Source organism: Flavobacterium sp., assembly GCF_031411595.1.
GTDB lineage: Bacteria > Bacteroidota > Bacteroidia > Flavobacteriales > Flavobacteriaceae > Flavobacterium.
In genome coordinates, this window is the sequence record NZ_JANOBI010000027.1 from 1 (window position 1) to 46,397 (window position 46,397).

Annotated in this window: 39 protein-coding genes; 29 read left to right on the forward strand and 10 right to left on the reverse strand. The window is 39.2% G+C overall.

Annotated features, from left to right (window positions below):
* The 4 genes from RMO03_RS14125 to RMO03_RS05985 form a co-directional block, all read left to right on the forward strand.
* Positions 1 to 145: T9SS type A sorting domain-containing protein (locus RMO03_RS14125; RefSeq protein WP_409024908.1), on the forward strand; the 145-nt coding region annotated here is incomplete at its 5' end.
* Positions 146 to 163: 18 nt separating this feature from the next.
* Positions 164 to 2,506, forward strand: a complete 2,343-nt coding sequence (locus RMO03_RS05975; protein ID WP_309641183.1) for a T9SS type A sorting domain-containing protein — start codon at positions 164 to 166, stop codon at positions 2,504 to 2,506.
* 18 nt (positions 2,507 to 2,524) lie between these two features.
* Positions 2,525 to 4,924: a T9SS type A sorting domain-containing protein gene (locus RMO03_RS05980; RefSeq protein ID WP_309641184.1), complete on the forward strand. Its 2,400-nt coding sequence runs from the start codon at positions 2,525 to 2,527 to the stop codon at positions 4,922 to 4,924.
* A 19-nt stretch (positions 4,925 to 4,943) separates the two neighbouring features.
* Positions 4,944 to 7,544 (forward strand): T9SS type A sorting domain-containing protein, encoded by a 2,601-nt coding sequence (locus tag RMO03_RS05985; protein WP_309641185.1) that lies wholly within the window; start codon positions 4,944 to 4,946, stop codon positions 7,542 to 7,544.
* A 55-nt stretch (positions 7,545 to 7,599) separates the two neighbouring features.
* Here RMO03_RS05985 and RMO03_RS05990 read toward each other — a convergent pair whose 3' ends face one another.
* The 4 genes from RMO03_RS05990 to RMO03_RS06005 all read right to left on the reverse strand — a co-directional run bounded on the left by RMO03_RS05990 (position 7,600) and on the right by RMO03_RS06005 (position 14,944).
* Positions 7,600 to 8,808 (reverse strand): TCR/Tet family MFS transporter, encoded by a 1,209-nt coding sequence (locus RMO03_RS05990; RefSeq protein ID WP_309641186.1) that lies wholly within the window; start codon positions 8,806 to 8,808, stop codon positions 7,600 to 7,602.
* A gap of 220 nt (positions 8,809 to 9,028) precedes the next feature.
* On the reverse strand, positions 9,029 to 10,261 hold the full coding sequence (gene odhB / locus RMO03_RS05995) for a 2-oxoglutarate dehydrogenase complex dihydrolipoyllysine-residue succinyltransferase (protein WP_309641187.1): 1,233 nt from the start codon (positions 10,259 to 10,261) through the stop codon (positions 9,029 to 9,031).
* Between the two features lie 65 nt (positions 10,262 to 10,326).
* Positions 10,327 to 12,039, reverse strand: coding sequence for a T9SS type A sorting domain-containing protein (locus RMO03_RS06000; RefSeq protein WP_309641188.1), 1,713 nt, complete (start codon positions 12,037 to 12,039; stop codon positions 10,327 to 10,329).
* Positions 12,040 to 12,169: 130 nt separating this feature from the next.
* Positions 12,170 to 14,944, reverse strand: coding sequence for a 2-oxoglutarate dehydrogenase E1 component (locus tag RMO03_RS06005; RefSeq protein ID WP_309641189.1), 2,775 nt, complete (start codon positions 14,942 to 14,944; stop codon positions 12,170 to 12,172).
* Positions 14,945 to 15,056: 112 nt separating this feature from the next.
* On the opposite strand from RMO03_RS06005, the gene RMO03_RS06010 reads away from it, so the two are divergent.
* Complete coding sequence (locus RMO03_RS06010; protein ID WP_309641190.1) at positions 15,057 to 15,608, forward strand: hypothetical protein; 552 nt, start codon at positions 15,057 to 15,059, stop codon at positions 15,606 to 15,608.
* Here the strand turns inward: RMO03_RS06010 and RMO03_RS06015 are convergent.
* The 3 genes from RMO03_RS06015 to RMO03_RS06025 are packed head-to-tail and all read right to left on the reverse strand — an operon-like array spanning position 15,592 to position 17,666.
* Positions 15,592 to 15,945 (reverse strand): hypothetical protein, encoded by a 354-nt coding sequence (locus tag RMO03_RS06015; RefSeq protein WP_309641191.1) that lies wholly within the window; start codon positions 15,943 to 15,945, stop codon positions 15,592 to 15,594. The genes RMO03_RS06010 and RMO03_RS06015 overlap by 17 nt on opposite strands.
* Before the next feature lie 4 nt (positions 15,946 to 15,949).
* On the reverse strand, positions 15,950 to 16,678 hold the full coding sequence (locus tag RMO03_RS06020; RefSeq protein WP_309641192.1) for a hypothetical protein: 729 nt from the start codon (positions 16,676 to 16,678) through the stop codon (positions 15,950 to 15,952).
* A 13-nt stretch (positions 16,679 to 16,691) separates the two neighbouring features.
* A complete protein-coding gene (locus RMO03_RS06025; RefSeq protein WP_309641193.1) occupies positions 16,692 to 17,666 on the reverse strand; it encodes a polyprenyl synthetase family protein in 975 nt (324 codons plus the stop codon).
* A 148-nt stretch (positions 17,667 to 17,814) separates the two neighbouring features.
* Between RMO03_RS06025 and RMO03_RS06030 the strand changes: the two genes are divergently transcribed.
* The 4 genes from RMO03_RS06030 (at position 17,815) to RMO03_RS06045 (ending at position 24,474) form a co-directional block, all read left to right on the forward strand.
* Complete coding sequence (locus RMO03_RS06030; RefSeq protein WP_309641194.1) at positions 17,815 to 18,411, forward strand: TetR/AcrR family transcriptional regulator; 597 nt, start codon at positions 17,815 to 17,817, stop codon at positions 18,409 to 18,411.
* A gap of 10 nt (positions 18,412 to 18,421) precedes the next feature.
* Positions 18,422 to 19,768: a TolC family protein gene (locus RMO03_RS06035; RefSeq protein ID WP_309641195.1), complete on the forward strand. Its 1,347-nt coding sequence runs from the start codon at positions 18,422 to 18,424 to the stop codon at positions 19,766 to 19,768.
* Positions 19,769 to 19,791: 23 nt separating this feature from the next.
* The gene (locus tag RMO03_RS06040; RefSeq protein ID WP_309641196.1) at positions 19,792 to 20,931 is read left to right on the forward strand and encodes an efflux RND transporter periplasmic adaptor subunit; all 1,140 of its coding nucleotides are present in this window, start codon (positions 19,792 to 19,794) and stop codon (positions 20,929 to 20,931) included.
* Between the two features lie 72 nt (positions 20,932 to 21,003).
* A complete protein-coding gene (locus RMO03_RS06045; protein ID WP_309641197.1) occupies positions 21,004 to 24,474 on the forward strand; it encodes an efflux RND transporter permease subunit in 3,471 nt (1,156 codons plus the stop codon).
* Between the two features lie 120 nt (positions 24,475 to 24,594).
* Here the strand turns inward: RMO03_RS06045 and RMO03_RS06050 are convergent, their stop codons facing one another.
* Together RMO03_RS06050 and RMO03_RS06055 are read right to left on the reverse strand one after the other, a co-directional pair.
* Positions 24,595 to 25,074: a DUF4142 domain-containing protein gene (locus tag RMO03_RS06050; protein ID WP_309641198.1), complete on the reverse strand. Its 480-nt coding sequence runs from the start codon at positions 25,072 to 25,074 to the stop codon at positions 24,595 to 24,597.
* 157 nt (positions 25,075 to 25,231) lie between these two features.
* Complete coding sequence (locus RMO03_RS06055) at positions 25,232 to 25,549, reverse strand: membrane-binding protein (RefSeq protein ID WP_309641199.1); 318 nt, start codon at positions 25,547 to 25,549, stop codon at positions 25,232 to 25,234.
* 335 nt (positions 25,550 to 25,884) lie between these two features.
* Between RMO03_RS06055 and aspS the strand changes: the two genes are divergently transcribed.
* The 20 genes from aspS (at position 25,885) to RMO03_RS06155 (ending at position 44,927) form a co-directional block, all read left to right on the forward strand.
* Positions 25,885 to 27,636 carry an aspartate--tRNA ligase gene (gene aspS, locus RMO03_RS06060; protein WP_309641200.1) on the forward strand — a complete coding sequence of 584 codons (1,752 nt, stop codon included), beginning with the start codon at positions 25,885 to 25,887 and terminating at the stop codon, positions 27,634 to 27,636.
* 128 nt (positions 27,637 to 27,764) lie between these two features.
* Positions 27,765 to 27,965 carry a cold-shock protein gene (locus RMO03_RS06065; RefSeq protein WP_309641201.1) on the forward strand — a complete coding sequence of 67 codons (201 nt, stop codon included), beginning with the start codon at positions 27,765 to 27,767 and terminating at the stop codon, positions 27,963 to 27,965.
* 229 nt (positions 27,966 to 28,194) lie between these two features.
* Positions 28,195 to 28,560 (forward strand): NADH-quinone oxidoreductase subunit A, encoded by a 366-nt coding sequence (locus RMO03_RS06070; protein ID WP_309641202.1) that lies wholly within the window; start codon positions 28,195 to 28,197, stop codon positions 28,558 to 28,560.
* 101 nt (positions 28,561 to 28,661) lie between these two features.
* A complete protein-coding gene (locus tag RMO03_RS06075; RefSeq protein ID WP_309641203.1) occupies positions 28,662 to 29,210 on the forward strand; it encodes an NADH-quinone oxidoreductase subunit B in 549 nt (182 codons plus the stop codon).
* A gap of 4 nt (positions 29,211 to 29,214) precedes the next feature.
* Positions 29,215 to 29,733, forward strand: a complete 519-nt coding sequence (locus RMO03_RS06080; protein WP_309641204.1) for an NADH-quinone oxidoreductase subunit C — start codon at positions 29,215 to 29,217, stop codon at positions 29,731 to 29,733.
* A 147-nt stretch (positions 29,734 to 29,880) separates the two neighbouring features.
* A complete protein-coding gene (locus RMO03_RS06085; protein WP_309641205.1) occupies positions 29,881 to 31,116 on the forward strand; it encodes an NADH-quinone oxidoreductase subunit D in 1,236 nt (411 codons plus the stop codon).
* A gap of 3 nt (positions 31,117 to 31,119) precedes the next feature.
* Positions 31,120 to 31,650: an NAD(P)H-dependent oxidoreductase subunit E gene (locus RMO03_RS06090; RefSeq protein ID WP_309641206.1), complete on the forward strand. Its 531-nt coding sequence runs from the start codon at positions 31,120 to 31,122 to the stop codon at positions 31,648 to 31,650.
* Between the two features lies 1 nt (position 31,651).
* Positions 31,652 to 33,019: an NADH-quinone oxidoreductase subunit NuoF gene (gene nuoF, locus RMO03_RS06095; RefSeq protein WP_309641207.1), complete on the forward strand. Its 1,368-nt coding sequence runs from the start codon at positions 31,652 to 31,654 to the stop codon at positions 33,017 to 33,019.
* A 13-nt stretch (positions 33,020 to 33,032) separates the two neighbouring features.
* Positions 33,033 to 34,082 carry a 2Fe-2S iron-sulfur cluster-binding protein gene (locus RMO03_RS06100; RefSeq protein ID WP_309641208.1) on the forward strand — a complete coding sequence of 350 codons (1,050 nt, stop codon included), beginning with the start codon at positions 33,033 to 33,035 and terminating at the stop codon, positions 34,080 to 34,082.
* On the forward strand, positions 34,075 to 35,127 hold the full coding sequence (gene nuoH, locus RMO03_RS06105) for an NADH-quinone oxidoreductase subunit NuoH (protein WP_309641209.1): 1,053 nt from the start codon (positions 34,075 to 34,077) through the stop codon (positions 35,125 to 35,127). The genes RMO03_RS06100 and nuoH overlap by 8 nt, the downstream gene beginning before the upstream one ends.
* A gap of 67 nt (positions 35,128 to 35,194) precedes the next feature.
* Positions 35,195 to 35,716, forward strand: coding sequence for an ORF6N domain-containing protein (locus RMO03_RS06110; protein ID WP_309641210.1), 522 nt, complete (start codon positions 35,195 to 35,197; stop codon positions 35,714 to 35,716).
* A 117-nt stretch (positions 35,717 to 35,833) separates the two neighbouring features.
* Positions 35,834 to 36,379, forward strand: coding sequence for an NADH-quinone oxidoreductase subunit I (locus RMO03_RS06115; protein WP_309641211.1), 546 nt, complete (start codon positions 35,834 to 35,836; stop codon positions 36,377 to 36,379).
* Positions 36,379 to 36,891: an NADH-quinone oxidoreductase subunit J gene (locus tag RMO03_RS06120; RefSeq protein ID WP_309641212.1), complete on the forward strand. Its 513-nt coding sequence runs from the start codon at positions 36,379 to 36,381 to the stop codon at positions 36,889 to 36,891. The genes RMO03_RS06115 and RMO03_RS06120 overlap by 1 nt, the downstream gene beginning before the upstream one ends.
* A gap of 1 nt (position 36,892) precedes the next feature.
* The gene (gene nuoK, locus RMO03_RS06125) at positions 36,893 to 37,213 is read left to right on the forward strand and encodes an NADH-quinone oxidoreductase subunit NuoK (RefSeq protein WP_309641213.1); all 321 of its coding nucleotides are present in this window, start codon (positions 36,893 to 36,895) and stop codon (positions 37,211 to 37,213) included.
* Positions 37,214 to 37,219: 6 nt separating this feature from the next.
* Complete coding sequence (gene nuoL / locus RMO03_RS06130; RefSeq protein ID WP_309641214.1) at positions 37,220 to 39,100, forward strand: NADH-quinone oxidoreductase subunit L; 1,881 nt, start codon at positions 37,220 to 37,222, stop codon at positions 39,098 to 39,100.
* Positions 39,101 to 39,110: 10 nt separating this feature from the next.
* On the forward strand, positions 39,111 to 40,547 hold the full coding sequence (locus RMO03_RS06135) for an NADH-quinone oxidoreductase subunit M (protein WP_309641215.1): 1,437 nt from the start codon (positions 39,111 to 39,113) through the stop codon (positions 40,545 to 40,547).
* A 14-nt stretch (positions 40,548 to 40,561) separates the two neighbouring features.
* Positions 40,562 to 41,932 (forward strand): NADH-quinone oxidoreductase subunit N, encoded by a 1,371-nt coding sequence (locus RMO03_RS06140; protein WP_309641216.1) that lies wholly within the window; start codon positions 40,562 to 40,564, stop codon positions 41,930 to 41,932.
* 188 nt (positions 41,933 to 42,120) lie between these two features.
* Entirely contained in the window at positions 42,121 to 43,083 is a 963-nt protein-coding gene (locus RMO03_RS06145; protein ID WP_309641217.1) for a lipid A deacylase LpxR family protein, read from the forward strand.
* A gap of 156 nt (positions 43,084 to 43,239) precedes the next feature.
* On the forward strand, positions 43,240 to 44,508 hold the full coding sequence (locus RMO03_RS06150; RefSeq protein WP_309641218.1) for a Y-family DNA polymerase: 1,269 nt from the start codon (positions 43,240 to 43,242) through the stop codon (positions 44,506 to 44,508).
* Positions 44,499 to 44,927 carry a translesion error-prone DNA polymerase V autoproteolytic subunit gene (locus RMO03_RS06155; protein WP_309641219.1) on the forward strand — a complete coding sequence of 143 codons (429 nt, stop codon included), beginning with the start codon at positions 44,499 to 44,501 and terminating at the stop codon, positions 44,925 to 44,927. Before RMO03_RS06150 ends, RMO03_RS06155 begins: the two co-directional genes overlap by 10 nt.
* A gap of 3 nt (positions 44,928 to 44,930) precedes the next feature.
* Here RMO03_RS06155 and RMO03_RS06160 read toward each other — a convergent pair.
* Positions 44,931 to 46,397: sodium:solute symporter family transporter (locus tag RMO03_RS06160; protein WP_309641220.1), on the reverse strand; the 1,467-nt coding region annotated here is incomplete at its 5' end.

Here is a 46,397-nt window from a genome sequence, read left to right on the forward strand (position 1 = left end):
GGATGTTTTAGGCAAAACATTAATTTCAAAAACCATTCATTACAACAATACCACAATCGATTTATCGGCATTGACAACAGGCATGTATTTAGTGACATTGAAAGCGAACGGGCAAACAAAAACAGTTAAGATTAGTAAGCATTAACCGCTTTTAAATTCATTTATGAAAAAAAATTATACCCTTTTATTTTTCGGATTGTTGTGGAGTACAATTTCATTTAGTCAAATCGTTGCGAATGATGATACTTATAATAATTTAAATGGTGTTGAAGGCAGTTCATCTCAAAGTTTAGGAGCTTCCAGTGTCATTTCAAATGACTATCTAAATGGCGTTGGGATTACCCCATCACAAGTACAATTGACGCAACTTTCTACGTCTAATCCTTCGATTACATTGGAGACAAGTCTTGGTGGTTATGTTGTCGTAGCAGCAGGAACAGCAGTAGGAACTTATTCTATTACTTACCGGATTTGTCAAGTAGGAAATTTAAGCAATTGTGCTACCGGAATAATTACCGTTAATGTTTGTAATTTACCAACACCCACAGTTGTAAGCGATTGTAATATAGCTGTGGGAAACATCATCATCAACGGTTTGCCATCTGGAACATGGACATTATACCGCACCGACGGTTCGAGCTCATTCTTTTCTGAGTTAACGACAGGTTCGGGAGCCACTTACACCGATACAGGATTATCCGAAAATCAAAGTTATCGTTATAAAGTTCGAGATGCTTTGGGTTGTTTTTCTGGGCCTACTGTCTATCAGAGTCCCGGAAATCTAGATGGGCTTCAAGGCAATGTGACCGGAACTTATGTAGATTATAACAATGACGGAATTACCAATCTTGGTGATATTATACGATACGATTTAAGCATAACCAACACCTTAGCATGTCCGATGGAAACCGTGACTTTCTTTATATCAAGTTGGCCGACCTACATAGAAAATACAATCTTTAATTTGCAATCCAATACTACGGATACGTCGGGTTATCTTAATTATCCGCTGTCACAAAATGATATTACCAATGGCAACGTTTTTAATTGGATTGGTATTGGTGCATTGTCGAATGGTCATAGAAATTACACAAAAATTTCTAATCAAAATCCCGTAACGTTATCGCTTAATGATGGCATTAAAATGAATGCTTTTGTAGACATCAACAACAATGGTATTCAAGACAATGGCGAAATACCTAATAACAACTGTCATTTCAATTACGAGCTAAACAACCAACCGATTTATCATTTTTTGTATGGCTATGACACATTCCTAATTCTATACGAAACCAATCCTTCGAACACTTATAATTTGAGTTGTTCGTTTTATAATTATTGTACCCATCAATACGAAACTTTACCCACTACCTATTCCAATATCACTGTAGCATTAGGCTCAGGAATTACGACTTATAATTTCCCTATACCGTTCACTAATGTTTGTCAGGACGTCGCGGTTTATCTAAATAAATTGGAAAATGCAAGACCGGGTTTTCCTTGTAATTTGCGCATTGAATATATTAACTATAGTAATCAAATATTACCCTCCGGAACGATTACTTTTACCAAAGACAACTTGTTGAATATCGTTGGTATTTCTGAGGCAAGTGCCACAACAACTGTTGCCGGTTTTACTTATAATTTCACTGATTTATTGCCCAATGTATCTCAATCGATTACGGTAACGGTTCAAGTGCCGCCAATTCCTGCGGTGGCTTTGGGAGATCAATTGACAAATGCTGTTGCCATTACAATTCCGCCTTCAGACACTAATGCATTGAATAATAATGCAACGCTTACTCAAACCATCACCGGGTCTTTAGACCCTAATGATAAAACAGAAGTTCACGACGGAAAAATTCTGCATTCCACATTTACAGCCAATGATTATTTGACTTATATGATTCGTTTTGAAAATACGGGAACAGCTGCTGCCATTAATATTCGCGTAAATGATGTATTGGACGCTAAACTCGACGAATCTTCGATAAAAATGGTACGCGCGAGTCATCCGTATGTTTTAGACAGAGTGGGTTCGAATTTAAATTGGCGATTTGATGGTGTTAATTTATCACCTTCAATTCCAAATGATGAAGTGACCGGTCATGGGTATATTATTTTTCAAGTAAAACCCAAACCGGGATTTGATTTGGGCGATATTATTCCGAATACTGCCGATATCTTCTTTGATTTTAATCCGGCAATCGAAACCAATATTTGCACTACAGAATTTGTTGCTACTTTAGGCGTGAATGCTTTTGACGTTGATACTTTCGAATATTATCCGAATCCAACTTCGGATGTTGTATCGTTCGCTTTTAAAAATACTTCAACAACCATTGATACTATTGAAGTGATGGATATTTTGGGTAAAACGTTGCTTTCAAAAACCATCAACCATAACGATGCTATGATTGATTTGTCATCTTTAGAAAAAGGTATATATTTGGTAAAATTAAATGCCAACGGGCAAACAAAAACAGTAAAGATTAGTAAGAAATAATATTTTTAAAGTTTATTTATGAAACAAAATTACACACTGATATTTTTATTTTTTGGAATATTATTTAGCAACTTCTCTTTCGGTCAAGCACCAATCGCTAACCAGGTAACTTTCGAAGTATTTGCTTCGGATTGCAATCAGCCTTTTATGTCTTTGGTGAGTAATGGAAGTGTCTCTAATTCCGGTGGCGGTATCGATTGGAGTACGGTGGATATCGATCAAACCCAACCCGGAATTCAAACCCAATTAGCACTAAACCCCCAAGGGATTTTTTACGTGTCGAATGGTAATTTTTCTTTTATGGCCTTTCCTTTTCCTGGAAATTTTCCGATTCAAAATGTAAACGTAACCTATACCGTTCAAGATCTTTCTGGAAACACGTCCAATTTAGGTACGATTACTTTTATCATACACCGTTTGACAACTTTCGCTAGCATCATCACGCAACCAACTTGTGAAGATGTGAATAGTGGCACGATTACCATCCATAATGTTTCGGGTGTTACCAGCCCATGTACCCTCAAGTTGTATAGAGACGGGGGCGGACAATCTACTGTTGTTGGAACTTATCCGCTATTTCCCGGACAATCATTCGACTTAACCATCCCAGGGCTCACCTTCGGAAATTATGGTTATGACATTACCAACGATAATTGTGGAGTCGTTGCGCAATACTTCAATCCCGCTGGCTATTTAACTATTGAGAATCCACTTTATGCAACTGGAAGCGGAACCTATCAAGACTATAACAGCGATGGTATTGTTAACGTTGGCGATATTGTGAATTATCAGTTTTCTGTATCCAATAACAGTCCAACTTGCACGATGAATGATGTTGCCGTTTACTATCTTATCACACCAACAGGCGGCCCTATACAAAATCTTGCTCCGTTAACAACAGATTCAACAACACTGACAGGATATGCACCGATTACGCAGGAACACATCAACAATGGTCTTGTTCATTCGCCCATCAACATGGGTGTTTCTAACCCAGGTATTAATCCTTTTAGTATAATGATAGATGTGCCTTTAAATATTTCTGACGGTATCAAATGCAACGCTTTTATCGATACCAATAATAATGGTGCTCAGGACAACGGCGAACTAAATTATACCGAAGGTACTTTTAGCTATCAAATCAATTCCGGGGAAACACACAACGTGATTACCTCAACCGGGATACATTATCTATACGAAACCAATCCGGCGAATTCATATACTTTACAGTATAACATCAATCCTAACAACAATTATTGCGGCACACAATATTCGGTGGCTACATCTTCATACACTGGTGTTACTGTAGCTAATGGCTCCGGAATTGTAACGTATAATTTTGCGATTACCATAGTTCCTTGTACTGATATTGCTGTCAATCTTAATGCGTATTGGAATAGACCTAGACCCGGGTTTACATACACCAACACGATTAATTTCAAGAATGAAGGAAATCAAAACATTCCGAACGGTACCATTACTTTTACCAAAGACAATGCAGTAACCATTACTGCTGTTTCTGACTCCGGATTTGTAAACAACGCCAACGGATTTACTTTAGATTTTTACAATCTTATTCCTGGCGAATCCAGATCGGTAACCATAACGATGCAAGTGCCTGTAATTCCAACAGTAAGCTTGGGGCAATTACTCACCAATTCGGTTTCGATCACTCCGACCGATGCCAACATTGCCAATAACAATGCGGCCATAGCTCAAAATATAGTAGGCTCCTTTGACCCGAATGAGAAAACGGAAAGCCATGGCGGCAAAATTTTACATGCTGCTTTTACGGCCAATGATTATTTAACCTATACGATTCGTTTTGAAAATACCGGAACTGCTGAAGCCCTCAACATTCGTGTTAATGATGCACTAGATTCGAAGCTCGACGAGACTTCAATAAAAATGGTCGCAACCAGCCATCCTTATGTTTTAGACAGAATGGGAACGAATTTGAATTGGCGATTTGACGGTATCAATCTGCCACCATCCGTTTCGGGTGATGAAGTGACCGGTCATGGCTATATCGTTTTCAAAATCAAACCAAAACCTGGATTTGCTTTGGGCGATATTATTCCGAACACCGCGGATATTTTCTTCGACTTCAATCCGGCGATTGTGACCAATACTTGCACCACTCAATTTGTTGCCACTTTAGGTGTGAATGCTTTTGAAGCCGATACTTTCGAATATTATCCAAATCCGACTTCGGATGTCGTAACGTTTGCTTTTAAAAACACTTCAACAACCATTGATACTATTGAAGTGATGGATGTATTAGGGAAAACATTAATTTCAAAAACTATTCATTACAATAACGCCGCTATTGATTTATCATCATTAAATCAAGGAATCTATTTGGTGAAATTGAAAGCGAATGGACAAACAAAAACAGTTAAGATTAGTAAAAATTAATCCCTATTAAATTCATTTTATGAGAAAAAATTACACCCTTTTGTTTTTCGGATTGTTGTGGAGTACGATTTCATTGGCTCAAATCGTTGCGAATGACGACACTTTTGGTGTTGTTTATGGCGCATCGAATATTACTGCGGGCAATGTATTGCTCAACGACACTCTGAATGGTTCGGCAGCAACATTAACTACCGTTACCATTACCCAACTTACAACGACCAACGCAGGCGTTTCCATTTCGGGAACCAATGTTGTTGTAGCCGGTGGCACACCCAGAGGCACTTATACTTTGACTTATAAGATTTGTTCGATTGCCAATAGTACGCTTTGCGCTACGGGAACCGTTACTATCAATACGAAACTGATTACAAATCCTGATACTTTTTTTAGTAGTATTTGTTTTGTTGGTCCTATTGGAAATGTTTTGGGTTCCGGAACTAACTTAGATTATGTGGACACACTCAATGGTGTTCCAGCCATTTTGCAAACTTATATCACGCAGCCTGGAGATGTGATTCATCCTGCAGATGTTATATTAACTCACTTATCAAATTATCCTGAAATTTTCATCGATCCTAATGGTAATGTTATTGTAATGACTCCTCCTCAGTTTCCGACTCAATATACTTTGACGTATCAATTGTGTGAAATTGCTCATCCTACTAATTGTAGTATTGGTTATGTGACTGTGCTTATTTACCCACCGTCTATTTCTGCCTATGATGATTTTTTAAGTACTATAGACAATACCATTGGAGGTCTGGCCGGCAATGTTCTTAATAATGATTTTAGTGAATGCATGGGGCCTTTAAATTCGAACAATGTCTCCATTTCTTTCCCAAATATTCCTGCTGGGTTCATCATCGATAATGATGGAAATGTTTCGGTTCTTCCCGGAACTTCTCCTGGAAGTTACGTGATCAATTATACTGTATGCGATTTGCAGTTCCAATCTTGTGGTTATGCCAATGCTTATATCAATGTAACCGGCCCATCAGCGTTAGTAGCCAACTATGATGATTTTGGCGCACCGAATTACCCCAACTCAACAACCGCGAGTGTATTGAATAATGACACCCTCAACGGCAATCCTTTTTCAGCATCGGATGTCATCTTAACTGCTTTAAACAATCCTGCCGGTTTTACTTTAAATGCTGATGGCACTATTACCATTGCGCCAACAGTTCCTGAAGAAACCTATGTTGTTCCGTATCAAATCTGCGTGGCATCAAACCCGTCGGATTGTTATGTAAATTATGCTTATGTCGTAGTGTTGAAAAACAGAATTCTAGGAAACATAAGATACGATGCCAATGCCAATGGTTGCGATTCAGGCGATCCCTACTTAGACAATATTGGTGTTCAAAATGTAAACGGTGCCACTACTTATTCCAGTAGCACAAGATCCAATTTTGGATTACAATACTATCTAATCGGAGACACCGGAACCAATACGGTTTCCGTAACAGGATTGCCAAGTTATTTTACCGTTACACCAGCAACACAGGTCTTTAATTTCAGCACACCGGGTACAACAACAGCACCCGATTTTTGTGTAACCGCCAATAGCAACGTTGACGATTTAGAAATTGTGCTGATTCCTTTGTTTAATGTTGTTCCGGGACTTCCTGCCTATTACAATATTTGGTTTAAAAATAATGGAAGTACCACCCTTAGTGGGCAGATTACATTTCAGTTCGACAATACCAAAATGTCGTTTCTAACGAGTAGCCCTTCACCAAATACCGTAACAACCAACTCATTAGTATATGATTATGACCAAATTCCTCCTTTTGGAATCCGATTAATTAACAATGTGAAATTTCAAGTGGCCATTCCGCCTACTGTAGATGCTGGTCAAGTCATTCCGTTCTCCGCAAACATTACTCCGGTTGCCGCCGATTATACGCCAAACAACAATACGTGTTTGGTCAATCAAACGGTGGTCAACTCGCAAGACCCGAACGATATTATTGTTCATGAAGGTGCAACAATCACTTTAGCGCGAGCGCAGCAGGAATATTTACATTATACAATTCGTTTTCAAAATGTGGGAACTTCCAATGCTATCAACATTAAAGTACTTAATGATTTAGATGCGAAATTAGATTGGAGTACTTTTAAATTAATAAACTCAAGTTATGATTGCAGAGTAAAAAACAAAAACAATCACCTCGAATTTTTATTTGAAGGCATTAATTTACCCGGAACTTCAAACGAACCTCTAAGTCACGGTTATATTTCATTTAAAGTAAAACCAATGGCTTCAATTGCCGTAGGAGATGTGATTCCGAATACTGCCAATATCTATTTTGATTTCAATGCGCCCATCGCGACCAATGTGGCAACCACCACCATTATCAATAATTTAGGGGTTGACCATTTTGCTTTCAACCATTTTGTTTGTTTCCCAAATCCGGTAAAAAATACGCTGTCTATTTCAAATGATTCAAACATTGATTCGATAGAAATTACTTCGGTTTTAGGACAAACCATGATTGCTAAAAAAGTAAACGAATTGCAAACAGAAATTAATTTAAGTCCATTTTCTAATGGTGTTTATTTCGTGAAAGTAACTGCTGAAGGTCAAGAAAAAACAGTGAAGATTATCAAAGAATAATTGAAACTTCAATAAACTAAAAATCCCATTTTCATTAATTTGAAGATGGGGTTTTTTATTTTTTAAACGAAAAATACGCAATCACCGCACTCGCAAGCATCATCAAACCACCAAGTATAAACGGCGCGCCTGCAAACTGAATCGGTGCATCGGCATGCGTAAAATAATAAAACAACATCGACATCAACGGTGGACCCACAATCGCCGAGGCGCTCATCAAACTCGTCAGCGTTCCTTGAATTTCTCCTTGCTCCGACTTCGGCACATCGCCTGATATTACTGATTGCAATGCCGGACCTGCGATTCCTCCCAAACAATACGGCACTAAAAAGGCAAACATCATCCAACTTTGGGTTGCAAAAGCAAACAGAAACATTCCAATTGCATAGAGCGCAAAACCCACATAAATACTTTTTTGATTTCCCAGTTTTGGATTAATCCAACGAATCAAACCACCTTGAACAACTGCTACCAAAACACCAATGGCGCCCAAAGAAATCCCGACCATTTTTTCATCCCAATGCAATTGATACATCGTAAAATAACTCCAATTGCTCTGCACCGCATGCGAGGCTACATACAAAATAAACATTGAACATATGAGCCCAATAATTTGTGGATACTTTTTCAAATTCAACAAAGCGCTTACCGGATTGGCACGCTTCCACTCAAATTCACGTCGGTTCTCTTTTGATAAAGATTCAGGTAAAATAAAATAACCATAAATAAAGTTAAGCATACACAAAACCGCAGCAGCATAAAACGGAACTCTGGCTCCATACTGTCCAAGCAAACCGCCAATGACTGGGCCGATGATAAATCCTAGTCCAAAAGCAGCTCCAATCATCCCGAAATTTTTAGCGCGATTCTCAGGTGTACTCACGTCGGCAATATAAGCCGAAGCCGTAGTAATACTCGCTCCCGTAACTCCGGCAATAATGCGTCCGACAAACAACCAACCAATCGTAGGCGCCATCGACAAAAACAAATAATCGATCGAAAACCCAAACAGCGAAATCAAAATCACCGGGCGGCGACCGTATTTATCACTCAGATTTCCAATAAGCGGCGCGCAAACAAATTGTGTTATCGCATAAGCAAACGTGAGCCAACCACCTACTTTCGCGGCTTCACTCAAATCGCCATGAATGAGTTCTTTAATTAATTTCGGAATCACCGGAATGATGATGCCCCAACCCGTAATATCAATCAGCATCGTAATAAAGATAAATCCGATAGCTGCTTGCTTCTTGTTTGCTTTCATTGTTTAATGTTTTTGGACGTGTCCCTGCGGGCCGGGCTATCCGTTGCAATCTTTTGTGGCGAACACCGCCACAAAAGGATATACACTACTATCCCTCACGTAGTCGTTCCGCATGATAGCTTGGTATGAATTGGAAACTTCTTTCACGCATGAATCACAAATAAACAAAAAATCCCGTCTAGTTTCCTAAGCGGGATTTATTTATAAAAATTCTTAATTGTTACAATTCCAATGCTTTTTTAGCATCGCCATTCATCAATAATTCTAGCGGATTTTCGAGTGCTTCTTTCACGGCAACCAAGAAACCAACCGACTCACGGCCATCGATAATTCTGTGATCATAAGATAAAGCCACGTACATCATCGGATGAATTTCCACTTGACCATTCACGGCAATGGGGCGCTCAATAATATTGTGCATTCCTAAAATTCCAGATTGTGGTGGATTGATAATCGGTGTCGATAACATGCTTCCGAAAACACCACCATTAGAAATCGTGAAGGTTCCGCCAGTCATATCATCAACGGTAATTTGTCCGTCACGCGCACGAATCGCCAAACGTTTGATTTCAGCTTCCACACCGCGGAACGTTAAGTTTTCTGCCGAACGAACGACAGGAACCATCAAACCTTTTGGCCCGGAAACAGCTACTGAAATATCGCAGAAATCGTATGCAATTTTGTCCGTTCCGTCAATCATCGAGTTGACGTCCGGATACAATTGCAATGCTCTGGTTACCGCTTTGGTGAAGAACGACATATAACCCAAACCTAATCCGCCATGCTTGGCTTTGAACGCATCTTTGTATTCATTTCTGACGGTATTGATAGGCGTCATATTGACTTCATTGAACGTCGTCAACATTGCGGTTTCGTTTTTCGCAGCGACCAATCTTTCGGCCACTTTACGACGCAACATTGAAAGTTTTGTTCTACTTGAGCCACGGTTTCCACCGGTTGGAGTTCCCATTGAAGGCACGGCATTGACCGCATCATCTTTGGTAATTCTACCGTCTCTACCGGTTCCTACGATATCCGATGGTTGTATGTTTTTTTCGTCTAATATTTTTTTAGCTGCGGGCGATGGTGTGTTCGCAGCATATGAGGTTGGAGCCGCTTTGGGTGCCTCAGCTTTTGGTTCCGGTTTAGCCTCCACTTTCGGTGCTTCGGCCACTGGTTTTGTTTCTGCAGCTGGTGCACTTCCTGAAGGTTTTGCTCCGTCAGTATCGATTAAACAAACTACAGCGCCAACGGCAACGGCGTCACCTTCTTCGGCTTTGAGCGTGATAATTCCACTGGCTTCGGCAGGCAATTCTAGTGTCGCTTTATCAGAATCGACTTCTGCGATGGCTTGGTCTTTTTCTACGTAATCGCCGTCTTTGACTAACCAAGTTGCGATTTCAACTTCTTTGATGGATTCTCCCGGTGATGGGACTTTCATTTCTAAAATCATTGTATGTTATTTTAAATGATGACCCGAGCCTTAGCGAACAGGTCGTTAGACAATGTTGTGTGTTATTAATTCTTGATGAGTTTATCCGAAAATTGGCTTCCATCTTTATTGATGCCTTGAATCAGATAAATACCATTGGCCAAACCTGAAATATTGATCTCGTTGTTTTGAACAGCCACATCGATTTTCTTTCCTTCAAAAGTATACAATAAAGCGCTTTCTATATTGGGATTTAAACTGATTTTATCGGTTGCAGGGTTCGGATAAAACGAAACGATATTCTGATTATTGAATGTCGTTGTAGCTAAAGTTGACAAATCAGCACTTTGGGTACTATTTAAAGAACTCAAAATCTGGCTGGTCGTATTACCCCCAAAAATGAACAACTTATTGTCGAAAATTCCGGAACTGTGATGACGACGTCCAATCATATTGGTTTGGTTGATGCTTGTAAAAGTATGGTCTTCCGTATTATATTCGCCTAAAAAAGTCTGGTTCTGGTAATCTCCAGAAACATAGATTTTAGCTGGCGAAGAAAAAGGGTCGGCAATCGTTACATCATGTGCTGATATTTCTTGAGGCAAAACGTCCCACTGCGTTGTCCAAGTATTGGCATTAAAATCATAAATATAAACATTCCTTGATTTGTATTCGTAATACACTTTGACATTATCAATTTGAAAAGTCGTTGTTGCCGAATCTGCATATCCTCCACTATATTTGAAAGCGATTCTAAAATTCCCTGGGTTTCCAGCCAATGAAATCAATCCGGAATTAACAAAGTCCGGGGCGTAACCAGTTGTGTGCCCACTTGAAATCGTAGCGTTCAACAATGTTTTTGTAGAAGTTGTGATATCTCCTGTCCAATTCGTGATGATATATGCCTGTAAACTCGCACCATTAGAGAAACCGTCTTTGGTATCAAAATTCAAATACGTATCAGACGTTACACCAAACGGAATCACTGGAGAAATCAACCATGCTATGTTTGAGGCTTCCTGCTCTGGTGCCGTTGCACCAAACGCGGAAATCTGGGCATATTTATTAGGTCCAAAAAATTTCCCTTGGAATGCTTTTGTTCCCGTTTCAGTAACATTAACCCAATTGGTCAAAGCGAGGTTTCCGGTAGTGGCAACCGTTTCAAAATTCTCATGAAGTCCATCCGTCTGACTGTAACCGCCAAAAGCATAGATTTTGGCGTTCCCGTTTTCATACACTACAGTACCTTTTGTTTCAAGTGCTATCGGCATATAGGCAAGTTGCGTCCATTCGCCCCATGGAGCGATTTTATACAATTTATTAGAATAATTGCCTGTCCATTCATTGACGCAACCTCCAAAAGAAAGCAGATAATCTCCATATAATGCAGATCCTGCGCTGTAAACGGGATTTGGGTTTAAATTAGGAAGTACCGAAACATTGCCGGTGCTTAATTCTATAACCTCGAGCTTATCATTTAATCCTGTTGCTGTGATTCCATTATACAAATAGAGAATGTTAGACAGGATTGCAGCATTACCATATCGTTTAGCAATTGTTGCAGGTGATGTTGCAAATGTCGACCAGCTATTGTTCAGAAAATCGTATTTTTCAATTTGGGATGTATACGCTTGTGTGTTGGAAAACCCGTTTACAATATATTCGTCAGCGCCGTAACTGGCTGCTGAAAAACCCGCACGGGCTGTTGGCATATCGGCTTTGTTGACAAAATTTAATGTTTGTCCCACTGCAAACTGGCAAATCAATAGTAAAAGGAAAGAAAGTAAAAATTTTTTCATTGGATGGTTTATAGTATTTTAAAGGTTTGTTGCTTTTGTCTTGACAGTCCTAGCCCTGATGGCAACGGCATCCTTTTTTGCGCTTCTTTAGCGCAGAAAAGATTTAGCGTACAGCAGGATCAGCTTCTCATTATTGAAATAAATTTTTATCGAATACCATTCGAATCGCATCGGCATGACGGCGTTTCGCTCTGGTGTAACTTCCGGCTGCTGGTGCTGCGTAGGCTTTTAGTGACGCCAATCTCCATTTGACGAGATCGAAATTCATCAACATAAAACTGTAGGCGCCCATATTTTTCGGTTCCTCTTGTGCCCAAACGAAATCGTCGGCTTTCGGGTAACTTTTAATAATCGCTTTTAATTGCTCGACTGGCAACGGAAACAATTGTTCGATTCTGACAATGGCTACATCTTTTCTTGCGAGGTTTTCTCTTTCGGCATCGAGGTCGTAATAGAATTTTCCGGTGCAGAACACCAATGTTTTCACGTCTTTTTTGTTTACCGTAACATCATCGATCGTTTCTTGGAATGTTCCTGTAGCAAATTCTTCGACTGTTGAAACGACTCTCGGATCGCGCAACAAACTTTTGGGTGTGAACACAATCAGCGGTTTGCGGAATTCGGTTTTCATTTGACGGCGCAACAAGTGATAGAAATTGGCAGGTGTTGTACAATCGGCAACGAACATGTTGTGGCGTGCGCACAATTGTAGGTAACGCTCCATTCTGGCAGATGAATGCTCGGCTCCTTGACCTTCGTAACCGTGTGGTAGTAACATCACGAGTCCGTTTTGGTTATTCCATTTGTCTTCGCCACAAGAGATGTATTGGTCGATCATGATTTGGGCTCCATTGCTGAAATCACCAAATTGGGCTTCCCAAATCGTTAGTGTTTTCGGGCTCGCTAAGGCGTAACCATAATCGAATCCTACAACGCCATATTCTGATAATAATGAATTGAAAATGTTGAATTTTCCTTTAGCATTTTTGAGATTGTTGAGCAAAATCACTTCTTCTTCGCTGTCTTCTACTTTCACTACGGCATGGCGGTGTGAGAAAGTGCCTCGTTCTACGTCTTGTCCTGAAATACGAATGTTATAACCTTCGGTCATTAAGGAACCATAAGCCAAAAATTCGCCCATCGCCCAATCGAGCTTGTTGGTTTCGAAGAACATCGTTTTTCTATCGTTGATGAGTTTTTCGATTTTGCTGATGAATTTTTTGTCTTTCGGCAAATTGCAAATCACTTCAGCGATTTCAGTCAATCCTTTTTTCGAGAAAGTGGTATCGACTTTTTGCAGCATCACATCATCGGAAACTTGTTTGAAGCCTTGCCATTCGTTTTGCATGAACGGCGTGATGATCGTTAAATCTTTTTTACGCGATGCTTCTAGATTTTGATCTAAATCTAATTTGTATGATGTTTCTAAATCTTTCACGAAATTCCCATCGATAACGCCTTGCGATAATAATTTCTCTGCGTAGATATCCCTTGGGTTTTGGTGTTTTGCTATGAGTTTGTATAACAATGGTTGGGTAAAACGCGGTTCATCGCCTTCGTTATGCCCATATTTTCTGTAGCCTAATAAATCGATGAATACGTCGCGACCGAATTGCATTCTGAAATCGAGTGCAAACAACATGGCATGAACAACCGATTCAACATCATCTGCATTGACGTGCAATACCGGTGACAATGTCACTTTGGCAACATCGGTGCAATACGTTGATGAACGAGCATCGAGATAATTCGTGGTGAATCCGACTTGGTTGTTGATGATTAAATGGATGGTTCCTCCGGTTTTGTAACCATCGAGTTGTGCCATTTGCACAATTTCATACACAATTCCTTGTCCTGCAACTGCGGCATCACCATGTACGGCAATCGGCAACACTTTCGAGAAATCATCAGGGAAATAATGGTCTTGTTTCGCACGCGTGATGCCTTCAATGACAGCACCAACGGTTTCGAGGTGTGAAGGATTCGGTGCTAAATTGATATTGATACTTTTTCCCGAACTGGTTTTTCTGTCGGATGTTAATCCCAAATGGTATTTTACATCGCCGTCGAAATATTCCTGATCGTAATCTTTTCCATCAAATTCTGAAAAAATATCTTGGGTTGATTTTCTGAAAATATTGGCCAAAACGTTCAAACGGCCACGGTGCGCCATGCCCATAACGAATTGCTCTACACCTTTTTCGGCAGCCGCTTCGATTAATGCATCTAAAGCAGGAATGATCGATTCGCCGCCTTCGAGTGAAAAACGTTTTTGACCGACGTATTTGGTATGTAAGAAATTCTCGAAAGAAACTGCTTCGTTGAGTTTGCTTAAGATGTGTTTCTTTTGTTCATTATTGAAATTGGGAAGATTATCGTTGATGTTGATTTTATCCTGAATCCATTGGATGGTTTCGGGATGACGCATATACATATATTCAATTCCGATATGACGGCAATAGACATTTTTAAGATGGTCTAGAATCGCCTGCAACGTTGACGGTTGGTGCCCTAAAATTTTAGCGGCATCGAAAACGGTATTGAGATCGGCATCTGTAAGTCCAAAATTTTCTTTATCTAATGTTGGGAAAAAGTGACGACGTTCGCGAACCGGATTGGTTTCTGTGAATAAATGCCCACGGGTTCTGTAGCCATCGATGAGTTTTAAAACACTAAATTCTTTTGTGATTTTTTCAGATAACTGACCGTTTTGAATGTTGTCAGAAGCGATGTTGCTCATTTGCGCAACGGCTTGCTCTTCGTTGTAAGTGCTCATTCCAAAATCGAAACCTTGGAAAAAACTTCTCCAGCTAGGCTCAACGCTGTCTGGATTCTCTAAATATTGCTCGTATAAATCTGCGAAAAATTCGGTGTGTGCTGCGTTTAAAAAGGAAAACCTATCCATAACTCTAATTGAATGTCCTGATTTGTAAAAATGTTACGCAAAAGTACAATAAATGCCATAAAATTTTAATTATTTTGGATACTTTTATCTTTTAAAAATTAAACCCCATATCATGATAAAAAATGCTGCTTTTCGAGTTGATTTCAAAAGTGTTTTTGTGTTGACTTTTATCCTATTTTCATCGTTGATTTCCGCGCAAGGAAAAGACAAAAGCGCTAGAAATTTCTGGGAAAATGTGCAGTTTGGAGGCGGCATCGGTTTGAGTGTAGGCTCCGGTTATACCGACATCAGTCTTGCGCCTAGTGCGATTTATAATTTCAATCAATATTTTGCGACGGGCGTTGGTTTGCAAGGCAGTTTCATCAAAGTGAGAAGCAACGATCAATACGAAGGTTATAAATCTTACATCTATGGCGGTAGTGTTATCGGTTTGTTTACGCCTATTGAGGAAATTCAACTTTCTGCCGAACTTGAGGAATTGCGCGTGAATCAGGAGTTTGTCGATGTCGATTACAGTCGTAATTTCTGGAATACTGCTTTGTATGTAGGCTTGGGTTATCGCACGGATAATGTGACGATTGGCTTGCGTTATAATGTACTTTACAATAAAAATGACTTTGTATACAGCGAAGCTTTTATGCCATTCATTAGAGTTTATTTCTAAACCAAACTTTCATCCATTCTCTTTTTAAAATCAGGAATGAAACCTGCTCCGACAGTTCTACAATATCCGAGCCGTCGAGTTTTTTGATTTGTTCTTCAGACACATCGATGATGTAAAGTAGGTTGAGATATTCGGCGAATTTGTATTGAATCAAACGGTAGATTTTTTCATGCAATTGCACTTTAAGCTCATCGGGTTTGGTGCTCATCGGAAAATCGATGGCTTCGTTAGCCAGGTTGAAATCTTTGTTGATTTGCTCGATTAATTTGAGGTATAAGTTTTCTTTTTCGGCTTCAGAAAGCAGAACATCTGTAGATTGTGGCGCTATGAAATTCATTGATTTATGCAATTGTTTTTTGTTTTCTTTTGTCCCAAACGGAGATGATTTTCACCAGCAACACATCGCCGCCAGCATAAAAAAACACCGCTCCCATCGGTGGATTGGCTGCCGGAATGACACCGTATGTTTTCGGAACCCATGTCCAACATTGAAAATACGTTCCAACCAACTCTATAAAGATAACACAAAGTGCAATACAATAATAGAGGTTTTGCCAATGTTTTCTTTTTAATAACACGAAGAACAAAACACCGAAAATCAGCGAGAATATATCGTTAAGTAAAACGCCAACGGCTAGAAATAGTGTGATGAAAAATACAGCGAAAAATTTTTGCAGTCTTTTTTCATTGTTGATTACCCAATTGGTATGCGCGAAAATATAGCCTGAAGCATAAACAATTGCATGGCCAAAAGGAACATATAATGGGATGAATTGGGTGCGATAATCATACATTCCCAATAATTTGCAGAAAATTAATTCGCCAATGTAGGATAGAAAAACCATCATAAACATGAGTTTTCTCAAAGCAAGATCAGCCATAAAAAACAATAATGAGAAGTAGCTGATTGCGGCAAAATTGACAATAATTCTTCCATCGAAATAATGATTCGTAAAAAAAACAGAATCAATTCCTAAGGCGACAATCGTAAAAACTGTGAAGAAAAACGCCAAAAACAATTGCGCTTTGGGTTGATGCTTTTGGTTGTTGAAGAAAAATGAAGTAATCATATTCATTGAAAAATTAAACTTTTCTTCCCATCAAATTTTCTCCAAAAGCCCGCAGCATTGTTTTTTTATTGCTGTCGATATTGATTTTTTCTAGAGTCGAAAAAGCTTTCATCGTATATTCTTCAATGGCTTTTTGTGTAGCTGCAGACGCACCGGTTTGATTAAAAATTTCTTTTACGGAGTCGATTTTATCGGAATTGTCATCAGGCTGAATCGAATACAGATGCATCAACTGTTCGTTATCTTCCGATGAAGCAAACTCAACTGCTTTGAGGTATAAATAGGTTTTCTTGTTTTCGATGATGTCGCCACCGACTTGCTTTCCGAACGTTTCAGGATTTCCGAATGCATCGAGATAATCATCTTGCAGTTGAAATGCCAAACCTAAATTCAATCCGAATTCATAAATTAAATTGGCGTTTTCTTGTGACGTTTCGGCAATGATTGCGCCCATTTTCATAGCAGCAGCCACTAGAACTGCGGTTTTATATTCGATCATTTTGAGGTAATCGGGAATCGTAACATCATCGCGATTTTCGAAATCAACATCCCATTGCTGGCCTTCGCAAACTTCGAGCGCCGTTTTGCTGAACAATTTGGCGAGTTCTTTAAAAATATTCGGTTCGTATTTTTCGAAATATTGATACGCTAAAATGAGCATCGCATCGCCTGAAAGAATTCCGGTGTTGACATCCCATTTTTCATGAACGGTTTCGTGCCCTCGACGCAAAGGTGCATCATCCATAATGTCATCATGAATCAACGAAAAATTATGGAAAACCTCAACCGCCAATGCAGCAGGCAAAGCCTTTTTGTAATCAACATCAAAAATTTCAGCAGTCATCAACGTCAATACCGGACGGATTCGTTTGCCGCCAAGTCCTAATATATAATGAATAGGCTCGTATAAATTCTTTGGCTCATTATTGTGCTGCTCTGCTTGAAGATACTCGGCTATGAATTGTTGATACTGTTGAATGGAATGCATGAATGTAATTTTTGGCTAATTTACAGTATTCCGTTTGGATGACAAAAGACACACGACAACCTAATGTTAAATAATTGTGAATACTTTGGAAACTATTTTGGTGTTAAAAGTTTCCGTTCTATTTTTGCCCGAGAATTTTAACATCCCCATGAAAGAGAAAATCATAACCAAAGCGTGCGACATGTTTTTGAAACTAGGTTTCAAGAGCGTAACAATGGATGATATTGCTGCTGATATGTGTATTTCCAAAAAAACGATTTACAAATACTTTTGCAATAAAGAAGTGCTGATTGAAGAAAGTACCGCCATGGTACAAAAGCAAATCAATGATGCCATCGATTATATTGTATCACAAGATTTCAATGCGATTGAAGAAAATTTTGAAATCAGAAAAATCTTTAAAGAAATATTTAAGACGACTGATACTTCGCCGATTTATCAACTTAAAAAACACTATCCCGAAATTCACCAAAAAGTCATGTCGGAAGAATTTAGTGAATGCACACAATGCTTCACACAAAACCTTCAAAAAGGCGTCGAACAAGGTTTGTACCGCGCTGATATTAATGTGGAAGCATTTGTCAATTTTTATTACACTTTGATTTTTAGCATCAACGAAAATACGATGTCTGAAAAAGAAACTTTAAAACTCGAACTCTACGCATTGGAATACCACACACGAGCGATTGCTACGCCAAAAGGAATTCTTGAACTTGAAAAACACTTACTCAATCCCAATATATAATCATCAATCTATGAAAAAAATCCTAATCATTACACTGCTCATTTTTGCCATTAGTGCAAAATCGCAAACCGCCAAACAAAATTATTCGTTTAGTTTAGAACAAGCCATCAGCCACGCTTTGACGAATAACTACCAAGCCATTAATGCCGGGCGTGACATCGAATCTGCACAACAGAAAAAATGGGAAACGACAGCTGCTGGTTTACCGCAAATCAATGCCGGTCTTGACTATTTAAACAATTTCGATTTTACACTTCAAGGTGTATCAGGAAATGCTTTCAATCCTGATGGTGATCCGAATGCCATATCGACTTTTGCTTTTGGAACCAAACACAATATGACCGGAAGAGCGACTTTGAGTCAACTTCTTTTTGACGGTTCTTATATCGTGGCACTTCAAGCTTCGAAAACGTATTTGCAATACTATCAAAATGCCAAGCAAAAAACAGATATTGGCATTAAAGAAATGGTCATCAATGCTTATGGTAATGTATTGTTATCCGAAGAAAGTCTTGCTATTTTAGAGAAAAACAAAACCACATTAAGCAAAACATTATCCGACACACAACAAACGTTCAAAAATGGTTTGATTGAAGAAGAAAATGTAGAGCAACTTCAAATTACTTTGGCCTCGATTAACAGCAATTTGAGCAATGTAAAACGCCTCAATGACATTGCGCTGAAAATGTTGAAAATCACTTTAGGAATCGACCTCAACGACGATTTGAAACTGACCGACAAACTCGACACACTCACAACCACCAATTTAGATTTAGCCATTACAAAAGACAGTTTCGCGATTGATAATAATATCGATTATCAAATGATGTTGAACTTTAATGAGCAACGTCGATTGGAATTAAAACTCCAAAAAAGCAAAGCCTTACCTTCACTTTCGGCTAATCTGAATTACGGATACAATGCTTTTTCCAATACCTTTTCGTTTTTCACGCCCGATCAGAAATGGAATAAATTTTCGAATCTTGGTGTCGGTTTAAACGTTCCGATTTTCAGTAGTTTCGGGAGACATGCTAAAACGCAACAAGCCAAAATCGCTTTCGACCAAGCCAAAACGCAACTTGTGGAAACCAAACAAAAACTACAATTGCAATATGAAAGTGCGAGAAGTGAATACGAATTCAGTATCGAAGAATACGCCACTTCCAAAAGCAATTTAAACCTTGCCGAACGCATCGAGAAAAAACAACAAATCAAATTTACCGAAGGTTTGTCATCGAGTTTCGATTTCAGCGAAGCACAAAGACAATTGTATACCGCGCAGCAAAATTACCTGCAATCGATGGTCAATATCATCAACAAAAAAGCAGCTTTAGAAAAAGTCATCAACAAAAAATAAATACAGAACTAACAAACAATCATATGAAAAAAATCTTATTACTCTCCGCATTTACCATATTGTTCGTGGCGTGTTCGCAGAAAGAAAGCAGCACCAATATCGACAAAATTATTGAGTCGAAAGACCTAACCAAAATTCAAGCTAAAAGAGTTGAATTGCAAGCGCAACTAACCAAACTCGACGAAGCGATTGCGACTTTAGATACCACTAAAGTAGAAGTTTTGGTTGCGATTCAAACTTTGAAAGACACAATTTTCAATCATTATCTTGAAATTCAAGGTAATGTTGATACGAAAGAAAACATCTTGATTCAACCTGAAATTCCAGGAACATTAGTTTCTTTAAATGCAATAGCCGGACAACACGTTTCAAAAGGACAAATCCTTGGCCGTGTTGATGACGGTGGTGCAAGCCAACAATTGGCAAGTCTTGAAAACCAATACAACTTAGCCAAAACCACTTTCGAAAGACAGAAAAATTTATGGGATCAAAAAATTGGTTCTGAAATTCAATTCTTGAATGCACAAACGCAAATGATCAGCGCGCAAAAAGCCGTTGCTCAAGCCAAAGCACAATTGTCTAAAACCGTTATCAGAGCACCATTCACAGGAGTTATCGATGAAGTTTTTGTAGAAAGAGGCGAAGTCGTTGCTGCAGGTCCAACCGGATTAATGCGCATTGTGAATCTTAGCAATATGTATGTATCGACGTTGGTTCCTGAAACTTACATTGGGAAACTGAAAGTTGGAACTGTTGTAGATGTCACCTTAAATTCTCTAGGAAAAACCTACAAAGGGAAAATCCGTCAGATTGCAAGCAGCATCAACCCGAATAACAGAAGTTTCAACATTGAAGTTGCCGTTCCAAATCCTGATAATTTGTTGCGCCCGAACCAAGTGGCTAAACTTAAAATCGTTGATTATATCAATCCAAAAGCGGTAGTCGTACCAACGAATGTTGTGCAAGAAGACGGTAAAGGAAACCATTATGTATATACTGTAACTGATAATAAAGGCAAAACCGGAATCGCTAAAAAAGTCATTGTAGAAGCCGGGAAATCTGCCAACAACGTGACTGAAATTCTAAGCGGTTTATCAGAAGACGACACGATTGTAACCGAAGGTGTCAACACGATTTCAGAAGGCATGCAACTTAATTTCTAAATTGTTGTAGGTTGTAAGTTGTAGGTTATACGTCTGCAACTTACAACATACAACTTACAACATACAACAAACATGAGTCACAAAAATAAAGAATTCAGTATATCAAGTTGGGCTGTCGACAATCGTGTCACGGTTTACATTGTTACGTTTTTAATTGTCATCACAGGATTGATAGCTTACACGACGATGCCGCGTGAGGATTTCCCTGAAATTATTGAAAACAAAGTTTACATTTCTTCTGTTTTCCCAGGGAATTCAGCTGAAGATGTAGAGAAATTAATTACAAAACCGCTTGAAAAGGAAATCAAAAACATCAGCGGTGTAGAAAAAGTAACCTCGAGTTCGTTTCAGGATTACGGTATGATCGTGGCCGAGTTTTCAGATAAAGTTTCGATTGAAGAAGCCAAAACCAAAATCAAAGACAAGGTCGATAATGTCAAAGCCGATACCGATTGGCCAAATCTTGACAACGGTAGTAAAGTAGAACCTAACGTTTTCGAACTCAACATTTCCGAAGAAGTGCCGATTTTGAATATCAATCTTAAAGGAAATTACACCACGCAGCAACTTAAAGCATATGGTGAAAAACTTCAGGATGATATTGAAGAAGTGCCTGAAGTGAAGAAAGTCGACATTCTCGGTGTGGATGATAAGGAAGTTGAAATTGCTGTTGATATCTTCAAAATGACTGCTGCGCAAGTTTCGTTTGATGAAATCCAAAATGCGGTAAAGTATGAGAATATGACGCTTTCGGGTGGGAATTTAATTTCACAAGGTTCGCGAAATAACATCCGAATCGTGGGTGAAATCAAAGATCCGAAAGAACTCGAAAATGTGATTGTGAAATCTTACGGCGGAACGGTTTATCTGAAAGACATCGCTACAGTTTCATTCAAAGAAAAAGAAAAAACGACTTATGCCCGTGAAAAAGGAACTGAAGTCGTGATGCTCAGTGTGAAGAAACGTTCTGGGCAAAACATGATTTCAGCAATTGAGCAAGTGAAGGAAAAGATCAAACATGCACAAGAAAGTTACCTGCCGAAAAACCTCAATCTCACTATGACCAATGATCAGTCATCACGGGTGGAGCATCAAGTAAATGAACTATCGAACCACATTATCTTCGGGATTATCCTCGTGATGATTGTGTTGATGTTTACGATGGGATTGCGAAACTCATTGTTTGTTGGTGCGGCGATTCCACTATCGATGTTGATGGCGTTTACGATTCTTTCCGCTTTTGGACTGACGCTAAACACGATGGTGCTTTTTGGTTTGGTTATGGGACTCGGAATGCTCGTTGATGATGGAATTGTCGTGGTCGACAACGTATTTGCGAATATGAAAAAAGGATTGCCGAGAATTCAAGCGTCGAAAACCGGTATTGGCGAGATTGCTTGGCCCGTAATTTCATCGACTGCGACAACGTTGATGGCGTTCTTGCCGTTTGCGTTGTGGCCGGGCACGATGGGTAAATTTATGATCTATTTCCCGATGACTTTGTCGGTAACACTTGGTGCTTCGTTGTTTGTGGCGATGGTTGTGAATGCTGCGATGACCGGTGGTTCGATGGATATTGAAGATCGAAACATCACTAAAAAATCATTGAAATTCTATACTATATTATTAGCTGCAATTGCCTTATTGTTTGCCGTTCCGGGTCATTTGACCAACAGCACTTTCCTCAAAGCCGTCGGACACATGGCGATTATATCATTGGGAATGCTTTGGTTGTATCATTTGAAATTATACCAATGGACACAAGATTTCCAACACAGTTTCTTCCCAAAAATGGAAGACAAATACAAACGATTCTTAGCTAAAATCCTAACTGCAAGAAATGCTTGGTTGGCCTTGGCTGGAATCATCGGAATGTTGATTTTCTCTTTTGTATTGTTGGGTATTTTCCCAAGAAAGGTATTGTTCTTCCCGGATAATATTCCGAATCAGACGATAGCTTACATTGAGTATCCGCAAGGAACATCGATAGAGAAAACCAATAAAGCGACGTTGTTTGTTGAAAAACAAATCATCGATATTATGAAGAAATATATCGATCCTGCAACCAAAGAAAATTACCTAGCGGAAAGCATCGTATCACAAGTTGGAATTGGTGCAGGTAACCCGAATGTTGATGCGGGTTCGTCATCAGAAACACCATTCAAAGGAAAAGTGACGGTCAATTTCTCTGAATTCAAATTCAGACGCGGCATCAATACTTCTGATATTTTAGAGGAAATCCGCAATCGTGTCAAAGGAATTCCGGGAGCAACAGTTACTGTTGAAAAAGATTCGAACGGACCGCCCGCTGGTTATCCGATTAGTATTCAACTTACAGGAACGGATTATGATGACATGATTCTACAAGCGGATAAGATGATTGCATTTATCGACTCTAAAAACATTCCCGGAATTGAAAAATTGAGTGTTGATATCAATAAAGAAAGCCCTGAACTTGAAGTAAAAGTCGATCGTGTGAATGCCGGAAGTGTTGGTGTTTCTACGGGACAAGTTGGTTTCAATTTGCGCCGTTCGGTTTATGGACAAGAGATTTCGACTTATAAAGAAGGCGACGACGACTATAATATTGTTATGCGTATGCAAGCGGACCAGCGTAAGAATGAGAATATTCTATTCAATCAATCGCTCACATTCCGCAATCAAAACAACGGACAGATGATGCAAGTTCCGATTTCGGCTGTTTCGAAAACCGAGAAATCGAATACGTATAACATGATCAAAAGAAAGAATTACAAACGCATCATGACGATTTATTCGAATGTATTGACAGGTTATAATGGCGATGAAATTACGAAACAAATCGCAGCGGATTTAAAAGGATATGAGTTGCCGAAAACCATTACCTATTCTTTCTCAGGCGTTCAAGAAGAACAAGGCAAAAACCAAAGTTTCTTGATGTATGCGTTGTTCTTGGCGATGGCGGGAATCACTTTGATTATCGTATTGCAGTTTAACTCGATTTCTAAAACCATCGTGATTTTGTTTACGGTAATATTGAGTTTCTCTGGTGTATTCTACGGTTATGTCATCGCGAATATGGATTTCGTAATCCTGATGACGATGATGGGAATCATATCACTCGCAGGGATTGTGGTCAAGAACGGCATTGTACTGATGGATTTCTTCGTCTTGTTATTAGACAAAAAAGTAGCCGATAAACAATTGGAAAGTCACGACGATTTATCGTTAGAAGAAATCAAAGAAGTGATTATCGATTCCGGAAAATCGCGTTTGCGTCCGGTATTGTTGACCGCATTGACGGCGGTTTTAGGATTGATTCCATTAGCCATTGGGTTGAATTTCGATTTCTTCTCTTTAGTTACTGACTTGAACCCACATATTTTTATGGGTGGTGACAACGTTATTTTCTGGGGACCATTGGCTTGGACCATTATCTTCGGATTGACTTACGCCACAGTATTGACTTTGGTGATGGTTCCTGTAATGTTCTACTTGGTAAAACGCACTAAGTATGCGTTGCGCGATAGAAGATTGAGAAGAGCTGCACTTAATAATGAATAAAATTGTTTACCAAGGATTTGAGAAATTTAAATTGCTTAGATCCCTGGTAATTTTACCCACAAAAAAACCCGACTTATTAAGACGGGTTTTTTATTTTTTTAATTATCCGACATTTTACTTTTACAAAGCCTTAACGCCGTCTAGATGTTGCTGAATCATTGGAAGGTTTTCTTTAGCGAATTTCTTTGTAGCTTCATCTTCAAACTTCATTGCTTTTTTAAATTTTTTGACGTCGCGTTTGTGATCTGTCTTCATCATTTTTAAAAACTTGCGATCGAAAGCTTTTTCTCGTAAAGCGGAAAGTTTGGTTAACTGCGCATTCTTTTTTTCACTGATTGCATTGGGAAGCGTGATGTTTTTTGAGGTTGCCAGTTGTTGCAATTTAGCAAGCAATGTTTCCTGATCCTTTACCATAAGGCTTCCGTAATCTCTAATCGCTTTGGTGGAAGCTAGTCCGGCAGCCAGTCGACCTTCTTCTCGATCCATGCGTCTAGCATCGGCCATTTTTACGATAAATTCTGGTGCTTCATTGTTATTAAGATTTTGAGCGAACGAAATTGTACTATAAGCAAGCACAAAAAGAATGATAAAGTTTTTCATAAGATGGTTTTTAAAATTGTGCAAATTTCCCTTGTTTTTTCTAAAGAATGTTACATAATATCGGGATTAAGTATAAAATTTATTGGATGCATGCGTTTTCGATTCACGCAAAAAAAAACCCGCTTATAAAGCGGGTTTTATTATTTATTTAAATCTCTTAGTTATTACTTACTAATGCAATTTGATTGTTTGAGTAATCTACTTGGCTTGACTTGGCTTCATTCCAGAAAAACCATTTTCCGGTTTTTTGTCCGTTGGTATATTCGCCCGCAGATTTTTTATTTCCATTGGTGTCAAAAGCAACCCATTTTCCTTCTAACTTTCCGTCTTTAAAGAAACCTTCTTGTTGAATTTGACCATTATCATAATAATAAGTCGCTTTTACCAAGTTTCCAACCACTTCTAATTTAGGTTCTTTTTGTGCGAAAATCATTCCTGAAATCAACACGGCTCCGATGATCATATACTTTTTCATAACGCGTAGGTTTTTGATTGTTTAACAATTATGAAACAAATGTATAAATTTATTTACACTAAACAAACTTTTACTTAACAATTTGGTAACATTGGATAAAAACTTAACATTGGGAATTTTTAAGCAATTGAAATTATCGAATTGAAAAGTAACCTTCTTCCCTACGAAAAGCCGCGTTAGGGATTGAAGCGGTTATCCTTTTGTGCCGTTGTTCGGCGCAAAAGATAGGAGTGAAAAGCCCGACCCTTAGGGAACGCCATCCTAAAAATTATAATGTTGATTTTGCCTATGAAAATTGACAATTATGCTTAAATTTGCCATCTAAAATTTCGAACATGTATAGAAGTCATCATTGTGGTGAACTCAACGCAACGCACATCAATACTGAAGTGACGCTCGCGGGCTGGGTACAAAAATCAAGGGATAAAGGGTTTATGAATTGGGTCGATTTGCGTGATCGCTACGGCATGACGCAGTTGGTTTTTGATGAAAGTCGCACTGAAAAATCGGTTTTTGAACTGGCAAAAACTTTGGGTCGCGAGTTTGTGATTCAAGTGAAAGGCACTGTGATTGAGCGCGAAGCCAAAAACAAAAACATGGCTACAGGCGACATTGAGATTTTGGTTACAGAGCTTAATATATTGAATGCTGCTTTGACGCCGCCCTTTACGATTGAAGACGAAACTGACGGCGGTGAAGACATTCGTATGAAATACCGTTACCTTGATATTCGTAGAAATCCTGTGAAAAACAGTTTGCTTTTTCGTCATAAAGTGGCGATGGAAGTTCGAAAATACCTTTCCGATTTGGATTTTTGTGAAGTGGAAACGCCTTATTTGATTAAATCGACTCCTGAAGGTGCACGTGATTTTGTTGTTCCAAGCAGAATGAATGAAGGGCAATTTTACGCCTTGCCACAATCGCCTCAAACATTCAAGCAATTGCTGATGGTGGGCGGTATGGATAAGTATTTTCAGATTGTGAAATGTTTCAGAGATGAGGATTTGCGTGCCGACAGACAACCGGAATTTACACAGATTGATTGTGAAATGGCGTTTGTGGAGCAAGAAGATATTTTGAATGTTTTTGAAGGATTGACACGTCATTTACTCAAAGAACTTAAAGGTATTGAAGTTGATACATTCCCAAGAATGACTTATGACCATGCTATGAAAACGTATGGTAATGACAAGCCGGATATTCGTTTTGGGATGGAATTCGGAGAACTCAATGCTGTGACACAACATCAAGATTTTGGCGTTTTTAATACGGCAGAACTCGTTGTTGGAATTGCGGTTCCAGGAGCTGGAGAATATACTAGAAAAGAAATTGATGGTTTGATTGATTGGGTAAAACGCCCTCAAGTTGGTGCTTCGGGGATGGTGTATGTGAAATGCAACGAGGACGGAACTTATAAATCATCGGTGGATAAATTTTATGATCAAGACGATTTGGCGAACTGGGCAAAAGTGACCGGTGCTAAATCCGGTGATATGATTTTTGTATTATCCGGTCCGGCAGATAAAACCAGAACACAACTTTCTGCTTTACGTATGGAATTGGCCACACGTTTAGGCTTGAGAAATCCGGCTGAATTTGCTCCGCTTTGGGTGGTTGATTTCCCATTATTAGAAAAAGATGAAGAAAGCAACAGATGGCACGCGATGCACCATCCGTTTACTTCACCGAAACCTGAAGACATGCATTTGCTCGCAACTGATCCAGGAAAAGTACGCGCTAATGCCTATGATATGGTGTTGAATGGCAATGAAATTGGCGGTGGTTCAATTCGAATTCACGACAAAGCAACGCAGCAATTGATGTTTAAGTATTTAGGATTTACCGAAGAAGAAGCTAGAAATCAATTCGGATTTTTGATGGATGCTTTTCAGTTTGGAGCGCCACCTCATGGTGGATTAGCTTTCGGATTGGATCGATTGGTAGCGATTTTAGGCGGACAAGAAACCATTCGTGATTTTATCGCTTTCCCTAAAAACAATTCAGGTCGCGATGTGATGATTGATGCGCCTTCGGTGATTGATGAAGCGCAATTAAACGAATTACACATTAAATTGGATTTAAAATAATTTTTTTTCAAAATAAATTTCGAAAACGTTGAGAATCAATAATTTTTCCAAAAAATTAACAGTTCGCTAACTTTCGTATTATATTATAAGTTACATTTGCAGCATTATAAATTATTATTACAATTACAATGCGTACAGGTACAGTTAAATTTTTCAATGAATCTAAAGGTTACGGATTCATTACAGACGAAGAAACAGGAAAAGACATTTTCGTTCATGCATCAGGAATCAAAGCGGAAGAACTTCGCGAAGGTGACCGAGTAAGTTACGAAGAAGAAGAAGGAAGAAAAGGTAAAGTAGCTGCTCAAGTAGTAGCTCTTGAAGACTAAAATATAACATTATTTTTGTTACCTAGAATGTGTAAACGTTCCGATTGATTTCGGGACGTTTTTTTTTGCCTTTATCTAATCCGTATTCATATTGTCATCTTCTTATTTATAATCAATAAAAATTAGAAAATTAGTTCGATTTGTGAACGATGAAATTTAATTTTTTCATTGGTATTTAATTATTGAAAGTTATCTTTGTGGTTGAAAATTTTAAAGTAATTTAAGCAAGATGCAATCCAATCAATTAGACTATTTCCCAATACTGATGCAAATGCTTTTAGCCGTTGGATTTGTAGTAGGAACTATCATCATTTCAGGCAAATTAGGCCCGAAAAGATCTTCAAAAGTAAAAGATGAAAATTTCGAATGCGGTATCGAATCTGTCGGAAACGCACGTATTCCTTTTTCAGTAAAATATTTTCTAGTAGCTATTTTATTCGTACTGTTTGATGTCGAAGTCATTTTCCTTTATCCTTGGGCGATTAATTTCAAAAGCTTAGGTATTGAAGGCATGGTGAAAATGGTTGTTTTTATGATGTTGCTTTTGGTGGGATTTTTCTACATCATCAAAAAGAAAGCACTCGAGTGGGAATAGATGATTTCAGATTTGAGAATTCAGATTTCAGATTTCTCAAACTATAAAAACAATTTCTGATTTTTCAATCTAAAATCAGAAATCTAAAATCTAAAATTAAAATGAGCGATTCAAAAATAAATATGGTGGAACCTCCTGAAGGTGTGGTTGGTGAAGGTTTCTTCGCTACCAAACTCAATGATGTGGTAGGTATGGCCCGTGCCAATTCATTATGGCCTTTGCCTTTTGCGACTTCATGCTGTGGTATCGAATTTATGGCGACTATGGCGTCACATTACGATTTAGCACGATTCGGTTCTGAGCGTGTGAGTTTCTCGCCGCGTCAAGCTGATATGCTAATGGTGATGGGAACAATCTCCAAAAAAATGGCGCCAATTTTACGCCAAGTGTATGAACAAATGTCAGAACCAAGATGGGTAATCTCCGTAGGAGCTTGCGCTTGTTCAGGTGGTATTTTCGACACCTATTCTGTACTTCAAGGCATCGACAAAGTAATTCCGGTTGATGTTTACGTTCCGGGTTGCCCACCAAGACCAGAACAAATTGTTGACGGCGTAATGAAATTACAAGAATTGGTAAGATCAGAATCCGTTCGCAGAAGAAGTTCTCCTGAATACCAGGAATTATTAGCCTCCTATAATATCCAATAACACAATGGCTTTAGAAAATACAGACATTCAAAATAAATTAACGGCAACTTTCGGCGAAAGTGTTTTCAACTTTCAACAAGAATATGATGTCTTTTCATTTGAAATTGATGCCGATAAAAACAGAGCCTTATTATTATTTCTGAAAAACGATGCTGAATTGCAATTCAATTTCCTAACAGATTTGTGCGGCATTCATTATCCGGACAATGACGACAATCATCAGTTTGCGATTGTATACCATATGCACAACTGGTACGAAAACAAACGCATCAAAATCAAAGCATATCTCAATGCAACTCCCGAAATCAAAACTGTTTCAAATATTTTTTTATGCGCCAATTGGATGGAAAGAGAAACGTATGACTTCTACGGAGTAGATTTCAAAGGCCATCCGCAACTCAAACGTATTTTGAATATGGACGAAATGATATCGTTTCCAATGCGCAAAGAATTCCCGATGGAAGACAGCGGACGAACCGACAAAGACGACCGATTCTTCGGAAGAACAACGATAAACTTGTAATTATTAATTACGAATTAAAAATTACGAATTACGAGAAATGATAATAATTAGTATAAAAATAATAAACACGATATAGATTACACAGATGACTTTAAAAGCAAATTTTTTAATTCATAATTCGTAATTTTTTAATTCGTAATTAAATATATGTCAGAACTATTATTACCACCAGAGCATCGATATGCTAAAATAGTGCAGGAGAAACGCAATGAAGACGGGAGCGAGCTTTCGATTCTGAATTTAGGACCGACGCATCCTGCCACGCACGGTATTTTTCAAAATATTTTGTTGATGGATGGCGAGCGAATCCTCGAGGCTGAACCTACTATCGGTTACATTCATCGCGCTTTCGAAAAGATTGCTGAAAACCGTCCGTTCTACCAAATCACACCATTGACTGACAGAATGAACTATTGTTCATCGCCAATCAACAACATGGGTTGGTGGATGACTTTAGAAAAATTATTAGACATCGAAGTTCCAAAACGCGCCCAATACCTTCGCGTGATTGTAATGGAATTGGCCCGAATTACCGACCACTTGATTTGTAATTCGATTCTTGGTGTTGATACCGGAGCTTATACCGGTTTCTTATATGTATTTCAATTCAGAGAAAAAGTCTACGAAATCTACGAAGAAATTTGCGGGGCTCGTCTCACTACCAATATGGGTAGAATCGGTGGTTTCGAAAGAGATTGGACGCCAAAAGCTTTCGAGCTATTGAATACCTTTTTAGAAGATTTTCCAGTAGCTTGGAAAGAATTCGAAAACCTTTTTGAACGTAACAGAATTTTTATTGATAGAACCGTAGATGTAGGTGCTATTACCGCTGAACAAGCAATGGCATATGGGTTTACTGGTCCAAACTTACGCGCAGCCGGTGTCGATTATGACGTTCGTGTAGCCCATCCGTATTCTTCGTATGAAGATTTCGATTTCATCATTCCCGTTGGAAAATCAGGCGACACTTACGATCGTTTCTGTGTTCGTAATGCCGAAGTTTGGGAAAGCATCAGCATCATCAAACAAGCATTGGCAAAAATGCCAGAAGGCCCATATCATGCAGATGTTCCTGATTATTACCTGCCTCCAAAAGAAGATGTTTATACTACGATGGAATCATTGATTTACCATTTCAAAATTGTTATGGGTGAAGTTCCGGTTCCTGTTGCTGAAGTCTATCACGCAGTGGAAGGCGGTAACGGAGAATTAGGGTTTTATCTCGTAACCGATGGAAGTCGAACGCCATACCGTTTGCATTTCCGCCGCCCTTGCTTTATATATTATCAAGCTTATCCCGACATGATTAAAGGTTCGATGCTTTCGGATGCGATTGTAATTTTGTCAAGTTTAAATGTTATTGCCGGAGAATTAGACGCATAAATTATGGAACACACACATTACAAACAGGAAATCAACATCACAGACGCATTGATGACACGCATCAACGAATTGATTGGTCATTATCCTGAAGATAAAATCAAATCAGCATTGTTGCCGGTTTTGCATGAAGTGCAAGACGCACATGACAATTGGCTTAGCCTCGAATTGCAAGACAAGGTTGCTGAAATCCTAAAAATAAAACCGATTGAAGTTTATGAAGTGGTTACATTTTACACGATGTACAACCAAAGACCCATCGGAAAATACATGTTCGAATTTTGCCAAACCTCGCCTTGCTGTTTGAATGGCGTAGAAAACTTAATGGATTATACTTGTAACAAATTAGGCGTAAAAGTAGGCGAGCCAACTGCTGACGGCATGTTCGAAGTTCGCGGTGTTGAATGTTTAGGCGCTTGCGGTTACGCTCCGATGATGCAATTGGGCGATTTCTACAAAGAACATTTGAATGAAGAAAAAATCGATCAGCTGATTGCCGATTGTAAAGAAAATAAAATCACGTTACACGATAAATAATATGTCACAAAAAATATTATTAGACAAAATTAACGTTCCGGGTATCAGAACCTACGAGGTTTACCGCAAAGAAGGCGGCTATGCTTCAGTAGAAAAAGCCTTGAAAAAACTAACACCCGACGAAGTAGTCGAAGAAGTAAAAACTTCTGGATTGCGTGGTCGTGGTGGCGCGGGTTTCCCTGCCGGAATGAAGTGGAGTTTCATCGATAAAAAATCTGGAAAACCAAGACATCTCGTGTGCAACGCCGACGAATCAGAACCTGGCACTTTCAAAGACCGTTTTCTGATGGAATACATTCCGCATTTGTTGATTGAAGGCATGATTACATCGAGCTATGCATTGGGCGCAAACCTTTCCTATATCTACATCCGTGGAGAATACATGTGGGTTTACAAAATTTTAGAAAGAGCGATCGCCGAAGCCAAAGCTGCCGGTTGGTTGGGTAAAAATATATTAGGAACTGGTTACGATTTGGACTTATATGTTCAAATTGGTGCCGGTGCCTACATCTGTGGAGAAGAAACTGCACTCATCGAATCACTTGAAGGAAAACGTGGTAATCCAAGAATCAAACCACCATTTCCAGCTGTTTCTGGTCTTTGGGCCAATCCAACGGTGGTGAATAACGTAGAAACCATTGCAGCCGTTCCGTGGATTGTCAACAATTCTGGAGCAGAATATGCGAAAATTGGAATCGGAAGATCAACAGGAACCAAACTAATTTCAGCTTCGGGTCACATCAAAAATCAAGGGGTTTACGAAATTGAACTCGGTTTAAGCGTTTATGAATTCATGAATTCCGACGAATATTTGGGAGGTATGAGTTCAGATCGTCCATTAAAAGCATTCGTGCCAGGTGGAAGTTCGGTACCGGTTTTACCTGCCGATTTAATCTACAAAACAGCAGCCGGCGAAGACCGATTGATGACTTACGAATCGTTAAGCGACGGTGGATTTGCAACAGGATCTATGTTAGGCTCCGGTGGATTCATAGTATACAACGACACCGCTTGCATAGTGCGCAACACTTGGAATTTCTCAAGATTCTACCACCACGAAAGCTGTGGCCAATGTTCACCTTGCCGTGAAGGAACCGGTTGGTTAGAAAAAGTATTACACAGAATAGAAAACGGTCATGGCCGTGAAGAAGATATCGAATTGTTGTGGAGCATTCAAAGCAAAATTGAAGGCAACACGATTTGTCCGTTGGGTGATGCTGCGGCATGGCCTGTTGCGGCTGCGATTCGCCATTTCAAAGAGGAATTTGAATACCACATTCGTTTCCCAGAAAAAATAAAAAACAGAGATCACTTCGTTGCAGAACCTTTTGAAAAGGTCAGACATTTGATTTCTAAAGTAACAGTATAAAGTCAAAATTTACATGAAAGTAACTATAGACGGTCAAGAAATTGAAGTAGAACCAGGAACCACAATCCTGCAAGCAGCGCGTATGATTGGTGGCGAAGTCGTTCCACCGGCGATGTGCTATTATTCTAAACTCAAAGGAAGCGGCGGAAAATGTCGTTGTTGTTTGGTGGAAGTTGCCAAAGGAAGCGAAGCTGATCCGAGACCAATGCCCAAGTTGATGGCATCATGCGTAACGGGTTGCATGGACGGCATGGAAGTCAATAGCAAATCTTCAGATCGCGTCACAGAAGCCAGAAAATCTGTCACAGAATTTTTGTTAATCAACCATCCGTTGGATTGCCCAGTTTGTGATCAAGCCGGTGAATGTGATTTGCAGAATCTAAGCTTCGAACACGGAAAATCACAAACCAGATTCATCGAAGAGAAAAGAACATTCGAACCAGAAGATATTGGTCCGAATATTCAACTCCACATGAATCGCTGTATTTTATGTTACCGTTGTGTGATGGTAGCCGATCAATTGACAGACAACCGTGTGCATGGCGTTATGGATCGTGGTGATCACTCCAATATTTCAACCTGTCTTTCAAAAGCCATCGATAATGAGTTTTCAGGAAACATGATTGATGTGTGCCCAGTTGGAGCTTTGACAGATAAAACCTTCCGATTTAAATCGAGAGTTTGGTTTAACAAACCTTACAATGCGCACCGTAATTGCACCAAATGCTGTGGAAAAACCACCGTTTGGATGTTTGGTGATGAAATTCAAAGGGTTACCGGACGCAAAGATGAATACCATGAAGTAGAAGAATTCATTTGTAATGAATGTCGTTTCGACCATAAAAACCCAGCGGATTGGGTGATTGAAGGACCGCGTAAATTTGAAAAGGATTCGGTAATCAACCAAAACAATTACACTAGAAAATTAGATAAAGTAGAAATCGCTACGGAGAAAAACATTCTATTAGGAAGAGACATCGACCGTAAAAAAATCAGTATGCCAACTACGCCATTGACTCAAGAAGACATTATCAACCAACAAAAACTGGGTAATAATGAATAGTACACTCATCATAGATAAAAGCGTCATCATTCTGGTAGTCTTTGCCGTGACGATGCTGATGGCCATGTATTCCACTTGGGCTGAACGTAAAGTAGCAGCATGGCTGCAAGACCGGATTGGTCCGAACAGAGCGGGTCCGTTAGGATTGTTCCAGCCGCTTGCCGATGGATTGAAATTATTTGCGAAAGAAGAATTTGAACCCAATACACCCAATAGATTTTTATTCTTTGTTGGGCCAGCGATAGCAATGAGCACCGCTTTAATGACGAGTGCTGTGATTCCGTGGGGTGATAAATTTCACTTATTTGGACGCGATATTTTACTACAAGCCACCGATATTAATGTGGCTTTATTGTATGTTTTTGCAGTAGTTTCTGTGGGTGTTTATGGCATCATGATCGGAGGTTGGGCATCGAATAACAAGTTCTCCTTGATGGGTGCGGTTCGTGCGGCTTCACAAATGGTTTCTTACGAAGTTGCGATGGGATTGTCGGTAATTGCCTTGTTGATGATGACCGGAACCTTGAGCTTGAGAGAAATATCCGCCCAACAATCAGGTTGGCATTGGAATGTGTTTTACCAACCGTTGTCCTTTTTAATTTTCTTGATTTGTGCCTTCGCAGAAACCAACCGAACACCTTTTGATTTAGCGGAATGTGAGTCGGAATTGATTGGTGGCTATCATACCGAATTTTCTTCGATGAAAATGGGCTTCTATTTGTTTGCGGAATATGCAAACATGTTTATATCGTCAACGATATTAGCCGTGTTGTTTTTCGGCGGATACAATTATCCGGGCATGCATTGGGCGGTGGAGCACTGGGGTGTTAACCTTGCGAATGTAATCGGAATCATGGTGTTGTTTATAAAAATCTGCGGATTCATATTTTTCTATATGTGGGTACGTTGGACGATTCCAAGGTTTAGATACGACCAATTGATGCATTTGGGATGGCGAATTTTGATTCCGCTTTCGATAGGAAATATTATTGTGACTGGAATTGTGATTTTAAGACATGACATTGCAGCATATTTAGGAATGTAAAACATTGGTGTAATGGGAAACAACACCTTAAAAAAGTTTCTTAATGTCAACGCCAAACAGATTTTTTATGGAAAAGGTAATTGTACCAAATGAGATTATATTGAGTAAAATTTTATTCATTAGAAATCAAAAAATCATGATCGACAGCGATTTGGCGGAGCTTTTCGGAGTGCCAACAAAAAGATTGAACGAACAAGTAAAAAGAAATAGTAATAGGTTTCCTGAAAATTTTATGTTTCAGTTAACACAGATTGAAAAAGAACAGGTGGTCGCAAATTGCGACCACCTCAGAAAATTAAAATTTTCATCGACGCTTCCGTATGCTTTTACAGAACACGGAACCATGATGTTGGCGAATGTAATCAATAGCGAAAAAGCAGTTGAAACAAGCATTCGAATTATTGAAGTGTTCGTTAAAATGCGGGATTATTTATCTGATAATGCTGTCATCAAATCGGAGCTTGAAGCGATAAAAAAGAAACTCGTCAATCATGACAAAAACATCGAATTGGTTTTTTCTTATTTGGATGAATTGATTGATAAACAAGAGCTTAAAACGGAACGAATTAGAATTGGTTATAAACGATAAAGCAAATTAGAGACAAGGGTTTAGCCCCGATAGAAGGGAAAATCCTTTTGCGCCGGTGTTCGGCACAAAAGATTGGAATGATAGCGGGATTGGCTTCGAAAAAATAAAAATAAAAAAATGAGTATAGCATCTATATCATTATCGGGCAGAAAAAAAGTGGTTTCCAATAAGGAGATGACTTTTCTGGAACGGTTGTATTTGGTGGCAATCATCAAAGGATTGTTTATTACGATTAAGCATTTGTTTACACGCAAAGTGACAATTCAGTATCCCGAACAAGTGCGTACGATGAGCCCTGTTTATCGCGGGCAACACATGCTCAAACGTGACGAACAAGGTCGTGAAAACTGCACCGCATGCGGATTGTGCGCTTTATCTTGTCCTGCTGAAGCCATTACGATGGTGGCATCGGAACGCAAAGCGGATGAAAAACATTTGTACCGTGAGGAGAAATACGCATCGATTTATGAAATCAATATGTTGCGTTGCATTTTCTGCGGATTGTGCGAGGAAGCGTGTCCGAAAGATGCCATTTATCTGACGACTTCGAAAGTGCTCGTGCCTTCGAGCTACGAACGGGAGGATTTCATTTTCGGGAAAGACAAATTGGTCATGCCGTTAGACATGGCGATGAAAAATGCTCAAACTAAAAACCTAAACTAATGTCAATAGCTCTGATTCTTTTTTGTGTGTTGTCGGCGGTTACTTTAGCCACAGCATTTCTGACGATTTTTACTAAAAATCCGATCCACTCGGCCATTTATTTGGTGGTTTGTTTCTTTTCGATTGCAGGTCATTATCTTTTATTGAACTCGCAGTTTTTGGCGATTGTTCATATTATAGTATACTCAGGCGCCATTATGATTCTGTTTTTGTTTACGATCATGTTGATGAATTTGAATAAAGAAGATGAAGTACACAAACCTCGTGTGACACGTTGGGCAGCCGTGATTTTGTTTTGCTTGATGTGTTTGGTATTGATTGCGATTTTCGTTAATTCGAAACCGATTGTGGGCGAATATGTCGCTACCGGTGAGGATTACCAATCGATTAAAGTCTTAGGAAAAGTATTATTGAATGAATATATGGTGCCGTTTGAATATGCGTCGATTCTATTATTAGTGGCGATGATTGGAACCGTATTATTGTCTAAAAAAGAAAAAATAGAGAAATAAAATGAACAATATTTTAAATCAAATTGGTATTGAAAACTACATTTTCCTATGCGTCATTTTGTTCTGCATTGGCGTATTTGGCGTGTTGTACAGAAGAAATGCCATCATCGTTTTTATGTCGATTGAGATTATGTTGAATGCGGTCAATTTGTTGTTCGTGGCATTTTCAACGTATCATCAAGATTCGCAAGGGCAAGTATTCGTGTTTTTCTCGATGGCTGTGGCTGCTGCGGAAGTCGCGGTTGGTTTGGCGATTTTGGTTTCCATCTTCAGGAATTTAGGATCAATCGATATTGATAATTTAAAAAAATTAAAAGGATAATATTCTATGGATACTACTTTAGCTTTAGTCTTAGTTTTAGCTCCTTTTGCAGGATTTTTAATCAACGTTTTCTTCGGAAAAGCTTTGGGGAAAACCTTATCGGGAACCATCGGAACCTTATCCGTAGTGGTTTCTTTTGTAGCGACTTTGGTGTTCTTCATGCAGGTTAATGAAACCAAACAACCCATTCAAATGGTTTTATTCGATTGGATTCAAATCAGCAATTTTAAAATTGATTTTGGATTTTTACTCGACCAATTATCATTGTTATGGTTGTTATTCGTTACGGGAATCGGCTCATTGATTCATTTGTATTCGATCAGTTACATGCACGACGATGAGAAAATGCATACGTTCTTTGCGTATTTGAATTTGTTCGTGTTTTTCATGATAACACTTGTGGTCGGAAGTAATTTATTAATCATGTTTATCGGATGGGAAGGCGTTGGACTTTGCTCCTACTTGCTCATCGGATTCTGGTATAAAAACCAAGAATATAATGACGCAGCTAAGAAAGCTTTTATCATGAACCGTATTGGAGATTTAGGTTTATTAATCGGAATCTTCGTTCTTGGTGCAGTATTCTCAACTTTAGATTTTGCGACTTTAAAAACCGCTTTGGAAACTTCAGCAAACGTCAATCCAAACTGGATTGTGTTGGCGGCTTTGGCTTTGTTTATTGGTGCTTGTGGAAAATCGGCACAGATTCCGTTATACACTTGGTTGCCTGATGCGATGGCTGGGCCAACTCCGGTTTCGGCTTTGATTCATGCGGCAACGATGGTAACGGCCGGTATCTTTATGGTAACAAGAATGAATTTCTTATTTTCATTGACGCCACAAGTACAAATGGTTATTGCTGTAATTGGAGCTACTACAGCTTTGGTGGCTGCAACGATTGCTTTGGTTCAGAATGATATTAAAAAAGTATTGGCCTATTCAACCGTTTCTCAATTGGGATTGATGTTTTTGGCTTTGGGTTGCGGCGCTTATCAGGTGGCCGTTTTCCATGTGATTACACATGCGTTTTTCAAAGCTTGTTTGTTCTTAGGTTCAGGTTCTGTGATTCACGCTTTGCATGGTGAACAAGATATGAGAAGAATGGGCGGTCTTAAAAAAGTCATGCCGATTACTTTCATCACGATGTTGATTTCAAGCTTAGCGATTTCCGGAATTTTCCCATTGGCAGGATTTTGGTCGAAAGACGAAATATTAATGGTCGCTTTCGAACACAATAAAATGCTTTGGATTGTGGGTTCAATCGCTTCGATCATGACCGCATTCTATATGTTTCGTTTGATGATTCTGACGTTCGGAAAAGAATTCCGAGGCACCGAAGAACAGAAACACCATTTGCATGAAAGTCCAAAATTGATTACGATTCCATTAATCATATTAGCGGTTTTAGCATTCTTTGGAGGAGTGATTAATTTACCAGGAAGCACTTGGTTAAATCATTATTTAGCACCGCTTTTCACAGTAGCACACGAGGAACATCCTTTGGGAAGTCAAGAATATATGTTGATGGGCATTGCTTTGGTTGGTGCGGTTGTCGGTATTGGAATCGCTTATATGAAATACAACAAACAAAACCAATTGCCTGAGGAAGACGATAAAATCACTGGATTTTCGAAAATATTATACAACAAATATTATGTTGATGAAATTTACGAATTCGTCTTTGTAAAACCCATCAATGCCTTATCGCGTTTCTTCCGTGATTATATCGAAACTGCGGTTTCGGGATTCATTTTCGGATTGGGAAAAGCAGCTATGGTAGTCGGTGCACAAGGGAGAAAAGTACAAAACGGAAACATCGGATTGTATCTGTTTTCATTTGTGTTAGGCGTTATCGCAATCATTTCCTATTTATTTTTAGCTCAATAATTTATACCTAATGGATGTAATTTACTTATTAATTCTACTCTTAGTTGGCACATTGGCCACGTATCTTTCAGGCGACAAACTGGCTTCTAAAGTGGCTTTGTTATTCGGATTGGGCGCATTCGGTTATTCAATCTATTTATTGAATTTATTCTATGCCGGACAAGACCTCGATTTCACCACCGCTTGGATTACCAAACCCAATATCGCTTTCGCGTTACGAACTGACGGATTAGCATTGGCCATGGTTTTATTGACCACCGCGTTAACACCAATCATCATCTTTTCAGGTTTTGGAAATGACTTCAAAAATGCCAAAGCGATCTATTCCTTAATCTTATTCATGTCGTTTGCAATGGTAGGAACTTTCCTCGCCGCAGACGGATTATTATATTACATCTTCTGGGAATTATCGTTAATTCCTATTTACTTCATCGCGCTGCTTTGGGGTAATGGCGATGCTGAAGAACGCAAAAAAGCAGTAGTGAAATTTTTCATCTACACTTTAGGTGGTTCGTTATTTATGTTAACCGGTTTTGTGTATTTATACTTGCAAGCCGGAAGCTTTTTACTCACCGATTTATACCAATTGCGTTTGTCATGTGGCCAACAATTCTGGATTTTCATGGCTTTCTTTTTAGCGTATGCGATTAAAATTCCACTGATTTCTTTCCATACTTGGCAAGCAAAAGTTTATCAAAAAGCACCAACAGTTGGCACCATGCTACTTTCGGGAATCATGCTCAAAATGGGATTGTACAGCGTCTTGCGTTGGCAATTGCCGATTGCGCCTTTGACAGCTAAAGGGTATCAATATGCACTAATCGGATTGAGTATCGCCGGTGTGATTTACGGTTCAATCGTAGCGTTACGTCAGAAAGATATCAAAAAATTATTGGCTTATTCTTCATTAGCACACGTTGGTTTGATTGCTGGTGGTGCCTATACATTAACACTCGACGGATTGCGTGGCGCAGTATTGCAAATGATTGCACACGGTTTCGTAGTGGTTGGTTTGTTCTTCGTTGCTGAAATCATTTACAGACGATACGAAACAAGACTGATTGCAGAAATGGGCGGTATTCGTTCGCAATCACCTAAATTCACTTCAATGTTCTTATTGTTGGTTTTGGCATCTGTGGCTTTGCCTTCAACATTCAACTTTGTGGGAGAATTTACGGTGTTGTATAGTTTGTTTCAAGTCAATTTAGGGTTTGCTATTTTGGGTGGATTGACCATTATTCTTGGCGCCTATTATATGCTCAAAATGTTCCAACACGTAATGTTGGGCGAAACCAATACACGAATATTTCAAGATGTTACTTTCAATGAAGGTTTGCTATTGGTCATCATCATCGCGGTTTTATTCTTCTTCGGATTGTATTCAAAACCAATCACCGATTTGATTACGCCAAGTATCGAAAATATATTAATTCACATCAACCGATAACTGTCAAATAAAAAATGAATACATTAATAGCTATAGTAGGATTAGGTGTTTTATGCCTTTTATTTGAGATTATGAATCTTAGAAAAGCGCTCGTTCCCATCACCATTTTGGGATTGATGGCGATTCTTGCATTGACGGTTTGCGAATTCAATACGCCTGGAAGTTTCTACAACAACATGATTGTCGTGAATAAATTCTCTGTATCGTTTTCAAGTTTGTTTATTGTACTGACCATTTTCCTAGTCGCATTGAGTCATAATTTCTATGAAAGTCATCCGACCAAACTTTCCGATTTTGTTGCCATCAAAATATTCCTGCTATCAGGCGCAGTGGCAATGGTTTCGTTCGGGAATTTAGCGATGTTCTTTTTAGGGATTGAAGTATTATCGATTTCGTTATACATCTTGGCAGCAAGCAGCAGGTTGAGTTTGAAAAGCAACGAAGCCGGAATGAAATATTTCCTCATGGGTTCCTTCGCATCGGGAATCATCCTATTCGGAATCTGCATGATTTATGGTGCCATGGGAACTTTTGATGTTACTGAAATCAGCGAATTATCACGTTCTGCCGAATTACCCATTTGGTTTCCGATTGGAATTGCGTTGGTGACCATTGGAATGTTCTTCAAAATTGCGGCAGTACCATTTCATTTTTGGGCTCCTGATGTTTATGAAGGTGCTCCAGCATTGACGACAGCAACGATGAGTACATTAGCGAAAGTTGTAGCGATGGCCACCTTATTCAAATTGCTTTCGGCGATGAATGCGGAAATTTCGTATCAATATCAAATTGTGGTGGTGGTCGTATCGATGGCATCAATGACGGTTGGGAATATCATGGCTTTGAAACAAGCGAATGTGAAACGTATGTTGGCCTTTTCAGGAATTTCTCACGCCGGATTTATGTTGATGACTTTATTGAGTATCACAACTTCTGCAGGCAGTTTGTTGTATTATGCTTCAGCTTATGCGCTATCCGGAATTGCAGCGTTTGCGGTGATTTTATATGTGTGTAAAAACAGAGACAACGAAGATATCGTCAACTTTCACGGATTAGGAAAAACGAATCCATTGTTGGCAGCGATACTAACCGGATCTTTATTATCGATGGCAGGCATTCCGATTTTTGCGGGATTCTTTGCGAAGTTGACGTTGTTCAGCCAAACGATACAAGCGGGTTATTTGGTGTTGGTGATTGTCGCGGTAATCAACTCGATTATCAGTGTTGGCTATTATTTCAAATTGATTTTGGCGATGTATACCAAAGAACCTGAAAAACCTAGAACCGGAACGCCAGTATTAATTTATGGCGTTGCAATTGTAGCCATTCTTTTGAATGTAGCGATTGGATTATTTCCTTCGTTAGTGATGGATTTACTCGGATAAAAAAATCAAAATTTATAGAAAAAGCCATCGAATTCCGATGGCTTTTTTATTGGATTAACCGCAAGGGACACTAAGTTTTCACGCAAAGAGCACAAAGCTTTTGTATTCCTTAGCGAACTTAGCGTGAATCCTTGCGCTCTTTGCGGTTAAAAGAAAACCCGCACCAACATATTTCCGTACATGGAAGTATGAAACAACATGCAATCTATCTTTTATTTTTAATTGCTTTTCCGCTTTGTCTATTCGCCCAGAAAATAGACAATACGGCTTCCTTTCGAGATCTCAAAACCGAGCGTTACTTCCGGTTTAATTATGACAATGATTATTTTGCTTCGAAAGATCAGGATTATACGCAAGGTTATAATTTTGAATTGGTCTCTCCGGCCATGCGACATAACCCAATCAATAAACTATTTCAGAAATCAAAGAAAAGAGAATCCCAATACGGAATCTCGATTGAGCACATCGGCTTTACCGCTTTTAATATCGGAAGCCCCGAAATTCAATATGGCGATCGACCTTTTGCCGCTGCTATTATGCTCAAAAGTTTTGCCATAGCAACAGATACAATTCATAAATCACGATGGGTTTCGTCCTTGAATATCGGGCTAATTGGTCCGGGTGCATTTGGAAAAGAAATGCAGGTGGCGATTCACGAAGCTACCGGAAATACAATTCCACAAGGTTGGCAGCATCAGATTCGCAATGATGCTGTTTTGAATTATGAAGTGGGTTATGAAAAAAAATTATTGCGTTACAACAATTTATTTTCGCTACAAACCAATACAACGCTACGACTTGGAACATTATTTACAAATGCATCAGTAGGAATCAACACGACATTTGGAATCATTAATGAGCCATTTGCTTCTTTAAAAACTAAAAAGAAATTGGCGCTTTATGGTTATGTGCAACCGATGCTCAATATCATTGGTTATGATGCCACTTTGCAAGGCGGCTTGTTCAATCGTAAAAGTCCGTATACGATTCCTGACAGCCAGATAGAGCGTTTTACGGCGCAGGTCAATTATGGCATTGTACTTCAAACATGCACTTTGTTTTTGGAGTATTCGCGTGTTATGATTACACGAGAGTTTGAAAAAGGAAGTAGCAGCAAATGGGGTGGTATTAAAATCGGATTTCGATTTTAAACGAAAGCCCTAGCCCCGATAGAAGGGAAAATCCTTGGCATTGGGAGATTGCCGCGCAAGCTCGCAATGACAAGATTGGAATGATAGCGGGAAATAGCTCCTCAAAAAATTATCAACATTGACAAAATTAACTTTTGTAAACCGTAAATTTACAAGATGTATGCATTAGTCGATTGTAACAATTTTTATGCTTCGTGTGAACGGCTTTTCCAACCGCATTTGGTCGGGAAGCCTGTGGCTATTTTGTCGAATAATGACGGTTGCATTATTTCGCGAAGTGATGAAGCACGGGCGTTGGGCATTCCGATGGGCGCGCCGGAATTTAAAGTTCGGGATTTGTTGCGCGAACATCAAGTGCAGGTTTTTTCTTCCAATTATGCTTTGTATGGCGACTTGAGTGGCCGCGTGATGGAAATCCTGAAACAGTTTACACCGAATGTTGAAGTTTACAGCATTGATGAAGCCTTCATGAATTTTGATGGTATGACGATTCCCAATTATCACGATTATGGTTTGCAGATGAAAACCCGCATTCGGAAATGGCTCAGCATTCCGGTTTGTGTGGGCGTGGCTCCTACTAAAGCTTTGTCGAAAGTAGCTAATAAAATTGCGCGGAAATTTCCCGATAAAACACAAGGCGTTTATGTAATTGATACGGATGAAAAACGCATCAAAGCTTTGAAGTGGACAAAAATTGAAGACGTTTGGGGCATTGGGCATCGCATGAAGAAAAAGATGAAAGTCAGAAATATTACGACTGCTTTCGATTTTATTGATCCGATGCATACCGCATGGATTAAGAGTCAAATGGGCGTGGTTGGGTTGCGACTCAAAAGCGAACTCGAAGGGAAATCGGTGTTGGGACTCGAGGAAGTTTCAGATAAAAAAAGCATTGCCATTACGCGCAGTTTTCCAAAACAACTTTCAGATTATGATGCGTTGCGAGAGCGGGTTTCGACTTTTGCTTCGGTTTGTGCGGAAAAATTGCGACGACAACATTCGTGTTGTCAGACCATTATTGTCATGCTCAATACGATGGATTTTGATGAAGGAAGAAAAAGCAGGTATTACCAGCAAATCGTGACATTGCCTTTTGCAACCAACTCGACTTTGACCATTGTGGATACCGCTGTGAAAATGCTTCAAAAAATACATGCGGAAAATGACGGATTGTTGTATAAAAAAGCCGGCGTTATTGTGACGCAGTTGTGTCCTGAAAATGAAAAACAATTCGATATGTTTGCTGATGAAAATCCAAAGCATTTGTTTTTGATGAAAGCGATGGATGCCATTAATGAAAAAATCGGCGATCGAAAAGTGAAACTCGGTGCGCAAGGAAAACAAACTTGGAACATGCGGCAGAACATGCTTTCACCAAAATATACCACCCGCTTTGACCAAATTCTGACGATACGATGCCAATAAAACTGACTTTTTTAAAGCCTGACTTCGAGAGCGAGATTAAAATCCCGTATTTCGACCATGGTGTTTCCGCTGGATTTCCTTCTCCGGCTTTGGATTTTATGGAAACGGCAATCGACCTCAACAAAGCGTTATCTGAAAATCCGTTGGCTACTTTTTATATTAAAGTCGAAGGCAATTCGATGGTGAATGCCGGAATTGATGACAAAGATGTACTCGTTGTAGACCGCAGTTTAGAGCCTCAAAACAATAAAATTGCGATTTGTTATATCGACGGTAGTTTCACGGTGAAACGCATCAAACTTGAAAAAGACGCGCTTTGGTTGATGCCTGAAAATCCGAAATATGAGCCTATAAAAGTCACTGATGAAAACCAATTTATCGTTTGGGGCATTGTGACTTATGTGATTAAGAAAGTTTAAATCCTACCAGAACACCGTATACAACGCAGCCAAAATCGAAAGAATGATTAGCATTCCAACGGTAAAACTTGGCGACATTTTGAACATGGTTTTATCTACTTCCAAACCATGAGGTTGAACGCCGTTTCTGGTTTCGTATTTACTGATGAAATACATTCCAATGACGCAAATCAAGAATACAAATCCCATACGATCTATAAACGGAATTTCGTAAATGCCATCTGCATTTGGTACGGAAAAACCATATGGATTTAAAAAGGCTAAATTGACAAACGACGGCATGAATTTGAAAATAATCGAAAACATAAACCCGCCAATCGTAGCAAACAATGCGGCATTCGAAGTGGTTTTTTTCCAGAAGAAACCTAAGATAAACATTGCGAAAACACCCGGACTAACGAAACCAGTATATTCTTGAATGTATTGAAAACCACCTTTTTTATCAATGCCTAAAAATGGTGCTACTAAAACGGCCACCAACATCGCAGCAACAATCGTCATTTTCCCAATTTTGACTAATTTTTTCTCATCGGCTTCGACGTTGAGTTTGGTTTTGTAAATATCCAAGGTGAAAATTGTCGCGATACTATTGGCTTTCCCTGCTAATGATGCCACAATCGCAGCGGTCAAAGCGGCGAACGAAAGTCCTTTTAAACCTACGGGAAGCAAGTTTAATAAAATCGGATACGCTCGATCGGGATTCACGCTTCCATCTTGTAGCATTTCGGTTTGAAAATGCCCGTTTTGGTATAACACATAAGCGGCGATTCCTGGTAAAACTACAATGATTGGCATTAATAGTTTTAAAAATGCGGCGAACAGAATGCCACCTCGAGCCGTTTTTAAATCAGCTCCTAGTGCGCGTTGCGTGATGTATTGGTTGCAACCCCAATAATTCAAATTGATGATCAACATTCCTCCAATTAGAACGGAAAGTCCCGGTAAGTCCATGTAGTTGGGATTGGTCTTTTCAAAAATCATATGGAAATGGTCGCCGGCATGCGTGGTCATTAAATTGAATCCATTGATTACACCTGTAGAACCAAATTCTGTAGCGACTAAATTCAACGCCAAATACGTAGTTACCAATCCACCTAAAATTAAAAAGAACACTTGAATTACATCAGTATATCCAATTACTTTCATACCCCCGAGCGTAATCATCACAGCAAAAAAAGCTAGGAAAACCATGCACAACGTAATGTTCAAACCTGAAATACTGCTAATCGCTAAAGCACCCAACTCCAGAATTGAAGTCAAGTTTACCAATACATAAAGCAGCAACCAAAACACCGCCATAATCATCGCGACATTGCTGTTGTAGCGTTTGTGCAGGTATTGTGGCATTGTGAAAATTTTGTTTTTCAAATAAACGGGCATGAAGAAAACCGCTACGATAATCAGTGTCGCCGCCGCCATCCATTCATATGTAGCAATCGCCAAACCCATTTTGAAACCACTACCGCTCAT

Bases quoted from the DNA above. Each gene is read 5' to 3' on its own strand.
- RMO03_RS06140 (WP_309641216.1), top strand. From the start codon at position 40,562: ATGAATACATTAATAGCTATAGTAGGATTAGGTGTTTTATGCCTTTTA.
- RMO03_RS06085 (WP_309641205.1), top strand. From the start codon at position 29,881: ATGTCAGAACTATTATTACCACCAGAGCATCGATATGCTAAAATAGTG.
- nuoK (WP_309641213.1), top strand. From the start codon at position 36,893: ATGAACAATATTTTAAATCAAATTGGTATTGAAAACTACATTTTCCTA.
- RMO03_RS06065 (WP_309641201.1), top strand. From the start codon at position 27,765: ATGCGTACAGGTACAGTTAAATTTTTCAATGAATCTAAAGGTTACGGA.
- RMO03_RS06005 (WP_309641189.1), bottom strand. From the start codon at position 14,944: ATGGATAGGTTTTCCTTTTTAAACGCAGCACACACCGAATTTTTCGCA.
- RMO03_RS06155 (WP_309641219.1), top strand. From the start codon at position 44,499: ATGCCAATAAAACTGACTTTTTTAAAGCCTGACTTCGAGAGCGAGATT.
- RMO03_RS05985 (WP_309641185.1), top strand. From the start codon at position 4,944: ATGAGAAAAAATTACACCCTTTTGTTTTTCGGATTGTTGTGGAGTACG.
- RMO03_RS06020 (WP_309641192.1), bottom strand. From the start codon at position 16,678: ATGATTACTTCATTTTTCTTCAACAACCAAAAGCATCAACCCAAAGCG.
- RMO03_RS06010 (WP_309641190.1), top strand. From the start codon at position 15,057: ATGATAAAAAATGCTGCTTTTCGAGTTGATTTCAAAAGTGTTTTTGTG.
- odhB (WP_309641187.1), bottom strand. From the start codon at position 10,261: ATGATTTTAGAAATGAAAGTCCCATCACCGGGAGAATCCATCAAAGAA.
- RMO03_RS06115 (WP_309641211.1), top strand. From the start codon at position 35,834: ATGAGTATAGCATCTATATCATTATCGGGCAGAAAAAAAGTGGTTTCC.
- RMO03_RS06040 (WP_309641196.1), top strand. From the start codon at position 19,792: ATGAAAAAAATCTTATTACTCTCCGCATTTACCATATTGTTCGTGGCG.
- RMO03_RS06045 (WP_309641197.1), top strand. From the start codon at position 21,004: ATGAGTCACAAAAATAAAGAATTCAGTATATCAAGTTGGGCTGTCGAC.
- RMO03_RS06145 (WP_309641217.1), top strand. From the start codon at position 42,121: ATGAAACAACATGCAATCTATCTTTTATTTTTAATTGCTTTTCCGCTT.
- RMO03_RS05990 (WP_309641186.1), bottom strand. From the start codon at position 8,808: ATGAAAGCAAACAAGAAGCAAGCAGCTATCGGATTTATCTTTATTACG.
- RMO03_RS06075 (WP_309641203.1), top strand. From the start codon at position 28,662: ATGAGCGATTCAAAAATAAATATGGTGGAACCTCCTGAAGGTGTGGTT.
- RMO03_RS06110 (WP_309641210.1), top strand. From the start codon at position 35,195: ATGGAAAAGGTAATTGTACCAAATGAGATTATATTGAGTAAAATTTTA.
- RMO03_RS05975 (WP_309641183.1), top strand. From the start codon at position 164: ATGAAAAAAAATTATACCCTTTTATTTTTCGGATTGTTGTGGAGTACA.
- RMO03_RS06015 (WP_309641191.1), bottom strand. From the start codon at position 15,945: ATGAATTTCATAGCGCCACAATCTACAGATGTTCTGCTTTCTGAAGCC.
- RMO03_RS06050 (WP_309641198.1), bottom strand. From the start codon at position 25,074: ATGAAAAACTTTATCATTCTTTTTGTGCTTGCTTATAGTACAATTTCG.
- RMO03_RS06090 (WP_309641206.1), top strand. From the start codon at position 31,120: ATGGAACACACACATTACAAACAGGAAATCAACATCACAGACGCATTG.
- RMO03_RS06100 (WP_309641208.1), top strand. From the start codon at position 33,033: ATGAAAGTAACTATAGACGGTCAAGAAATTGAAGTAGAACCAGGAACC.
- RMO03_RS06120 (WP_309641212.1), top strand. From the start codon at position 36,379: ATGTCAATAGCTCTGATTCTTTTTTGTGTGTTGTCGGCGGTTACTTTA.
- aspS (WP_309641200.1), top strand. From the start codon at position 25,885: ATGTATAGAAGTCATCATTGTGGTGAACTCAACGCAACGCACATCAAT.
- nuoH (WP_309641209.1), top strand. From the start codon at position 34,075: ATGAATAGTACACTCATCATAGATAAAAGCGTCATCATTCTGGTAGTC.
- nuoF (WP_309641207.1), top strand. From the start codon at position 31,652: ATGTCACAAAAAATATTATTAGACAAAATTAACGTTCCGGGTATCAGA.
- RMO03_RS06030 (WP_309641194.1), top strand. From the start codon at position 17,815: ATGAAAGAGAAAATCATAACCAAAGCGTGCGACATGTTTTTGAAACTA.
- RMO03_RS06150 (WP_309641218.1), top strand. From the start codon at position 43,240: ATGTATGCATTAGTCGATTGTAACAATTTTTATGCTTCGTGTGAACGG.
- RMO03_RS06000 (WP_309641188.1), bottom strand. From the start codon at position 12,039: ATGAAAAAATTTTTACTTTCTTTCCTTTTACTATTGATTTGCCAGTTT.
- nuoL (WP_309641214.1), top strand. From the start codon at position 37,220: ATGGATACTACTTTAGCTTTAGTCTTAGTTTTAGCTCCTTTTGCAGGA.
- RMO03_RS06070 (WP_309641202.1), top strand. From the start codon at position 28,195: ATGCAATCCAATCAATTAGACTATTTCCCAATACTGATGCAAATGCTT.
- RMO03_RS06025 (WP_309641193.1), bottom strand. From the start codon at position 17,666: ATGCATTCCATTCAACAGTATCAACAATTCATAGCCGAGTATCTTCAA.
- RMO03_RS06135 (WP_309641215.1), top strand. From the start codon at position 39,111: ATGGATGTAATTTACTTATTAATTCTACTCTTAGTTGGCACATTGGCC.
- RMO03_RS06080 (WP_309641204.1), top strand. From the start codon at position 29,215: ATGGCTTTAGAAAATACAGACATTCAAAATAAATTAACGGCAACTTTC.
- RMO03_RS06055 (WP_309641199.1), bottom strand. From the start codon at position 25,549: ATGAAAAAGTATATGATCATCGGAGCCGTGTTGATTTCAGGAATGATT.
- RMO03_RS05980 (WP_309641184.1), top strand. From the start codon at position 2,525: ATGAAACAAAATTACACACTGATATTTTTATTTTTTGGAATATTATTT.
- RMO03_RS06035 (WP_309641195.1), top strand. From the start codon at position 18,422: ATGAAAAAAATCCTAATCATTACACTGCTCATTTTTGCCATTAGTGCA.